Here is a 56,432-nt window from a genome sequence, read left to right as displayed (position 1 = left end):
ACCTCCATCTCGGCGTACTTGCTGCCGTCGTGCCGCTTCTGCCCGACGTAGGTACCGATGGCACCCAGCAGGAACGACGCCGGGATCGACACCAGGCCCGGGTTGGACAGCGGGAACAGCATGAAGTCCGCGTTCGGGAAGATGGACGGGGTCGGTGCGTCCGGCCCGCGGCCGGAGACCACCGGCGAGAACACGATCAGCAGCAGCGTCACGGACAGACCGCCGTAGATCGAGAACAGCGCACCGGTGGTGTTGAAGCGCTTCCAGAACAGCGAGTAGAGGATCGTCGGCAGGTTCGCCGACGCCGCCACCGCGAACGCCAGCGCCACCAGGAACGCCACGTTCTGGTTGCGGGCGAGGATGCCGCCCAGGATCGCGACGACACCGATCACCATCGCGGTCCGGCGGGCCACCTTGACCTGGGTGGCCTCGGTGTCCTCGACATTGCCGCGCTTGATGACGTTGATGTACACGTCGTGCGCGAACGACGCCGACGCGGTGATCGTCAGCCCGGCGACGACCGCGAGGATCGTCGCGAAGGCGACGGCCGCGATCACGCCCAGCAGGATCGGGCCACCGAGCTCGAACGCCAGCAGCGGGGCGGCGGAGTTGACCCGGCCCGGTGCCTCGAGGATCGTCTGCGGGCCCACCAGCGCACCGGCGGCGTAGCCGATGACCAGGGTGAACAGGTAGAACAGGCCGATCAGCCAGATCGCCCACTCGACCGACTTGCGGGCCTCCTTGGCCGTCGGCACCGTGTAGAAGCGCATCAGCACGTGCGGCAGACCCGCGGTGCCGAGCACCAGGGCGAGGCCGAGCGAGATGAAGTCGATCTTCGACAGGGTGGTCGCGCCGTACTGCAGGCCCGGCGAGAGCAGGCCGGCGCCGTCCTCGGGGTTGGCCTCGACGGCCGCGCCGAGCAGGGCGGAGAAGTTGAAGCCGAACAGGGCCAGCGCCCAGATCGTCATCACCAGGGTGCCTGCGATCAGCAGCACGGCCTTGATCATCTGGACCCAGGTGGTGCCGCGCATGCCGCCGATGAGCACGTAGGCGATCATCACGACGCCGACGACAGCGATCACCGCGCCCTGCGCGAACGCACCGGACACGCCGAGCAGCAGCGAGACCAGCGCACCGGCACCGGCCATCTGCGCCAGCAGGTAGAAGAACGACACGGCCAGCGTCGAGGTGGCGGCGGCCGCGCGGACCGGGCGCTGACGCATCCGGAACGCCAGCACGTCACCCATCGTGAACCGGCCGGTGTTGCGCAGCAGCTCGGCGACCAGCAGCAGCGCCACCAGCCAGGCGACCAGGAAGCCGACCGAGTAGAGGAACCCGTCGTAACCGTTGATGGCGATCGCGCCCGCGATGCCGAGGAACGACGCCGCGGACAGGTAGTCACCCGCGATCGCGAAGCCGTTCTGGGTTCCGGAGAACCCGCCACCGGCGGTGTAGAAGTCGGCCGCCGTCTTCTTGGCGTGCCGGCTGTTGACGTAGAAGACGATCGCCAGCGTCCCCACCACGAAGACGAGGAAGATGGAGATGTTGAGGATCGGGCTGGCCGCGGCCCCCGCGTCCTGTGCCAGTACCGCGTTCACGCCGCTCACTTCGCCCCCTCGATCTCGTCACGGATCTTCGACGACAGCGGGTCGAGCTTGCGGTCCGCGAAGCGGATGTAGACCACGGTGATCGCGAACGTCGACACGAACTGCAGCAGGCCGAGGATCAGGCCCAGGTTGATGTTTCCGGCCACCGGAATCGCCATGAAGTCGGGCGCGAAGCTGGCCAGCAGGACGTACAGCAGGTACCAGGCCAGGAACCCGGCGGTGACCGGGAAGACGAAGCCTCGGAGCCGCTTGCGCAGCTCCTGGAAGTCGGGGCTGGCCTGCACGGCCGCCCAGTCGGGAGTCGGCGGTGGTGTCCCGCCGGACTGCTCGTCGGACTCGGTCGTACTCACGTATGCCTCCTTGCATAAATCCGCGCGCGGCCACGGACTGCGCACCAGGAAAGGGCTTTGCGGGCGGGGGCGGAACCCCGGATGTCGCTCTCACCCGGACCGTGATGCAAACGGCCGACGACCGGACGATCGGGCGCGGGAGAACTCGACCAGCGGTCTTGACAGTGATGGGGAGGTTGTGTGGTCGGCCTACTCGCGATCGGCCAGATGGAGCCGCAACATCGTATCCTCCGCCCACGCGGGGACAGCGTTCGTCCACGAAATCGTGATCATGACGACGAACGCGAGCGGTACCGAGAGCAGCGCGGGCTGGGCGAGCAGCATGCCCACCGTGCCGTCCAGGCCGAGCAGGGCGCCGAGTGCCATCGCGCCCACCGACGACGCCAGCCCGGTGACCATTCCGGCGTACGCCCCGCGCGCCGTCAACCCCTTCCACCACAGCCCGAGCACGAGCAGCGGGCAGAAGGTGGACGCGGCGACGGTGAAGGCCGAGGTCACGGCGGCGCTGACGTCGATCCGGACCATCAGCAGCGCGGCCGGGACGACAGCTGCCGAAGCGGCCAGGGCGGTCAGCCGCAGCCGGCGCAGCCCGGACGGCATGAGGTCGTGGGCGAGCGCGCCGGACAGGGCGAGCAGCAGCCCCAGCGAGGTGGCCAGGAAGGCGGCGAACGCGCCGGCGGTGAGCAGTGCGGTGAGCACCGCGGCGGTGCCGCCGTCGGTGACCCGGCCGGGCAGCGTGACGATCGCGGTGTCGGTGCCCTGGGAGAGGTACAGCTCCGGGGTGAGGACCGTCCCGAGCAGGCCGTAGACGATCGGGAACAGGTAGAACGCGCCCAGCATGGCGACCGTGATGGCGGCCGTCCGGCGGGCACCGCGGCCGTCCGGGCTGGTGTGGAAACGGACGATGATGTGCGGCAGCCCCATCGTCCCGAGCGCGGTGGCGACCAGCACCGACCAGGTCGCGAGCAGCGGCGCCGCGTCCCCGGTGCCGAGCAGCGGCAGCGCCCAGTCCTCCCCGCCGGGCACCGGCAGCGACGCCCTGTCGCCGCCGAGCTCGGGCACCGCCGCGCCGGCCGGGAAGGTCCAGACCTGGTCGGCGAGCGCCTCGTGCGGCCCGGGGGCGAGCGGGGTGGGCACGCCGTCCACGGTGACCGTCGTCGGTTCGGTGACGACGAGATCGGTGTCCAGCCGGAAGTCGACCGGCGTCTGCTGGGTGAAGTGGGTGAACTCGGGCGGCGCGGCCATGTCGGCGCGCAGCTGCGGTCCGGCGAGCAGCAGCAGCCAGATCGCCGGACCGGCGAAGAGCAGCAGCTTCAGCGCGAACTGGAACGCCTGCACGTAGGTGGCGGCCCGCATCCCGCCCAGCGCGAGCGTGACGCCCACCGCCAGGCCGGACACCACGACGCCGACCCAGTAGTCGACGCCGGACACCAGCGTGAGCAGCTGGCCCGCGGCGACGATCTGCGGGACGAGGTACAGCACCCCGATCACCACGACGACGACCGCGCAGAACCGGCGCAGCGACCGCGAGCCCAGCCGGGCCTCGGCGAACCCGGGCACGGTGAGCGCCCCGGTCCGCCGCATCGGGGCCGCGACGAGGGCGAGCATCAGCAGGTAGCCGGCGGTGAACCCGACCGGGTACCAGAGCGCGCCGGTGCCCTCCTTGATGACGAGCCCGGCGACCCCGAGGAACGACGCCGCCGACAGGTACTCGCCGGACACGGCGGCCGCGTTGAGCATCGGCGAGGTGCGCCGGGAGGCGACCAGGAAGTCCGACGTGGTCCGCATCGCGGCGACCCCGCGGGCGCCGATCAGGACCGTGACGAGCAGCAGCGTGACGACGGCGGCGACGGTCACGGGGAGGGGGCCCGATGGTCGGCGGTGGGCTGGGGCGCGGCGCCGGGGGAGCCCGCGGGGGCGCTGTCCGGGTCGCTGTCCGGCAGCGTGCCGCCGGGAGCTGCGCTGCCGCGGGCCGTGCCGCCGGTGCCGGTCCGGCCCACGACCGAGCCGTCGGCAATCGTGCGGCCGGAGCCGGAGTCACCTGCGACGGCGTCACCGGCGGGCTCCGTCCCGTCCGTCTCGTCCGGCCCGGCCCGCTCGGCCCGCTCGGCGCCGCGCAGGTGCCACCACGCGAGCAGCGCCAGCAGCGGATAGGGCAGCCAGGCGACGACGATCCAGCCGAGCGGCAGCCCGGCCACCCGCCACTCCGACAGGCCGGGGGCGACCCGCAGCAGCACCGGAACGCCGAGCAGCAGCAGCGCGCCGCACACCAGCGTCAGCGCGGCCCGCCCGACCTGGGCGCGGCGGGTGCGCCGGGCCAGCTCGGCGCGGGCCGGATCGAGGAGCGTCTCCGGCACCGGCCGGGACGGCACCGGGCGGGACCGCACGCCGGGTTCCGGCGGCGCGGTCACGGCGATCCGGCGCGGGCGGTTCATCGCGGTCCCCGGCCCTCGCCGCCGTCGTCCGCGGCACCGGTGGCGTGCGGGTCGAGCGCCCCGGAGGTGGCCGCCGCCATCAGCTGGTCGCGCAGCTCGCGGGCGTGCCGGCGGCTGACCGGCACGTCCCCGGCGTCGGTGTGCGCGAGCAGCCCGCCGCCGGCGTCGCTGCGCAGCTCCAGCACCGCCGGCAGGTAGAGCAGGAAGCTGCGGTGCACGCGGACGAAGCGGTGCGCGTCCCAGTGCTCCTCCAGCCGGGACAGCGGGATCCGGACCAGGTGCGAGCCGCCGGGGGTGTGCAGCCGCACGTAGTCGCCGTGCGCCTCGGCGAACCGGACGTCCTCACGGCGCACGTACCGGGTGCGCCCGGCCAGCTCGACCGGGAGCACGGCCAGCTCGTCGACCCGAGGGAGCGGCGGCCCGGCCGCGCCGTCCGGCGGTGCGGGCGCCGAGCTGCTCGCGGTCCGCCCGGCGCGGGCCCGGTGCACCCGTTCCAGCGCGTCCGCGAGCCGGTCCGCGCCGACCGGCTTGAGCAGGTAGTCCACCGCGCCGAGGCCGTAGGCGGCGACCGCGTGCTCCTCGAACGCCGTCACGAACACGATCTCCGGCGGGTTCGCCATCGCGGCCAGCACACCGCCCAGCTCCAGGCCGTCCATCCCGGGCATCGTGATGTCCAGCAGCACCGCGTCGAACGACCCGGTCGGGATCATGCGCAGCGCCTCGACGGCGTCCCCGGCCCGGGCGACGTGCCCGACGTCCGGGGCGTCGGCCAGCAGCGCGCAGATCTCGTCGAGAGCCGGGGCCACGTCGTCGACGGCGAGTACCCGGAGCCGGTCGGTCACGCGACCACCCCCGGCTGGAACCGCGGGACGCGCAGCACGATCCGGGTGCCCGCGCCGGGCGCGGTCTCGATCACCAGCCCGTGCTCCGGCCCGTACACGGCGCGCAGCCGCCGGTCGACGTTGACCAGCGCGAGCCCGGCCCCCTCGGCGGTGCCGGCGAGCACCGCGCGGGCGTGCTCCGGGTTCATGCCCGGGCCGTCGTCCTCGACCGCGATCACGCAGACATCGCCCTCCGCCTCGCCGCTGACCTGCACCAGTCCTCCGTCCGGGGTCCGCTCGACGCCGTGCTGCACGGCGTTCTCCACCAGCGGCTGCAGCGCCAGTACCGGGATCGGCACCGGCAGCACCTCCGGTGCCACGCGTACCTGTACCCGCAGGCGTTCACCGAGCACCGCGCGGGCCAGCGTCAGGTACGCCTCGACGGAACGGAACTCGTCGGCCAGCGGCGTGTAGTCGCCGCGTGCGGCGAGCGAGTGCCGGATGAACTCGGCGAAGGTCTCCAGCAGGTCACGGGCCCGGGACGGGTCCGAGCGGACGAACGACGCGATCGTGGTCAGCGCGTTGTAGACGAAGTGCGGCGAGATCTGCGCGCGCAGCTCCCGCAGCCGGGCGGCCTCGGCGTCGGCGGCGCCCGCCTCCAGCGCCGCGCGCTCCAGGGCGTCGGCGACGAAGCCTGCCGCGCGCCGGGCGGCCGGCAGCCCGACGGCGCCACCGAGCACCAGCACCGGGTCCAGGGCGGCCGGGTCCGGGTCGACCGGCACCGGTAGCGCGAGCAGGTCGCCCTCGGAGAGCCGCCGGCCGCCGGTGCGCGCCCGCAGGCCGAGCGCGAGACCGTCGTCGCGGCCCGGGCCCCACCAGGACTCGCCGCGGCCGGGCACCAGCAGCCCGGCGGCGTCGGCACCGCAGAGCACGGCGAGCCGGCGCAGCGCATCGACAGCGGCCGGGGAACCGGCTGGCGCGCGCAGCCCGGTGGCGACGGTGACGCCGGTCTCCAGCACCTCGGTGAGGTCCGGCTGCGCGGTCTCGCGGGGCGGCGCGGTGCGGAACCGGTCGGCGAACCGGGGCCGCAGACCGGTGCGGCCGCCGGACGCGCGTCCGCCGCGTTCGGAGTCCCCCTCGGCCGGCACCCGGTCAGAATAGGGTGCGGCGCGCCCCCGCGCGGCGCCCGTCACCGCCCCCGGGCGCTAGCCTGCGCCACGTGATCGGCTCATCCCGCCTCGCCACCCTCGATCCGCAGGTCGAGGGTGCGCTGCGGATGCCGGACGCCCGGTCGAGCCCGGTCCGCTCGCTGGTCACCCGGCTGCTGATCGCGCTGTTCGCGCTCGGTGCGACGACACTGAGCGTGTACTTCGGGCGGGACGGGTACCTGGACAACAACGGCGCCGGTGACATCTCGCTGATGGACGCGCTGTACTACGCCACGGTGTCGCTGTCGACGACCGGCTACGGCGACATCGTCCCGGTCACCCCGAGCGCCCGCGCCGTGAACATCGCGGTGATCACCCCGCTGCGGGTGCTGTTCCTGATCGTCCTCGTCGGGACGACCGTCGAGCTGCTCACCGAGCGGTCCCGGCAGTCCTTCCGGATCCAGCGCTGGAGGTCCCGCGTGCGCGACCACACCGTCGTCGTCGGCTACGGAACGAAGGGCCGGGCCGCGGTCGAGACGCTGCTGGGCGACGGCGTCGAGCCGGAGAAGATCGTGGTGGTGGACACCGACCGGGCCCGGCTCGACGTCGCGTCCGGGCTGGGCCTGGTGACCGTGTCGGGCAACGCGACCCGGTCGGCGGTGCTGCGGATCGCCGGGGTGCAGCTGGCGACGACGCTGGTGGTCGCGCTGGACCGGGACGACACCGCGGTGCTGGTCACGCTGACCGCCCGCGAGCTGTCCCGGTCGATCTCGATCGTGGCGGCCGTCCGGGAGGCGGAGAACGTGCACCTGCTGCGCCAGTCCGGGGCCAGCTCGGTGATCGTGTCGGACGAGACGGCGGGCCGGCTGCTGGGCGTCGCGACCCGGTCCCCGGCCGTCGTCGAGGTGGTCGAGGACCTGCTGACCCCGGACGCCGGGTTCGCCATCACCCAGCGCCAGGTGGAGCCGGCCGAGGTCGGCGGCTCGCCGCGGCACCTGCCCGACATCGTGCTGGGCGTCGTGCGCGGCGAGCAGCTCTACCGGGTCGACGCGCCAGCCGTCGACGCCCTGGAACGCGGCGACCAGCTGCTCTACGTGCGCAAGGCGACGCTCCCGGACGACTGACCGGGGAAGCTTGACCTGAACTGAACTTCAGATAGCACGGTGGTCGGCATGAGCCCTCCACTGACCACTCCCACCGCGTTCCGCTACGACGACCTGCCCGGGCTGCTGGCCCGGATGACCGGCGACGAGAAACACGATCCCGCCGCCCTGTCCACCCTCGACGTGCTGTGGGTGCTGTACGACCGGGTGCTGCGCGTCGGGCCCGGCCGCGCCGACGACCCGGGCCGCGACCGGTTCCTGCTGTCGAAGGGGCACGGACCGATGGCGCTGTACGCCGTCCTCGCCGCGCAGGGCTTCCTGGACCCGGACGAGCTGTCCGGTTTCGCCCGGTTCGGCTCCCCGCTCGGGCACCATCCCGACCGCACCCTGGTGCCGGGGGTCGAGATCTCCTCCGGCTCGCTCGGCCACGGCCTCGGCCTGGCGGTCGGGACGGCGCTCGGGCTGCGGCTGTCCGGCCGCGCCGCGCGCACCGTCGTGCTGGTCGGCGACGCCGAGCTCGACGAGGGCTCGAACGCCGAGGCCGTCCAGTACGCCGGCCGGGCCGGTCTGGACGGGCTGACCACGGTCGTCGTCGACAACTCGTCGGCGACCCACGGCTGGCCGGGCGGGATCGCCGCCAGGTTCGCCGTCGAGGGCTGGGCGACCGTCGACGTCGACGGCCGCGACCACGACGCGCTGCACCGCGCCCTCACCGTCCCGCACGCCGGCCGGCCGCTGGCCGTCGTCGCCCACGTCGAACCGAAGGAGGCCCGCTGATGGCCGCCCCTGTGCCCACCCCTGCCCCCGCCCCTGTGCCCACCCCTGCCCCCGCCGCTGTGCCCGCCCCTGTACCTGTCCCTGTTCCGTCCTTTGCTCTGCTTACCGGCCCGCAGCGGTCCGCCGACCAGCGGGAACGCTTTTACCACCTGCTGCCCGAGCTGCTCGCCGCCGATCCGCGGGCGGTCGCCCTGCTCGCCGACATCGGCGCCGGATACGTCGACCTGCCGCCGTCGGTCGCGGACCGGATGGTGAACCTCGGGATCCGCGAGCAGCTGCTCGTCTCGGCCGCCGGCGGGCTCGCCCTGACCGGGATGCGGCCGATCGTGCACACCTTCGCGCCGTTCCTCGTCGAGCGCCCCTACGAGCAGCTCAAGCTGGACCTCGGGCACCAGGGGGTCGGCGCGCTGCTGGTCTCGGCCGGCGCGTCCTACGACATGGCGGGTGCCGGCGAGACCCACTTCGGGTCCCGGGACGTGCCGCTGCTCGACACCCTGGACGACTGGACGGTGCACGTCCCCGGGCACGCCGACGAGGCCGAGACGCTGATCCGGGCCGCGCTGCCCGGCGACGACCGGGTCTACGTCCGGCTCGCCGGCACGTCGAACGCGCGCCCGCTGGGCGCCGGTCCGGTCCCGTCGGTGCTGCGCCGGGGGAGCCGGGGCACGGTGGTCGCGGTCGGGCCGCTCGCCGACCGGACCCTGGCCGCCGTCGCCGATCTCGACGTCACGGTGCTGTACGCGGCGACCGTCCGCCCGTTCGACGCCGGCCCGCTGGTCGCGACCCTGTCCGAGCCGGACGTCGTGCTCGTCGAGCCCTACCTGGCCGGCACCTCGGTCCGGCAGGTGTCCGGCGCGCTGGCCGGGATCCGGCACCGGGTGCTCGGGCTCGGCGTCGGGCCCGCCGAGCTGCGCCGCTACGGCACCCCGGCCGAGCACGACGCCGCGCACGGGCTGGACGTCGCGGGCATCCGCCGGTCGGTCACCGCGTTCCTCTCGTAGGGTCGCGGGGTGCGCCTCGCCACCTGGAACGTGAACTCGGCGAAGTCCCGGCTGCCCCGCCTGCTGCCCTGGCTGGACGAGCGGCAGCCGGACGTCGTCTGCCTGCAGGAGACCAAGCTGTCCGACGACGACTTCGCCGCCACCTTCGACGACGAGCTCGCCGCCCGCGGCTACGCCGTCGCCCACCACGGCGAGGGCCGGTGGAACGGGGTGGCGGTGCTGTCCCGGGCCGGGCTCGACGACGTCGTGCGCGGCCTGCCCGACGAGCCGGTGTTCGCCGAGGGCGGGCGCACCGGGCCGGACGCCCGGGCCGTCACCGCGACCTGCGGCGGGCTGCGGGTGACCTCGGTGTACGTCCCGAACGGGCGCACCCCGGACGACCCGCACTACGCCTACAAGCTGCGCTGGCTGGACGCGCTGCGGGCGCTGGTCGCGGCCGGCGACCCGGCGACGACGGTGGTCGCCGGGGACATGAACATCGCCCCCACCGACGACGACGTGTGGGACCGCCCGGCGTTCGACGGCGCCACCCACGTCACCCCGGACGAGCGGGCCGCGCTGGCCGCGCTGACCGCCACCGGGCTGCACGACGTGGTGCGGGACCGCTGGCCCGCCGAGCGCGTCTTCAGCTACTGGGACTACCGGGCCGGCCGGTTCCACCAGGACCAGGGCATGCGGATCGACCTGGTGCTGGCCGGCGACGGTCCGGCGGCCCGCCGCGCGGCGGCCTGGGTGGACCGCAAGGCCCGCAAGGGCAAGCTGCCCAGCGACCACGCGCCGGTGCTGCTCGACCTCGACGAGGCCCCGGACGGCGACATCGGCCCGATGGTGCCGCCGCCGTCGTCCCCGGTACCACTGGTCCGGAAGAAGTAGCCACTCACCGAGCCCCCTTGCGAGAGGGTGTGATTCGTGTTGCAACGTTCGGAGCAACGCTGGTAGCCCACCGCATGTGGATCGCTACTCTCGGGGGAAGACCATGAACCAGAACCGCATCGGCCGCACCGTCGGGGCGTCCGTCGCCGCGTTCGCGCTCGTCGGACTCACCGCCTGTGGCGGCGAGACCCCGTCGATCCCGACCGACCTGCCGGAGGTGCCCGGCATCGGGGACCCGCGGCAGGCGTTCGGCGACGCGCACCAGAAGGCACTCGGGCTCGCCGCGCTCGGCGGCATCGGCCTGGAGCAGGGCGTCGGCGAGCAGGTGCAGAACCTCGCGCCGCAGGTGCAGCAGGAGGGCCAGCAGCTCACCGAGCGGCTGCGCGGGCTCGCGTCCGGCATCGGTGTCTCGCTGCCGGACCAGGTCTCGCCCGAGGTCCAGGCCCAGGTGGACGACCTGGCGGCCCGGACCGGCGAGCAGTTCGACCAGGGCTGGCTGCAGGCCGCGCAGGAGCAGGTCGGGCAGCTGAACGAGCAGGCGCAGGGGCTGCTGAACGTGCCCGGCCTGCCGCAGGAGCAGATCGACCAGGCCCGCGCCCAGCTGACCAACCTGGGTGAGCTGAAGACGCAGCTGGACGAGGCCGCGGCGGCCGCGGGCGCGGCGACCCCCGGCGGCGACGGCGCGGGCGCTGACGGTTCGGGCGGCACTGACGGTTCCGGTGGCACTGACGGTTCCGGTGGCACTGATGGTTCGGGTGGCACTGACGGTTCCGGTGGCGCCGACGGCGGCTCCGGCTCCGGCGGGGCCGGCCAGGCCGCCGGGCCGGACGCCGGTGGGCAGGCCGGTGACGGTTCCGGTTCCGGTTCCGCCGGTGCCCCCGCGGTCGACGCGGGCACCGGTGGCCAGGCCGCGTCGCCGTCCGACGTCGCGCTGCCGGTGGCGCTCGGCGGCGCCGGGCTCGCACTGCTGGTCGCCGGCGCGGTCCGGCTGCGCCGCTCGCGCGCGTGAGCCCGCGGCGCCGGCGCCCGCGCGAGGGTGCCCGGGGGGCGGCGGTCCTGCTGCTCCTGGGCACCGCGCTGCTGGGCACCGGCGCCGGGCTCGCCGCGGGCGGTGACGGCCCGCGGATCACCGCCGAGGCACTCGGCGAGGTGCCCGCCGGTGCGGCGGCGCCGCTGCGGCCGGTCCCGGCCGCCGCGGCCCTGCCGGTGCTCGCCCCGCCGCCCCCGCCGCCCGCATCCCCGGCGCCGCCGCCGTGGCTGGTCTCGGCGGTGCACCCGCTTCCCGCGTCGGCCACGTCCCGCCCGGTGCTGCCGGCGACCCTGGAGCTCCCGGACCGCGGGATCACCGCCCCCGTCGAACCGGTCGGCACCGGGCCGGACGGCGGGATGGTCGTCCCCGAACAGGTCCGGCACGTCGGCTGGTGGGCGCCGGGCGTCCTGCCCGGCGGCGCGGCCGGCAGCGCGGTCCTCGCCGGACACGTCGACTCACGCACCCAGGGCGTCGGAGTGCTGGCGGTGCTGCCCGAGCTCGCCGACGGCGAGCCGGTCGTCGTCCGCGGCCCGGACGGCCGGTCCGCGACGTTCCGGGTCGTCGCCCGCCGCGAGTACGGCAAGTACGACCTGCCCCGCGACGTGTTCCGCCGCGACGGCGCCCCGCAGCTCGTCCTGATCACCTGTGGCGGGACGTTCGATCCGGTGGCCGGCGGCTACGACTCGAACATCGTGGTCTACGCCGTCCCCGCGTGACCGGGTGTCCGGGTCCGGGGCCCGGCCGGGAGCGCCTACCCTGACCTGCGTGAGCACCTCCACCGCGACCGACACCGCCCTGTCCGGAGACTCCGAGGCCCCGGAGCTCGCCGCCGTCCGGGACGCCGCGCAGCGCGCCCGGGCCGCCGCCCCGGCGGTGCGGGCCGCGGGGGAGGGCCGGATCGACGACGCGCTGCGGGCGGCCGCCGCGCTGATCCGCGGCCGAGCCGTCGAGCTGCTCGACGTCAACGCCGCCGAGGTCACCGCCGCGGGGCGCAACGGGATGGCGGCCGGGCTGCTCGACCGGCTCCGGCTGGACGAGGAGCGCCTCGCCGGCATCGCCACCCAGCTGGAGGTGCTCGCCGCGACCCCCGAGCCGCCGACCGAGTGGCCGGTCCGCACCCTGGAGACCGGGGAGCGGGTGTTCGAGCGGCGAATCCCGGTCGGCGTCATCGGCGCCGTCTTCGAGGCCCGCCCGAACGTCACCGTCGACGTCGCCTCGCAGGTGCTCAAGGCGCGCAGCGCCGCCGTGCTGCGGACCGGCTCGGCCGCGCTGGCCAGTGCCACCGCGCTCGTCGAGCAGGTGCTGCGCCCCGCGCTGACCGAGGCCGGACTGCCCGCCGAGGCGGTCCAGCTCGTCCCGCTGCCCGGGCACGCCGGCGCCGAGGCGCTGGTCGGGCTGCCCGACCTGGTCCCGCTGGTCGTCGTGCGCGGCTCCGGCGAGGTCACCCGCAGGCTGACGCTGCTCGGCGCGACCGCGGGCACCCGCGTCCTCGCGCACGCCGACGGCGGCGGCGTGCTCTACCTGGACTCGTCCGCGACCCCGGACGACGTCACCCGGCTGGTCACCGACTCGACCGACCGGCTCGGCGTCTGCAACCGGCTGAACCTGCTGCTGGTCGACCGGCCCGTCTACGACACCCTGCTGCCGGTCGCGAGGGCCGCCCTGGACGCCCGCGGCATCACGCTGTCCGAGCCGCCGCACGGCCACCGGCTCGGCCACGAGTGGGCGCTGGACTCCGGCGCCGAGGCGCACGTGACCGTCGCCGCCGTCGACGGCCCGGACGACGCCGCCGACACCGCCGCCCGGGAGACCTCCGGGCTGGCGGCGACGATCTGCGCGTCCGACGCCGACGTCGCGCAGCGGTTCATCGACCGCTACACCGGCACCGGGGTGTTCTGGAACACCACCTCCCGGCTGCTCGACGGCTACAAGCTGCTCGGCCTGCCGGAGACCGGGATCAACGTCGACCACACCCCCGGCCCGCGCGGCCCGGTCACCTACCGTGACCTTGGGCTGCGCCAGTTCGTGGTGCTGCCGCCCGCCTGAGCGCGGCACTCTGTCGGTGCCGCGGGTTAGCCTCGCCGTGTGTCCGTGACTGATCAGCCCGCTGCCACGCTCCCGCTGCACCGGGCGACGCTTCCGAACGGTCTGCGCGTGCTCGTCGTGCCGGACCCGGCGACCCCGGCGGTCGGCGTCGCGGTGCACGTCGACGTCGGGTTCCGCTCCGAGCCGGAGGGGCGCACCGGCTTCGCGCACCTGTTCGAGCACCTGATGTTCCAGGGCAGCGAGAGCCTGGAGAAGCTGGAGCACTTCCGCCAGGTGCAGTCCGCGGGCGGCATCTTCAACGGCTCCACCCACCAGGACTACACCGACTACTTCGAGGTGCTGCCCGGCGCCGCGCTGGACCGGGCGCTGTTCCTGGAGGCCGACCGGCTGCGCGCGCCGAAGCTGACCGAGGAGAACCTGCACAACCAGGTCGACGTCGTCAAGGAGGAGATCCGGCTCAACGTCCACAACCGCCCCTACGGCGGCTTCCCGTGGATCCTGCTGCCGCCGGTCCTCTACGACTCCTTCCCCAACGCGCACAACGGCTACGGCGACTTCTCCGAGCTCGAACAGGCGAGCCTGGACGACGCGGCGGCCTTCTTCGACACCTTCTACGCCCCGGGGAACGCGCTGGTCACCGTGCACGGTGACCTCGGCGGGCACGGGGTGGACGGCACGCTCGCACTCGTCGAGCGGCACTTCGGCGACATCCCGGCCCGCCCGGTGCCGCAGCGGCCGTCGTTCGCCGAGCCGGTGCCGGGCACCGAGCGGCGGCAGAGCGTGACCGACGCGCACGCCCCGCTGCCCGCGCTCGCCCTCGGCTACCGGGTGCCGGATCCGACCACCGATCCCGACGGCTACCTCGCGCACGCGATGCTGGCCTCCGTCCTGACCGACGGCGAGGCCGCCCGGCTGCAGCGCCGCCTGGTGCACCGGGACGGCTCGGTGACCGACGTGTCGGCGTCCAACGGGCTGATGGGCGGCCCGTTCGACGCCCGCGACCCGGACACGTTCACGATCACCGCGGTGCACCCGGCCGAGGTCACCCCGGACCGGGTGACGGCCGCCGTCGACGAGGAGCTCGACCGGCTCGCCGAGCAGGGCCCGGACATCGCCGAGCTGGCCCGCCAGTCCGCCCGCTGGACGGCGGCGCTGCACCGGGAGGACGACCGGGTGATGTACCGGATGCTCGGGCTCGGCTCCCGGGAGCTGCTCTACGGCCGGGCCGAGCTCGCCCTGGAGCTGCCCGCCCGGCTGGCCGCGCTCGGCACCGCCGACGTCGCGGCCGCGGCCGCGCGGCTGCGCAGCGCGGGCCGTGCGGTGCTGACCGTCGAACCGGCCTCGCCCGGGGTCGCCGAGTGAACCGGGCGAGGCACCGCGCCGCCGCCCGGCCGCCCCGGCGAGCCCGCGCCGTCCACCGCACCCGTCCACCCGGCGCCGCCCGCCCCGCCGGGGGCCACGGCACCGCCCACCACCGAGAGGGAGCCGCCGCGTGACCGCCGTCCGCACCCACCGCAGTGCCGAGGAGATCGGCCGCACCGAGCGGGGCCCGCGCGAGCTGCCCGCGCTGGGCCGCACCAGGCCGGTGCCGCTGCCCGAGGTCGTGACCGGGACACTCCCGAACGGGCTGACCGTGATCGCCGCCCGCCGGCCGGGGGTGCCGCTGGTCGAGACCGTGCTGCGGATCCCGGCGGCGTCCCCCGCCGACTCGGCGGACGCCGGATGGACCGCCGGGATGGAGCTCGTCGCCGAGACGATGCTGAACGGCACCGCCTCCCGGGACCGGGTCGGTATCGACGACGAGCTGGCCGGCGTGGGCGGCGAGCTGGGCGTCGGCGTCGATCCGGAGTGGCTGCAGATCGGCGGCTCCGCGCTGGCGTCCGGGCTGCCGGTCGTGCTCGACGTGCTGGCCGACGTGCTCACCGGCGCCACCCACCCCGACGACGAGGTGCTCCGCGAGCGTTCCCGGCTCGCCGAGCGGATCGCGGTGGCCCGGGCGCAGCCGCGCACGGTCGCCCGCGAGGCGCTGATGCGCAAGCGCTTCGGCGACCATCCGATCGTCTCCGAGATGCCCACCGCGGCCGCGGTCGCCGAGATCACGCCGGACCGGGTGCGGGAGCTGCACGCCGGCACCGTCGTGCCCGGCGGGGCCCGGCTGGTGCTGGTCGGCGACATCGACCCGGAGGCCGCGATCGCCGAGGTCACCGCCCGCCTCGGCGGCTGGTCCGGCGCGCACCCGGCCCGCCGGCTGTCGCCGCCGCCCGCGCCCGCCGCCGGCGATCTCGAGCTGGTGCACCGGCCCGGGTCGGTGCAGTCCCAGATCCGGCTCACCGCGCCCGGCCTGGACCGCACCGACCAGCGCTACACCGCGTTCCAGCTCGCCAACCTGGTGTTCGGCGGCTACTTCTCCTCGCGCTGGATGGAGAACGTGCGCGAGGACAAGGGCTACACCTACGGCGCGCACTCCGGCCAGGAGTTCGTGCCCGGCGGGGCGGTGCTGGGGCTCGACGTCGACGTCGCGTCCGACGTCACCGCGGCCGCGCTCCTCGAGACCCGCTACGAGCTGGGCCGGATGATCGCCGTCCCGCCCACCGAGCAGGAGGTCGAGTCGGCCCGCCGGTACGCGATCGGGTCGCTGCTGATCTCGCTGGACAGCCAGTCCGCGCTGGCCGGGACGCTGTCCGCACTCGACGCCGTCGGGCTCGGTGTCGAGTGGCTCCGGGACCGCCCGCAACGACTGGAGGCGGTCACCGTCGACGAGGTCGCCGAGGCGGCCGCGCAGCTGTTCGCGCCGGCCCGGTTCACCGGTGTGGTCGTCGGCGACGCCGAGGCGATCGGCTCCCGGCTCGCGGCGCTCGGCGGGGTGAGCCTCCGGTGAGCGGCGCCGCCTCCCGCCGGGGTGACTTCACCCTGCTCGAGCAGCCCGTGCTCTCCCGCAACGCGCTGGTCCGCGACGAGAACCTGCGGCTCGACCCGGACTACGTGCGCGACTCCTGGCCGAAGGCCCGGGTGGTCGTCATCGACGAGTCCGGGCGCACCCCGGTCGACTGGCAGGTCGACCCGGCCCGCGAGTTCCGCGAGGGCGACGCCGCCGCCTGGGACGCCGCCGCCGGCCGCAACGGCCGGGTCCGCACCCGCACCGGCTCCGACATCGCCCCGGAGCCCCCCGAGGAGGCCGTCCTGCTCGGGGAGGCCGACGGCGTCCCGTACTGGGCGGTGCGGATCGGCTCCGCGAAGACCGCCGACAGCGACGTGTTCGCGGGCGGGCCGGGGGAGTGGACCGACCTGCGGGCGGCCGGGGCGTTCCTCGACCCGCTCGGCTCCGGGCTCCTCACCGGCGCGGTCGCCACCCTGAACTGGCACGACCGGTCCCGGTTCTGCGCCGTCGACGGCACCCGCACCCGTCCGCAGAGCGCCGGCTGGGCCCGCCGCTGCGAGAACGGGCACGAGGAGTACCCGCGCACCGACCCGGCGATCATCTGCCTGGTGCACGACGGCGCCGACCGGGTCCTGCTCGCCCGGCAGCCGGTCTGGCCGGTCGGCCGCTACTCGGTGCTCGCCGGCTTCGTCGAGTCCGGCGAGTCGCTGGAGGCGTGCGTGCAGCGGGAGATCGCCGAGGAGGTCGGGATCGAGGTCACCGACGTCCGCTACCTGGGCAGCCAGGCGTGGCCGTTCCCACGGTCGCTGATGGTCGGCTTCCACGCCATCGGCGATCCGGAGGCCCCGCTGCAGCCGGCCGAGGGCGAGATCGCCGAGGCACTCTGGATCACCCGCGCGCACCTGCGGGCCGCGCTCGCCCGCGGGGACTGGGGCAGCCGCGACGACGACGCGGCCGGTACCGACACCGACCCGGTCGTCATGCTGCCGGGCACGGTCTCGATCGCCCGCACCATGCTGGAGTCCTGGGCGGCGGCCGGGGACTGACCCGCCGACGCACGACGGCGGCCCGGGCAGTGCCCGGGCCGCCGTGCGCTCGCCGGCGTGTCTTCTCCGCCGTGCCCTCCCCGGTGGCCGGGATCAGACGCCGAGGCGCTGCCTGACCTCGGCGAAGCTCGGGTTGGTCGCCACCGACTCGTCGGGGAACACGACGGTCGGGACGGTGCGGTTCCCGCCGTTGGCCTGCTCGACGAACGCGACGGCATCCGGCTCGCGCTCGATGTCGATCTCCCGGTAGCCGATGCCGGCCTCGTCGAGCTGGAGCTTCAGCCGGCGGCAGAAGCCGCACCAGCTGGTCGTGTACATGGTCAGGTCCGCCATGACCGGTGCAACGGCCCGCGACCCGCGGATCTTCCCGGCGCCATCTCTTTCCGATCCGGCAACACACTTGACTTGCCGACATGGCACATGATTTGGTTGCCGCTATGGAAAACGAATCGGTCGCCCGTGACGCGTTGCGGGACCTGGAGTCCGACCGTGCCGCGCTCGCCGGCCGGATCGTCGCGCCGGCCTGGTTGCACGCCGCGTTCGCGCTGGCGGCGGCGTGGTACGTGCTGGTGCCCGCGTTCGGTGAGCCCGTCCGCGCGCCGGCGGTGTGGGTCCTGGCGCTCGTGCTCCTGGTGCTGCTGTGGCTGCACCGGCGGATCACCGGCATCCGTCCGCGCTCCGTGGGCGGCCGGGGATGGGCCGTGTTCGCCGTCGCCTGCGTGGCGGTGCTGGTGCTCCTCGTCGTCTCGCTGGGGCTGGTGGCATCGCTGTCACCGTGGTGGGCGCTGGCCCCGGCGGTCGTCTGCTTCGGCGTCGTGTACTGGGCCAACGTCGCGTTCGAGCGTCTGACCATGGAGAACCTGCGCCGTGGAGCCTGATCGGAACGAATCGGCCGAGCTCGGTTTCGACGACACCATCCACGCCCCCGTGCGGCTCCGGATCAGCGGGCTGCTGCGGCACGTCGAGCAGATCGACTTCGCGGTGCTCCGGGACACCCTCGGGATCACCGACGCCACGCTGTCCAAGCATCTGCGGATCCTGGTCGAGGCGGGCTACGCGACCACCACGAAGTCCCGCTCGGCGACCCGGTCCGACGCCCGCCGGCTCACCTGGATCGCGCAGACCCGCAGCGGGCGGGCCGCCTTCGACGCGCACGTCGAGGAGCTGCGCCGGATCGCGGCCGGCACGATCAGCGAGTCCGCCCCACCGCCCTGACCGAGTCCGCGGGCTCACTCGGCACCGGTCTTGCCCTGCAACATCGCCGGCTCCGGCCCGGATTCCCAGCGCTCGCGTCCCCGACCCCGCGGCCCGGTGTCCGACGCAGCGGCCTCCGGCTCCGCGACCGCCCGGATCCCGACCTCGTCCGGATGGTGCGCGACCCGCTGTGGGCCGATGCGCGCGGACGTCGCGCGGCCGGTCTGCGCGAACCCCACCGGCCGAGGCCACGAGCCGACGCGACCGCCGCAGATCCGCGCTCGACCGCCCCGACCTTGCGCGGCCGCCCCGAGCCGTGCGCGACCACCTCGACCCTGCCGACCGCCCCGATCCCGAGTGAGACTTCCTCGACCACGCGCGCGACCTCCTCGGTCCAGCGCGATCCGGGGATCCCGCGCGTCCCCCGGGACCTCGCGCCCTCGGCGCCCGCGGCCCCACCCCCACATCCCGCCGCACCCCGCGCGAGCGACCGCGCCGACACCCACGGGCGGGTCCGGCGGAAGTGTCGGAGCCGGGTGTCAGGATGGGCACGTGCCGTCCCGAACCTTCCCCCGCCCCGCCCGCACAGGACAGGTCCCGGAGAGTGCGGACGGGCTGGACCCCGATCAGCGGGCCGCCGTCACCGCGCCGCGCGGCCCGGTCTGCGTCCTGGCCGGCGCCGGCACCGGCAAGACCCGCACGATCACCCGGCGGATCGCGCACCTGGTCGGGCAGGGCCACGTCGCCGCGGGCCAGGTCCTCGCCGTCACCTTCACCGCGCGCGCCGCGGGGGAGCTGCGCACCCGGCTGCGCGGGCTGGACGCCCCGGGCGTGCAGGCCCGCACCTTCCACGCCGCGGCGCTGCGGCAGCTGCGCTACTTCTGGCCGCAGGTGGTCGGCGGGCAGCCGTGGCCGCTGCTCGACGGCAAGTTCCGGCTGGTCGGCCAGGCCGCCGCCCGCACCGGGGTGGGCACCGACTCGGATGCGTTGCGCGACCTGTCCTCGGAGATCGAGTGGGCCAAGTCGTCGTTGATCGCCCCGGTCGACTACCCGGCCGAGGCGGCCCGGCGCAAGCGCGACGTCCCCGGTTCCGCCGCGCAGGTCGCGCAGGTCTACGCGGGGTACGAGGAGCTCAAGAACGCCGCGCAGGCGCTCGACTTCGACGATCTGCTGCTGCACACCGCCGTCGCCCTGGAGGAGCACGCCGGGGTCGCCGAGGAGTTCCGCTCCCGCTACCGCTGCTTCGTCGTCGACGAGTACCAGGACGTCACGCCGCTGCAGCAGCGGCTGCTCGACGCCTGGCTCGGCGACCGGGACGACCTGACCGTCGTCGGCGACGCCAACCAGACGATCTACACCTTCGCCGGGGCCTCGCCGCGCTACCTGCTGGAGTTCCCGCGCCGGTTCCCCGGCGCCGCCGTCGTCCGGCTGCAGCGCGACTACCGGTCCACCCCGCAGATCGTCTCCTGCGCGAACCAGCTGATCGGCGCCGCCCGGCACCGGCCGGCCGGGTCCCGGCTGCAGCTGGTCGGGCAGCTCCCGCCCGGGCCGGACCCGGACTTCTCCGAGCACGACGACGAGCCGGCCGAGGCCGCCGCGGTCGCCGGCCGGATCCTCACCTTGCTCCGCGACGGCACGCCCGCCTCCGAGATCGCGGTGCTGTTCCGGATCAATGCCCAGTCCGAGGCGTTCGAGCAGGCGCTGTCCGACGCCGGCGTGCCGTACCAGGTGCGCGGCGGCGAGCGGTTCTTCGCCCGCCCGGAGATCCGCCGGGCGATGGTCGCGCTGCGCTCCGCCGCGCCGGAGCAGCGGCCCGGCACCGATCTCGTCGACGTGACCCGCGCCGTGCTCGGCGCCCGCGCCGGGCTCAGCGACGAGCCGCCGAAGGGCGCCACCCTGCGCGCCCAGTGGGAGTCCCTGCTGGCGCTGGTCGGCGTCGCCGAGGAGCTCGCCGCCGCCGAACCGGACGCCGACCTGGCCCGGCTGTGCGCCGAGCTGGACACCCGCGCGGACTCCGCTCAGGCACCCGTCGTGCAGGGCGTCACGCTGGCGTCGCTGCACGCCGCGAAGGGCCTGGAGTGGGATGCGGTGTTCCTGGTCGGGCTGGCCGACGGGACCCTCCCGATCGGCCACGCCGGCGACGACGAGCACGCGATCGAGGAGGAGCGCAGGCTGTTCTACGTCGGGATCACCCGCGCCCGGCGGGTGCTGTCGATGTCCTGGTCGCTGTCCCGGGCGTCCGGGCGCGGGCCGAAGCGGCGGCGGTCCCGGTTCCTGTACGGGCTGATCCCGGACTCGCACCCGGCGTCGCGGGTGGCGGGCGAGCGCCGCCCGGGCGGCGCGCGTCCCCGCTGCCGGGTGTGCGGCACACCCCTGTTCGGTGGCACCGCGACCAAGCTGATGCGCTGCGACGACTGCCCGTCCGACGTCGATCTCGAGCTGCTGGACCGGCTCAAGCAGTGGCGGGCCGGGGAGGCCAAGCAGCAGGACGTGCCGGCGTTCGTCGTGCTCACCGACGCGACGCTGACCGCGATCGCCGAGCAGCGTCCGGCCGATCCCGCGGCCCTCGTCGGCATCCCGGGGATCGGGGCGGCCAAGCTCGACCGGTACGGCGACGCAGTGCTGGCCCTGCTCGCCGAGCGGTAGCCGGACCCCTCTTCGGTCAGCCCCTCGTGAACTTCCGGAGAGAGTTCGGGAAAACCGGTTGCACCCCTGTGCACGGCACTTCTAGTGTCGACTGCACCGAGTGGAGCACATCACTCCACCGAGACATGCGCCGTGCGGGAGACCGCACCGCGCGGACACGCCGCAGGCACTGCGACACGGAGACATGGAGGAGGTGGCCGGGATGAACGACTTCGATCTGATCATCCGGACCGGCCCCGCCCTGCCGTGCCCGCCCGCGAGCACCGTCCCGCACCGCGTCGCGCACGCGACGCTCGGCGAGCGTTCCTGGCAGCGGACCGAGGTCGTCGGTGGCCCGTTCCGTACCCGGGAAGACGTCTACGTCCAGCCGGTCGGCAAGGTCACCGTGATCGCCATGGACTTCGGTCCGACCGTCGATGACAAGTCCACATCAGCGTCCGTTCCCGGGCGCCGAGGGGGAACCTGACCCTCAGCGCTCGCGCCGAGTCCCGATCGGGGCCGCGGAACCCACGCACACGGGTTCCACGGCCCCGATTTTTTTGTCCGCATGTCCGTCCCGAGGAAAGCAGATCTGTGCAGAACGCAGGTCCGACAACCGTCCGAGAAGTTCGATCGAGGAGGTCGATCGTGTACGTGAGATCCGCTCCGTGTGACGGCGGAGTGATCCAGGCCGAGAGCGGTGGCGGCTGCTCGTCACCCGCGGGCGGGCATCCGCCCGCCGAGGTGATCGGAGCAGCCGGGCAGTGGTCGGCACTGCCCTGCCGCAACGGCGACGCGGACCTGTGGTTCGCCGAGTCGCCGACCGAGCTGGAGCAGGCGAAGGCGCTCTGCACCGGCTGCCCGGTGCGGGACGCCTGCCTGTCCGGCGCGCTGGCCCGCGGCGAGCCGTGGGGGGTGTGGGGCGGCGAGATCTTCGACCGCGGCCGGGTGATCCCGCGCAAGCGGCCGCGTGGCCGTCCCCGCAAGGCCGACCTGGAGCGCGACCGCGCCTACGCGCTGGCCGCGGGCTGCTGAGACCGACCCCGACCGGCCCCGAGCGCCGGCCGTGGGCCTCGGCAGATCCCTGACAGAACCCGACAGATTCCGACCGACGAGGAGACGACCGAGATGAGCCACCTGATGACCGCACCGACGGTGCCTGCCGAGCGACCGACCACCCACGCCGAGCACACCGATCACCTCGTGAACCCGGAGAACGCAATGACGCTCATCCATGAAGCACTGGCGAGATCCCATCAGCAGGAGGCGCAACGGGAGGCCGCGGAGTACCGGCTGGCCCGGCGGCTGTGCGCGGCCCGGCGCTGGACCCGGCTCGCGAACTGGGTCTCCGCCCGCGCCGAGCGGGCCCGGGCCCGTGCCCGCGTGACCTGATCCCTGGAGAGACACGGCCGATACGCACGGCCGCGACACATGGCCGCGACACATGGCCGCGACACATGACACCGCCCCGCCCGGACCGGTTCCGGGCGGGGCGGCGTCGTGTTCTCCGGGCGGCGGGACCGGGGCGGCGCTGCGCCGGCCCGGCACGAGGCGCCCGGACGGCGCGCGTGCCGGCCGTGGTGCCGCCGGTCAGCCCGACGAGCCGCCCTCGGCGAAGGCACCGGCGAACTCCGGTGACGGCGGGATCTCGGTGATCACGTCGACGAGCGCCCCGTCCGGCCCGGCGACGATGAAGTGCCGCTGCCCGAAGTCCTCGTCGCGCAGCTCCAGCGCCACCGGCAGACCGCCCTGCACGACCAGCCGCGTCCACTCGGCGTCGACGTCGTCCACCTCCAGGTTCACCAACACGCCCGCCGCCGATCTCCCGCGGTACGCCTCGGGGATCGTCGGATGGTCGCGGTCGAGCACCGCGATCTCGTGGCCCTCGCGTCGCAGGCTCACGTACCAGTCGGCGTCGAAGGTGATCCCGAAGCCCATCGGGCCGGTCCAGAACGCCCGCGCGGCGGGGACGTCGTCGGTGGCGAGTACGGGGTAGCAGCTGGTCAGCACGGTTCCTCCCGAGATTGACGTACCGTTGGTATGTTAAAAGCTACTGACGTACCATCGGTATGTCAACGACGGGAGACGGCATGGGTGTGCGGGCCGAGCAGCGGGAGCGGACCCGGCGGGCACTGCTCGACGAGGCGGAGCGGCTCTTCGCGCGGGACGGCTACGGCGCGGTCGGGCTGCCGGCGGTCGTCGGCGGCGCCGGTGTCACCAAGGGCGCGCTCTACCACCAGTTCGACGGGAAGGCGGCGCTCTTCGCGGCCGTCCTGGAACGGGTGCAGGAACGGGTCGCCGAACGGGTGCTCGACGCGGCCCGCGGGCACCCGGACGACCCGTGGCAGCAGCTGCTGGCCGGCTGCCGGGCCTTCATCGAGGCCAGCACCGGCCCGGCCGCGGCCCGGATCATGCTGGTCGACGGGCCTGCCGTGCTCGGCTGGCCGGCCTGGCGGGAGCTCGACGAGCGCACCTCCGGCCGCCATCTCGCCGCGGCGCTGCGGGCGCTGGTGCAGCACGGCGACCTGGCGCCGCAGCCGATCGAGCCGCTGGCCAGGCTGCTGTCCGGGGCGATGAATGAGCTCGCGATGTGGCTCGCCGGGCCCGGGACGACCGACGCCGACCGGGACGCGGCGCAGGCCGCGCTCGAGCGGACCGTGGCCGGGCTGCGGTCCCGGTGACGGCGCGGCCGCGGTCAGCGGCCGCGCCCGCGCCGGTCAGGAGGCCGCCGGCCCCTCGAACATCTCCGGCTGCCAGTGCTCGACGATCTCCCGCAGCCGCACCCGGGCGTCGAGCTGGCAGAGGATGCCGAGCGTCCCCATCGTCACCCGGTGCACCAGCAGGAAGCGCGGCGGCAGGTTCAGCGACCGCCCGATCGCGGCCTCCGGGCTGCGGAGGTCACCGACCCGCTCGGCCTGCGACTGGATCCAGCGCCGGCTGAAGTGGAACTCGTCGTTCTCCAGCGGCTCTGTGAACGGCGCCAGGTAGCCGAGGATCTGCTCCTGGTCGATCCGGGCGCCGTCGCGGACGAACCCGGCGGAGCGCATCAGCGTCATCAGCTCGGCGCCGCGTCCCTCCAGCGCGTACTTGGTCATCGCCACCAGCTCGGGCGGCATGCCGTCCGGCATCCGGGCGACCGCGCCGAAGTCCAGCACCAGCAACCGGCCGTCGTCGAGAATGCCGAAGTTGCCCGGGTGCGGGTCGGCGTGCAGCAGGTGCGTGCGGTCCGGGGCCGAGTAGTGGAACCGGGCGAGCCGCTCGCCGGCGTGGTCGCGCTCCTCCCGGGTGCCGTCCCGGATGACCGAGGACAGCCTGCGGGCCTCGACCCACTCGGTGATGACGGCCTTGGGGGCGGACCCGACCACCCGCGGGACCTTGACGTCCGGGTCGTCGGCGAAGAAGGCGGCGAACTCGCGCTGGTAGCCGGCCTCGTCGCGGTAGTCGAGCTCCTCCTCCATCCGCTCGCGGAGCTCGTTGACCAGGGGCTTGATCTCCATCCCGGGGACCAGCGGCTGCAGGATCCGGCTCATTCGACCGAGCTGGCGCAGGTCCGACCGCAGGGCCTCCTCGGCGCCCGGGTACTGCACCTTGACGGCGACCTCGCGGCCGTCGCGCTTCCACACGGCGCGGTGCACCTGGCCGATGCTGGCCGACGCGGCCGGGGTCTCGTCGAACTCGGTGAACCGGGAGCGCCAGGAGTGGCCGAACTGCTGGGTGAGCATGTGGTCGACGTCGGCCATCGGCATCGGCGGTGCCGCCGTCTGCAGCTTGGTGAGGGCCTCCCGGTACGGCTCGGCGTACTCGTCCGGCACGGCCGCCTCGAACACGGACAGTGCCTGCCCGAACTTCATGGCGCCGCCCTTGAGCTCGCCGAGCACCGCGAACAGCTGCTCGGCGCTCTTCGCGGCGAGCTGCGCCGAGATCTCGTCCCGGTCGCCACCGGTGAGCCGGCGGCCGAAGCCGGCCGCGGCCCGCCCCGCGACGCCGAGCGGGATGCCCGCGAGCTTGGCGGTACGCGATGCCGTCCGGCGGGGAATGTCGCTCACCCCACGATTGTCCACCCGGGGCGGGGCGGAGCGCACCTCGCGGTGGGTGTTGTCATGGGTGCCGTCCTGCGGATCGCCGCTGCATCGCCGCTGCATCGCAGGGGCAGCCGGGGCGTCCGCGGAGCGGACGGGCGGTGATCGACGCCAGGTCCGCGGCGAGTTCCAGCTCGGTCCGCCAGGACGCGGGCGGGGGGCTCCCGGCCGCCGGGCCGTCCAGCGCGGCGAGAACCTGGGCGACGGCCAGCGCGGCGGTCGCGGCGACGACGTGCGGATCGCCCGTGCGGGGCGCCGGGAGCGCGGCGGACGGGTCGCGGTCGCGGTCCCGGCACTCCGGGCAGGGGCCACCGCCGGGCAGGAGCAGTGGCCCGACCACCCCGCGTCCGTTGCGCAGCGTGACGACGAGGTGGACGGCCGCGCTGTCCGGGGCCGCGTCCCGCGCCCCGGCGAGGACCACCAGATCGGGCGGGACCCGCCCGGCCGGCCCGGCCCGGACACCCGCGGCGGCGAGCAGGTCGTGCAGCGCCCGGGCCCGGCGGACGTCCCCGGCGGGGAGCCCGGCGGCGACGTCCGCGCCGTCGACCGTCCCGGTCACCCGCGGCAGCACGTGGCCGACGCCGCTGCGGGCCAGCCCCGCGACGACGGCGCTGCCGAGCGCCGAGTCCCCGCGGACCTCCACCAGAGCCGATCCGCGCCGTCGCAGGATCCGGTCCCCGTCGTCCGGGTCGGCGAGCAGACCGGCCCGCAGCAGGGCGCCGAGCAGCACCAGCAGCGCCGCGCGCCGGCCCGGCGGCAGCGCCGCCTCCAGCTCGGCGACCGTGCGGGGACCGGCGCCGAGCCGGTCCAGCGTCGCCGCGACGGCGGGGGACAGGTCGTCGAGCACCCGGGTCCCGGCGGGCCCGTCGCCGATCCGGCGGGTGCGTGGTCCGGTCGCCACGACGGCGTGATGCGGTGCGAGCGCCAGCCGGCGCGGGAGTTCGCTCATCGGCCCACGGTGGCGGGTCCGGCCGGGTGCGCGTGGCGGAATCCGGCCGGCGTTCGCAGAAGCACACGGGGCAGCACACAGGGCGCCGGGGCCGGTTCCGCCGCGCGGTCCGGCCGGGGGAGGACGGGACGACGCGGCCGGCCCGTCGTCCGGAGCCGGCAACCGGCCGGATCGGCCCGTACCGGCGGCTCACATCGGATGTCAGGTCGGCTTACTCTTGTCCCATGGCGAGCTCCCCGGTCGAGGTCCGACGCAGCGCCCGCCGGAAGCGGATGGTCAGTGCGCGCCGCGAGGGCGATCGCGTCGTCGTGTTCATCCCCGGCTGGATGTCCGCCGAGCAGGAACGCGACTGGGTCGCCGAGATGGTCAAACGGATCGAGGCCAGCGAGGCACGGCGGCGCTCACCGGGCCGCCGCGGCGACGAGGCCCTGCTGCGCCGGGCGAACGAGCTGTCGGCGCGCTGGCTGGAGGGCCGCGCGATGCCGGTGTCGGTCCGCTGGGTCCCGACGATGCGGACCCGCTGGGCGTCCTGCACGCCCGACGACCGCACCATCCGGATCAGCGAGCGGCTCCGGGACGCCCCCGGCTGGGTCGTCGACTACGTCCTGGTGCACGAGCTCGGGCACCTGCTGTCCGCCGCACACGACCAGGTCTTCTGGTCGTGGGTGTACCGCTACCCGCGCACCGAGCGGGCGATCGGCTACCTGGAGGGGCTCAACGCCGCCGCGTCGCTCGGGATCACCGGGGTGGACGGCGACCCGGCGACGGCCGACGCGTCCCCGGAGCCCGCCGACGACGCGCCTGCGGTCGCGCTCCAGGACCCCCCGGCGGCCGCCGCGGGCGGCTGAGCCGGAGCGGTTCAGGAGTCGCGCGGCCCCTCGTCGCCGTCGGACGAGCCGGACGCGTCGGAGTCGCCAGGATCATCGGTCGAGCCGGACGCGTCGGAGCCGCCGGACGGGTCCTGCTCCGTCCGCGCGTCCTCGGCCATCTGCCGCTCCAGCTCGGCGATCGGGTCGTCCGGCACCCCACCACCGGAGCCACCGCGGACGAACGCGGCCGGGTCGTCCAGGTCGTCCGCCGACGGGATCAGGTCCGGGTGCGCCCAGACCGCGTCCCGGCCGTCGATCCCGCGCTCGTCGCGCAGCAGCTGCCACAGCTCGGACGCGGCCCGCAGCTTGCGCGGCCGCAGCTCCAGCCCGACGATCGTCGCGAACGCCTGCTCGGCCGGACCGCCCGAGGCGCGCCGGCGGCGCATCGTCTCGCGCAGCGCGCCGGCGCCGGGCAGCCGCTCGTCGAGCGCCTCCGCCACGACGGTGTCCACCCACCCCTCGACGAGCGCGAGCAGCGTCTCCAGCCGGGCCAGCGCGGCCTTCTGCTGCGGGGTGTCCTCCGGCTCGAACATGCCGGACTGCATGGCCTCCTGGATCGACTCCGGGTTCGACGGGTCGATGCCCTGGGCGAGCTCCTCGATCCGGGAGGTGTCGACGGTGATGCCGCGGGCGTAGTCCTCGACCGCGCCGAGCAGCCGCTCGCGGAGCCAGTGCACGTGGGTGAACAGCCGCTGGTGGGCGGCCTCGCGGGCGGCCAGGTAGAGGGTCACCTCGCCGGCCGGGCGGTCCAGGCCCTCGGTGAACCGGGCGATCGCCTCCGGCAGCAGCGCCGCGGTGCGCTCCGGGCCGACCGGGATGCCCAGCTCGGTGGAGGTGAGCACCTCCTTGCCGAGCTGCGCGAGACCCTGGCCGAGCTGGCTGCCGAACGCCATCCCGCCCATCTGGCCGAGCATCGCCAGCATCGGGCCCGCCGCGCTGCGGACCTCCTCGGGCAGGCCCTCGACCCAGGCCGCGGACAGCCGGCGCGCGACCGGGTCGCACAGCCGCTTCCAGGTGGGCATGCCCGCGCGCACCCAGTCGCTGGGCGTCCACGCCTTGACCTCGCCGCCCGCGGACGGGAACTCGGTGGCCGGGTCCAGCCACAGCTCGGCGAGCCGGACGGCCTCGGTCACGGCGGTGCGCTGGTCGTCGGTGAGCGACGACGTCGTCTGCGCGAGCTGCTGGGTGGCGAGCTGGGCGGCGAGGTCGTAGTTGACCGGCCCGCCGTCGCCGGACCCGGTGCCCGCGTGGCTGAGCATCTGGCCGAGCTGGGACAGCATCTGCCCGAGCTGGCTCATGTCGAAGTTGCCGCCCGCGCCGCCCGGCATCCCGGGCATGCCCGGCAGCCCGCCCGTGCCGAACGCCGCGAACGGGTTCTGCTGCTGGCCGGCCGGGGTGTCCCCGGACGCCGGGTGCGACCCGAAGCCGAACGGATCCGGCGGTCCCTCCTGCTCGCCGCCGGACCCGTCACCGGAGCCGGCGGAGGAGTCGGGGCCGCGCCCCTCCTCGTCCTTGTCACGGTCACGGTCGGCGGGGCCGAAGCCGAACGGGATGTCGCTCATGCGTCCCACCGTACGCGGGACGGGGTGTCCGACGCCTCCGCCCGCGGCACCGTGATCCGGTGTCGGCACAGGTCGCCGGGCCTGTTCGCGGGCGGCGAACCGGTTCCGGCCGTTCCGTGCAGGAGCTGTTCCGTGCAGGGGCCTACTCCGTGCAGGACGGCGGCGTGCCACCGGCGTCCATCGTCTCCAGCGCGGCGACGGCCTCGTCGAGCGTGCCGACCCGGACCAGCTGCAGGCCCTCGGGGGCGTCCGCGGCGGCCTCGGCGCAGTTCGCGGCCGGGATCAGGAAGGTCTCCGCACCGACCTCCTGCGCCTTGATCATCTTGAACCGGATGCCGCTGATCGGGCCGACGTCGCCCTCGGCGTTGATGGTGCCCGTCCCGGCGACGAACCGGCCGCCGGTGAGCGGGCCCGGCGTCAGCTTGTCCACCAGTGCCAGGCTGAACATCAGCCCGGCGGACGGCCCGCCGACGTCGCCGAGGGTGATCGACAGCCGCTGCCCGTCGGCGGGCGTCGTCGCCGGGGTGATGCCGAGGAACGCGCGCTCCGGGGCCTCGGGGTGCGGCGCCGGGGTGACGGTCACCTCGCGCGGGGCGGCGCCGTCGCGGGACACCGTGAGCTCCAGCGGCTCGCCGGGGTGTGCGGTGCCGAGCGCGTCGAGCAGCGCCTGGACCGAGGCGACCGGGGCGCCGCCGACGCCGCGGATCTCGTCGCCCACCTCCAGCACCCCGGCGGAGGGGGAGTCGTCGGTGAGCGCGCCGACCGTCACCCGGGTGGGCAGCCCGAGGTGGTTGAGCGCGGCGGCCTCGGCGTTCGCGATCGAGCCGTCGAACTCCTGCTGGTTCTCGGCGGTGACCTCGTCGGTGCTGCGCCCGGGCGGGTAGAGCGAGGACCGCGGCGCGAGCCGGTGCGTCCCGGACGCCCAGAGCCCGAGCGCCCGGATCGTGGTGATCCCGTCGGTGACGCCGACGGTGGTCATGTTGAGGTGCCCCTCGGTGGGGTAGGTCGGCAGCCCCTGTGCGGACACCACCGGGGTGCCGTCGACGTCGCCGAGGGTGTCGAACGTCGGGCCGGGACCCAGCGCGACGACCGGTGCGGGCAGCACCGATCCGACGACGGTGAGACCCAGCAGCACCAGCAGTGCCGTCACCCACGTCGATGATCGAAGGCCCACGCGCGCACCTTACGGTCGTGATCGGTCCGGGACGCGGCTGGGTGCCGGGCGGCCTGTCCGAACTGTCGTTTCCGTGGTGGGATGGCGGAACCGCCGGGGCTCAACCGGGAACTCACGCCGTCGCCGTAGAGTTGACAGTCGGAGAACCTGCCGTCGCTCCCCGCCGGCCGATCTCTGCGATGTCGTACCCGAGCTGTGGAGCGTGCCCGTGTCGTCCATGCGGCCCCCTGTGGGAGCGCCGTCGCTGACCCGCCGAACCCGGATCCTGCTGGCCGCCGCGGGCGTCCTCGTAGTGCTTCTGCTCGGTGGCTCGCGGCTGCTGAACTTCTATGTCGACTACCTGTGGTTCGGTGAGGTCGGCTTCCGGAGCGTGCAGCTCACTCGGCTGTTCACCCAGATCGTGCTGTTCGGCGTCGTCGGCCTGGTGGTCGGCGGTCTGGTCGCGCTGACCCTGTGGCTGGCCTACCGGTACCGCCCGGTGTTCGTCCCGGTCTCCGGCCCGGAGGACCCGGTCGCCCGCTACCGCACGACGATCATCCAGCGGCTCCGGCTGTTCGCCGTCGGGGTGCCGGTCGCGATCGGCCTGATCGCCGGCCTGGCCGCGCCGGTGCAGTGGCAGACCGTGCAGATGTTCCTGCACGGCACGCCGTTCGGGCAGGTGGATCCGGAGTTCGGCAACGACATCGCGTTCTACGCGTTCACCCTGCCGTTCATGCGGATGGCGCTGAACTGGCTGTTCGTCGCGATCGCGCTGTGCTTCGTGCTGGCGCTGGTCACCCACTACATCTTCGGCGGCATCCGGTTGACCGGCCGGTCCGGCTTCGTCTCCACCGCCGCCCGGGCCCAGCTGGCCGTGCTGGCCGGCGTGTTCGTGCTGCTCAAGGCGGTCGCCTACTGGTTCGACCGGTACGACCTGCTGTGGTCGAACCGGAACTCGCAGACGTTCTACGGGGCGACCTACACCGACCTGAACGCGGTGCTCCCGGCGAAGCTCATCCTGCTGATCATCGCTGTTGTGTGCGCGCTGGCGTTCTTCGTCGCCGCGTTCCGGCAGAACCTGCAGATCCCGGCCGTCGCCGTGGTCATCCTGGTGATCTCGTCGATCCTGGTCGGCACGGCGTTCCCGCTGGTGCTGCAGCAGTTCGTGGTCGCACCGAACGCGAACGAGCGCGAGGCGCCATCGATCGAACGGAACATCGCGGCGACCCGGGACGCGTTCGGCATCGGCCCGGACAACGTCAACATCGTGCCCTACGCCGGGGAGTCCGAGGCGACACCGGCGCAGGTCCGGGCGGACACCGACACCATCCCGAACATCCGGCTGCTCGACCCGGGCAAGCTGAACCGGACGTTCACCCAGCTCCAGCAGCGACGGAACTTCTACGGCTTCGCGCCGAACCTGGACATCGACCGGTACACGATCGACGGCGAGACCCAGGACTACGTCGTCGCGGCCCGCGAGATGGACGCGAACGCGCTCGTCGGCAACCAGCAGGACTGGATCAACCGGCATCTCGTCTACACGCACGGCAACGGCTTCGTGGCCGCGCCGGCGAACCAGGTCAACGAGGCGCTGGAGGACGCGGGCGGCCAGGGTGGCCTGCCGCTGTTCGCCGTCAGCGACACCCAGACCCAGGGCCGGATCCCGGTCGACCAGCCGCGGATCTACTACGGCGAGCTGCTGGACAACCAGTACTCGATCGTCGGCGCCGAGGAGGGCACCCCGCCGCGGGAGTACGACTCCGACGAGGCGCAGTACACCTACACCGGCGCCGGTGGCGTTCCGGTCGGCGGGCTGTTCAACCGGGCCGTGTTCGCGCTGGCCTACGGCGAGCGGAACATCCTGTTCAACAGCTCGATCAACTCCGAGTCGAAGATCATGTACGTGCGGAACCCGCGGGACCGCGTGCAGGCCGTCGCCCCCTGGCTGACCCTGGACAACGACCCGTACCCGGCCGTGGTCGACGGGCGGATCCAGTGGATCGTCGACGGCTACACCACGCTGCGGGACTACCCGTACGCCGAGCGGGTCGAGCTGGGCGACGCCACCGCCGACTCGCGGCTCGGTCCGGCCGGCCAGCAGCTGCCGAACGAGACGGTCAGCTACCTGCGCAACTCGGTGAAGGCCACGGTCGACGCCTACGACGGCACTGTGCGTCTCTACGCCTTCGACGAGTCCGACCCGGTGCTGCAGACCTGGGAGAACGCGTTCCCGGGCACCGTCACGCCGCGCTCGGAGATCAGCCCGGATCTGGAGGTGCACCTGCGCTACCCGGAGGACCAGTTCAAGGTCCAGCGGGAGCTGCTGACCCGCTACCACGTGGACAACCCCGGCGAGTTCTTCTCGACGGTGTCGTTCTGGGACGTCCCGTCCGACCCGACCGCGGCCGGCGGCACCGAGGGCGGTGCGCAGGACGCGCAGCCGCCGTACTACCTCTACGCCGGGCTGCCGAACCAGGAGGGCGCGTCGTTCCAGCTCACCAGCGCGCTGGTGAGCCTGCGCCGGCAGTTCCTCGCCTCCTACGTCTCGGCCGCCTCCGATCCGGAGAACTACGGCCAGATCACCGTGCTCCAGCTGCCCAACGAGACCCAGACGCTGGGTCCGCAGCAGGTGCAGGCCCAGTTCCTGGGCTCGCCGGAGGTCTCGCAGGAGCTGAACCTGCTCCGGCAGAACCAGACCACGATCGACTACGGCAACCTGCTCACCCTCCCGGTGGCCGGTGGGCTGCTCTACGTCGAGCCGGTCTACATCGAGCGGGCCGGGCAGGACTCGTCCTATCCGCAGCTCGCCCGCGTGCTGGTGAGCTACGGCGGCCGGGTCGGCTACAACGCCAGCCTGTCCGCGGCGCTGGACGAGGTGTTCGGTGCCGGTGCGGGTGACGCGGCGGGCGGTGCGGCGCCGACCACCGGTGAGCAGCCCGCCCAACAGGAGCCGCCGGACCCGAATGGCGCGGAGACCCCGGCGCCGCCCGCCGCACCGACCGGTGCCCAGGCGACCGCGGCGCAGGAGATCCGGGACGCGCTGAACGACCTGCGGGCCGCCCAGCAGGCCGGTGACTTCGCCCGCCAGGGCGACGCGCTGGCCGAGCTGGACCGCGCGGTCGAGCAGTTCCAGAACTCCGGCGGCTGAGCACCACGCACCCGGCGGGCCCGGGACCCCGGTGGACGGGGTCCCGGGCCCGCGGTGTACAGTGGGAACACAACACAGACGGAGCCACGGGGTCGAGGCCACACGGTCGACACGGCCGGTTCCGTTCGGCGCGGGGTGGAGCAGCTCGGTAGCTCGCTGGGCTCATAACCCAGAGGTCGCAGGTTCGAATCCTGCCCCCGCTACCACCACACGACGGCCCCCGGGAGCTCCCGGGGGCCGTCGTCGTGTGCGGGTCGGATGCGCTCGGGCGCAACGGATCCGGTGCACGCGTGGGCCGGCGCCGGGAACCGACCCCCCTGTGCGGGCGCCGGGAGCGGCGAGGTACTGTGGGGACACAACACAGACGGAGCCACAGAGGTCGAGACGGTCGGCTCCGGACGGCGCGGGGTGGAGCAGCTCGGTAGCTCGCTGGGCTCATAACCCAGAGGTCGTAGGTTCGAATCCTACCCCCGCTACCACGATACGAAGGCCCCCGGAGAGATCCGGGAGCCTTCGTCGTCTCACGGCTCGCGCGGCGCGACCTCCAGCACCCGGTAGCCCTTCTCGGAGACCAGCCGGATCGTCGGGAACCCCTGATCGTGCTCCAGCCAGCGCTGCAGCGAGTCCGATCCCAGGTTCTTCGCCACGACCAGCCAGGCCCGCCCGTCCGGCATCAGCCGGGACAGCCAGCGCAGCAGCAGCGCGTGCAGGGCCGGCTTCCCGGACCGGATCGGCGGGTTCGAGTAGATCCCGGCGAACGACAGATCGGCGGGCACCTCGTCCGGCAGGCAGGCCGTCACGTTGCCCAGCCCGGCGCGCTGCGCGTTCGCCCGGGTGAGGCCCAGCGCCCGCTCGTTGAGGTCCACCGCCCACACGGGCAGCCGCCTGCGGCGCGCGGCGAGGGTGAGCGCGATCGGGCCGTAGCCGCAGCCGACGTCCAGCATCGGCCCGCGGACCGGTGGCATCGGCGCCGCGTCCAGCAGCACCCGGGTGCCCCGGTCGATCCGGCCGCCGGAGAACACGCCGGTGTCGGTCGCGAGGGTCAGGTCCACGCCGTCGGCGTGCAGCCGGACCTCGCCCGGCCGGCTCGCGACCGCCGGCGTGGCCGTGAAGTAGTGGTCTGCCACGCCGGTCGATGCTACGGACCCGGGAACCGGCCAGAATGGGGGCCATGACGCCCCCGAGCACCCCGGCCGACGTCCCGATCCGCGACGAGCCGATCCGGATCGGCCAGTTCCTCAAGCTGGCGAACCTCGCCGAGGACGGCGGGCACGCCCGCGAGCTGCTCGAGTCCGGCCTGGTGACGGTGAACGGCGAGCCGGAGTACCGGCGCGGCGCTCAGCTGCGCCGCGGCGACGTGGTCGCCGTCGACGGCCGGAGCGTGCGCCCGGCGTGAGCCCTCACCAGCCGAGCCGGTGGGTGAAGTGCTCGTCGAACAGCGGGGCCATGCTCTCGGCATAGGTCGCTGTCAGGTGGTTGTCGTCCATGTAGACGAGCACGTTCCCGATCTCGCTGGGGCAGAAGTCCGGCTCGCAGATCGCCGGGGCGGTGTCGACGAACGAGACGTTCGGCGGGACGTCCGGGAGCAGTGCGTACGGCGGCAGCGGGGCGTAGACGTCCTCGCGGGGCATCCCGCACTCCTCCGCGTGCCTGCCCTCCCGGCCGATGCACTCCGGCACGAAGAACGGCGGCCGCGGGTTGTCCCGGACGGCCACCACGGACACGCCGGCGTCGTCCATCCTCTTCCAGGCGTCCACGAAGCCCTGCGGGGTTACCTCGGTCAGGCCGGGCCGGACCTCGCGGGTGGCGAGCGTGACGACGGCGTCCGGCTGCTGCTCGGCCAGCTCCTCGGCCACCTCGGCGTTCCACTCGGCGCAGCCGTTCTCGGCCCACTCGGACTCGGCGGTCGTCGAGAACGGGCAGGCGCCGCGGAACATGCCGAGGATCTCCCAGTTCCGCTCGGCGGCGACCGGCATCAGCGACGCGACGTACTGCTGGGCGTGCGAGTCGCCGACCACCGCGATCCGCCGCTCGGCCGGTTCCGGGCCGGGCGCCGGGATGGTGCACAGGTGCACCTCGGGCCGTTCGATCGGGTCGCACAGCCAGGTCCCGCGCCGGTAGCTCCAGTCGTCACCGGCCTGCACCAGGGACGGCGCGAGGGCGACCGCCGAGCCCGGCTCCCCGCCGAGCCCCGCGTACTGCACCCCGGCGGTCAGCGCGGCCGCCCCGGGGTGCGTCGGCGACCCGATGTCGACCTCGACCGACGAGCGGGCGGCGGCCACCCCGTACCAGGCGCCGGCACCGAGCAGGACGACCAGCGCGAGCGCGCCGCCGGTGCGCAGCGCCCGCCGCACGTCCAGCGCCGCGATCGGCTGCTCGACGAACCGGTGGGTGAGCCAGGCCAGCACGAACGACGCCGCGATCACCGCGGTGCCCGCGGCCGCCCCGAGCCGGTCGGCGCCGGTGTACACCAGCGTCAGCACCAGGATCGGCCAGTGCCACAGGTACAGCGGGAACGAGATGTCGCCGATCCGGCGCAGCACCGGGCCGGAGAGCAGCCGGTCCACACCCAGCGGGTGCCCGGAGCGCCCGGCGACGAGCACCATCGCCGCGGCGAGCGTCGGCCACAGCGCGGCCCAGCCGGGGAACGCCCGGTCCACCTGCAGCAGCACGCCGCAGGACACCAGCGCGATGACGCCGAACCAGCCGAGCGCGGCCCGCGCGGGCGGGGTGAGTTCCGGCCGGTCCTCGATCCGGGAGATCCACAGCGCGAGCAGGCCGCCGAGCGCGAACTCCCAGAGCCGGGTCAGCGAGTGGAAGTAGGCGAGCGGCTGGTTGACCAGCGTCAGGTACACCGAGTACGCCAGCGACGCCCCGCCGACGACGACCAGCGTGCCGGTCAGCCGGGCGTGCAGGTCGGCGCCGTCCCGCCGGGCGGCGACCGCGACACCGGCCACCAGCAGGGGCGCGACGAGGTAGAACTGGCCCTGGATGGACAGCGACCAGAAGTGCTGCACCATGCTCGCCGCGTTGTTCATGGCGGCGTAGTCGACGGCGTTGTTCGCCAGCTCCCAGTTCTGCACGAACAGCAGCGACGCGACGGTCTCCCGGACCGTGGGCAGCCACCGGCTCTCCGGGAGCAGGAACGCGCCGGCCGCGATTCCGGTGCCCAGCACCACGGTGATGGCGGGGAGCAGCCGGGACATCTGCCGCCGCCAGGTCGCGAGCAGGTCGATCCCGCCGCGGCCGGCCGCGCGGTACAGCCCGCCGACGATGAGGAATCCGGTGATCAGGAAGAAGACGTCCACGCCGCCGGAGACGCGATCGAACCAGATGTGGTAGACGACGACCAGGAGGACCGCGAGTGCGCGCAGTCCCTGGAGCTCGGGCCGGAACCGGGACCCCGAACCGCCGCCGCTCGTGGCGGCGCCGGTGCGGGCGTGCGCTCCACCGGGGGAGGTCACGAGCGGGGAGCTCCTCTCGGCCACGGACGTTAAAGCAGATATTACTTTCCACAACGGGAAAGGCGGTCGGCAGGTTCCCCCTGCCGACCGCCGTCACAGTCGTGGCCCGGAACGACACGCCACCCCGATGGGGTGAGTCGCCGGTCAGTAGCCGATGTACCCGCCGTTCGCGCCGGTCCGGCCGCCCGCCGCGAGGGTGTCGATGCCGTACCGGTCGATCATGTACCGGACACCGGCGGTGATGTTCGCGATCGGGTGGGTGATGTCCTCGTGCGCGAAGTCCGGGTGCACGTACGCCGCGAACGTTGACGGGATGACCTGCATCAGGCCTTCCGAGGGGGTGCCACGCAGGGCGTTGGAGTCCCAGTTGTTGATCGCGCTGGGATCGCCGTTGGACTCCTTCATGATGATCCGCTTGAGCCCGGTCGCGTAGGACTGCGACAGGCCCATGTGGTCGAGCGCCTCGGCGATCCAGGCGTCCACGCCGCCTTGCGCGATCAGCTCCTGGAGCCGGGCCTGCTCGGCCTCGCGCTGGGCCTGTGCCTCGGCCGCCAGGCGGTGCTCCTCGGCGATCCGGTCGGCGATCTCGCGGGCCTTGCCCATCGAGGCGATGTCGCCGTCGTCGGCCGGGGCGGCCGCCTGCAGCGCACCGGTGGCGGCACCGGAGTGCTCGAACGAGACCGGGCTGAAGTACCCGGACGGGCTGCCGTCGGAGGTCGCCGTCGCGGACGGGATCGTCGCCGAGTACGCGGCGAGGGTCGTCGCGGTGGTCGACTCCTCGGCCTCGGCCTCGGTGGCCGTCCCGTCCAGCGTGGTCGGGACGATCGTGGCGAACGCGCCGGAGGCGAGCACGCCGAAGGCGGCGCCGGTGGCCGCTGTCGCGGTCCCGGCACGGCGGGCCGCGTGTGCGGCCCCGGGGGAGCGGACGGTGCGGGCACCGGGTGTTGCTGTCACTGCGGGATGGGTCGCCACGGGTCGGGGGAACACGCGGCGGCCACCGGGGGAGCGGTGTCCTGGCAAGGGTTGCCCTTTCACGATCAACGGACGGCACCGAGCACCGAGCGGCCGGGTCGGGGGTCCCGGGCGAGCCGGTCGGGGATTCCGGCTCCTGGCCCGCTCGTGATCGGACCGTGATGACTTACGGATCACCGTAGAGGGGTCCGCCCGGCAGGTCCAGCCCCGGGGGTGTCGGTCGCCGCGCCGCAGGCACCGCTCACCGAGAAATCGATCTTGAGGGCGGCTGCGGGGCAACCCGGCGGACGGCCGGTCCGCACCGACGGGCGGATGTCGCCGCAGGTGGCCGGAGCGCGACGAACGGCATGATGGTGAACTGAGCTTCAGGATCGGACCGGGAGTCGGACGGTGTCGGAGGGGGTGGAGGAGATGGAGTCGGGCGATCTCCTGACGATCGGCGAGATCGTCGAGCGGAGCGGCTTCCCGCACTCGGCGCTGCGCTACTACGAGCGGGAGGGGCTGATCTCGGCGAGCCGCACCTCGGGCGGGCAGCGCCGGTACCGCCGCAGCGTGCTGCGCAGGCTGGCGTTCGTCCGGGCGGCCCGCTCGCTCGGCATCGGGCTGGACGAGGTGCGGGCCGCGCTGGACTCGCTGCCCGCCGAGCGGACGCCGACCCGCGCCGACTGGTCGCGGCTGTCGAAGGCCTGGCGGGGCAGGCTGGACGAGCAGATCGAGGCGCTGACCGCGCTGCGCGACGGCCTGGACGGCTGCATCGGCTGCGGCTGCCTGTCCATGACGACCTGCCGGCTGGTCAATCCCGACGACGCGGCGGCCGTCCAGGGCGACGGCGCGCGCCGGCTGCCGCCCGCGCTGCGCAGGCCGCCGGTGCACGGACGGTGAGCCCGGTCGCCGGGGCCTCCCGCAGGCGCGTCCGGCTGCCTAGGCTCGGTGACCGTGACGGATCTGGTGCCGGACCGCTGGCTGACCTTCGACGGCCTCGCCAACGCCCGTGACGTCGGCGGCCTCCCGCTGGCGGGCGGTGGGCGGGTGCGGCCGGGTGTGCTGCTGCGGACCGAGTCCCTGGAGGGGCTCAGCCCGGCCGACGTCGCCCGGCTGACCGGCGAGCTCGGCGTCGTGCAGGTGCTGGACCTGCGCAAGGACGAGGAGCTGCTGATCAGCGGGGCGGGCGCGCTGGCCGGTGCCGGGATCACCGTGCACCGGCTCAGCTTCATCCCCGACTCCGGGCGCGGTCTGCCCGAGCTGGGCGAGGACGCCGACCCGATGGTCGGTCACTACCTGGCCTACCTCGGCGACCGGGGCGCGAACGTGGTGACCGGGGTCCGCCGGATCGCTGAGCGGGAGACCGGCGCGACCGTGGTGCACTGCGCGGCCGGGAAGGACCGGACCGGAGTGCTCGTCGCGCTGGTGTGCTCGGCGGTCGGCGTCCCGCGGGACGAGGTGGTCGCCGACTACGCGCTCTCGGCGACCCGGATCGACGCACTGTTCCGGCGCTGGACGACCGCCGCCGGGCAGCCGATGCCGGCCCCCGAGGAGATCGACCGGCACCGGCCGCGGGCCGAGGTGATGCAGACCTTCCTGCAGCTGCTCGACGAGCGGTACGACGGCCCCGTCGGCTGGCTCCACGAGCACGGCCTGACCGAGGGCGAGCTGGCCACACTCCGTTCCCGGCTTCGTGACGAAAATACCGGCTGAGCTGCCGGTTCACGGCACCAGCACGACCTTCCCCCGGGTCCGCCGGGCCTCCAGGTCGGCGTGCGCGCGGGCCGCGTCGGCCAGCCGGTAGCGGCTCACCACCGGTGACCACCGGCCGTCGGCGAGCCGGGCGAGCGCCCGCTCCTCGAGCCGGCGCAGCCCCAGGGCGAGGACCGGCGGCCCGAGCGCCACGGTCACGGTGAGCGCCCGCTCCCACAGCTCGTCGGCCCGGAACGGCGTCGGGGTGCCCGCCGACCAGCCGTGCAGCAGCACCCGGCCGCCGGGGGCCAGCAGCTCGAACGCACCGCGGCCGGCGTCGCCGCCGACGCCGTCGAACACCAGATCGACGCCGCGGCCCCCGGTGTGCCTGCGGGCGGCGTCGGTCCAGCCGGGCCGGTCGTAGGCCAGCGGGACCACCCCGTCCGGCAGCGGTCCGGCGGCCCGGCCGGAGCCGGCCGCGGCGAGCACCGTCACGCCGTCGGCGGCCAGGGCCTGCACCAGCAGCGTCCCGATCCCGCCGGCCGCGGAGGTCACCAGCGCGGTCTCCCCGGCCCGCGGCCGGGCCAGCTCCAGCAGACCCTCGGTCATCCGCCCGGTGCCGAGCACGGCCACCGCCGCCGCGGCGTCGACACCGGCCGGCAGCCGGTGCAGGTCGCCGGCCGCGGCGACCGCGACCGCGGCGTACCCGCCGGACCCGCCCGGGCCGAGATGGCTGCTGACCCGGGTGCCGAGCAGGCCCGGATCGACGCCCGGCCCGATCGCGTCGACGACGCCGGCGACCTCCCGGCCGGGGACGGTGGGCAGGGCGGGTGCCGGGAACGGTCCCCGGTCGCCGCCGGCGCGCAGCGTGGTGTCCACCAGGTGCACCCCGGCCACCTCGACCCGGATGCGCACCCGGTCCGGGCCGGGCTCGGGATCGGGGACCTCGCGCGGGACGAGGACCTCGGGTCCTCCGTGGTCGTGCTGGACGATGGCGAGCATGCGGACCTCCGGCCGTCGCGGGCTGACCGGAGGAGCGTGCGACCTGAAGCCGACGTCAGGTCAAGGGATCAGGGCAGTTCCTCGATCGGGACCAGCGGGTCCAGCTTGCGCAGGGTCCCCGGGTCGCCGGTGACCGCGGGCCAGCCGCGCCGGCGGGCGGCCGAGACGACCTGGCCGGTGGCGATGTCGTCCAGCCCCTGGGAGGCGAGCAGCAGGCCGGCCTCCTGCGCGCTCTCCGGGGAGAGGTCGTGGATCACCGTGTTCGGCAGGCCGAGCAGGACCTGCAGCGCCGCGTGGTGCTCGGCGTCGACCATCGACCAGGCGCGGCCGAGGGCGGTGCTGGGCACCGCGAGCACGATGCCCTCCTCGACGGCGGCCCAGACGAGGGCCCGCATGTAGACGGGGCGACCGGTCGCGAAGGCCGCCAGAGCCGAGGCATCGAGAACTCGTCCGCCGATCATCGCGCGGCTCAGCCGACGGCCACGGGCGGGATCGGGCGCAGCGAACGCCGCGCCGCATCCAGCTCATCGGCCGGCGGCGGGCCGCCGTAGAGGCTCGCCAGCGTGGCCAGGGACCGGTCCCGGTCCTGCCGGGCCTGGACCGCCTCCGCCACGTAGGCGGACAGGCTCGCTGCTGATCCGCGGGACACCGCGTCCCGCGCTTCCGCTACCAGCTCGGCCGGCAGCGTGACCGTCACCCGCTCGCTGCGCATACCGGAATGGTACTCGCTGCATACCGGACCGGCCATGGCGGCACGCCGGGGTGGCAGGTTACCGGCGGGTATGCAAGATTGCGGCGAGGGACAGCGGCGACTCAACGCAGAACGGGTGCGACACATGGACCTGACCTTCACCCCCGCCGAGGAGGAGTTCCGCAGCGAGCTGCGCTCCTGGCTCTCGGCGCACATCCCGCAGGAGTGGACCCGGCCCGGCTTCTGGGAGTCCCTCGGCGACGACGAGAGCTTCCGGCTGCGCCGCGACTGGGAGCGGGACAAGGCCGACGCGGGCTTCGCCGGGATCCAGTGGCCGACCGAGTACGGCGGCCGCGGCGGCACCCCCGGCATGAAGGCGATCTACGACGAGGAGACCGTCCGCGCGCACGCCCCGCGCACCGTCAACCCGCTCGGGCTGGCGTTCCTCGCGCCGACCGTGATGGCGATCGGCACCGACGCGCAGAAGAAGGAGATCATCGGCCCGCTGCTGCGCAACGAGGTGATCTGGTGCCAGGGCTTCTCCGAGCCGGGCGCCGGGTCCGACCTGGCGGCACTGTCGACACGGGGCGTCCGGGACGGCGACGGCAGCAGTGACGACTTCGTCGTCAACGGGCAGAAGGTCTGGACCACCAACGCCGTGCACGGCGACAAGATCTTCACCCTGGTCCGCACCGAGCCCGGATCGGCCAAGCACCGCGGCATCAGCATGCTGCTGATCGACATGGACCAGCCCGGCGTCACCGCACGGCCGCTGAAGCAGATGAGCGGGGCCAGCGAGTTCGGCGAGGTCTTCTTCGACGACGCCCGGGTCCCGGCCACCGACTGCCTCGGCGAGATCGGCGACGGCTGGCGGACCGCGATGCTGCTGCTCTCCTTCGAGCGCGGCGCGTCCGGCATCTCCCAGTACACCGAGTTCCGCAGGCAGTACGACGAGATCGTCGCGGTCGCCCGCACCCTCGGCCGGGACGCCGATCCGGTGGTCCGCAACGAGCTCGCCAGGGTGCTCACCGAGCTGGAGTGCCTGCGGCTGCACTCGATGCACGTGCTCACCCAGGTCGAGCAGGGCCGCGATCTCGGCTTCGAGGCGTCGATGACCAAGCTGCAGTGGTCGGAGGCGTTCCAGGACCTCTGGGAGGTCTACGACCAGATCCTCGGCGCCGACGCCACCCTCGACACCCTGGGCGGGTGGGACGGCGGCCCGGTGACCGACCTGCGGGCGATGCACGCCCAGGCCATGTGGTCCCGTTCGGTCACCATCTGGGGCGGCTCGTCCCAGGTCCAGCGCAACGTCACCGCCGAGCGCGTGCTCGGCCTGCCGCGGTAGAGGGGTCACCGTGTACTTCGCACTCACCGACACCCAGCGCGAGTTCGACCGGGCCGTGCGCGACTACCTGGCGCAGCGGTTCGACCTGGCCGCCGTCCGCGAGGTGGTGGACGCCGGCACCGCCACCGGCACAGCCGGCGCTGCCGACACCGCCGACACTGCCGGCAACCCGGCGTCGCTGTGGGCCGCCGCCGGCGAGCAGGGCTGGCTGGCCGTCACCGTCCCCGAGGAGCACGACGGTCTCGGGCTCGGCCTGGTCGAGGCCCAGGTGATCGCCCGGGCGCTCGGCGCCGGGGTGGCGCCCGGGCCGTGGCGGGGCACCGTGCTCGCCGCCGAGGCGATCCGGCTGGCCGGCTCCGACGAGCAGCGCGCGGCCTGGTTGCCGCGGCTGGCGGCCGGGGAGGCGGTCGGGGCGTTCGCGTCCCGCGGCTCCGCCGCCGGCGGCCTGCCCGCCGTCGAGTACGGCGCGATCGCCGACGTCGTGGTCGCCCCCGCCGAGGACGGCGTGCCCGGCCTGGTGCTCCTCACCGGCGCGTCGGCGACACCGGTCGGCTCCTACGACGGCACCACCCGGCTGGCCACCCTGACCGGCGGCCGCACCGAGCCGTTGCCGGGGGCAGGCATCGATGTCGCCCGCGACCTGGCGGACCGGGCGACCGTGCTGGTGGCCGCCGACCTGGTCGGCGTCGCGCGCGAGGCGCTGGACCGGACCGTCGCCTACGACCGGGAGCGCGAGCAGTTCGGCGTGCCGGTCGGCTCCTTCCAGGCGATCAAGCACGCGCTGGCCGACCTGCACGTCGGCGTGACGATGGCCGAGCACGCCGCGCTGTACGCCTCGTACGCGGTGCAGGAGGGGCTCGACGGTGCCGATCTCGCCGTCGCCGTCGCGAAGGCCAAGGCCAACGACGTCGCGCTGCAGGCGACCGCGGCGATGATCCAGTACCACGGCGGGATCGGCTACACCTGGGAGCACGAGGCGCACTTCTTCTACAAGCGCGCCCGCCGGCTGGCCGGGCAGTGGGGCGATCTCGCGGTCACCCGCGAGCGGATCGCGACGCTCACGATCTGACGCCGCCGGCACCCGGCCCGTCGACAGTGGACCGGGTTCGGCGGTTCGCGCCCGGTGTCCGAAATCGACCCCGGCGAACGGCGGCACCGGCTGGGCCGGAGGGACCGCCGCCCCCGGATCGGGTGCAACGTGGACTCGCGGAGCGGCCCGGTCCGTGGGACCGTCGATGTCATGGCCCCTGTCACACCGGTCAACGCGACCGCCGCCGCACTGCTCGGACTGCTGCACGGCGGCCCGATGACCGGCGGGCAGCTGGTCACCGCCGCCGGCGAGCGGTTCGGGCTGTTCTTCTCGGTGACCCGCAGCCAGGTCTACCGGGAGCTGCCCGCGCTCACCGAGGAGGGACTGCTCCGGCTGGGCAAGCAGGGCCCGCGGGCGAGCCAGCAGTACGTCGTCACCGCGGCGGGCAAGCGGGCGTTCAAGGCGTGGCTGGCCGCCGGCGGCGACGCCGACGCGGTCCGCAGCCCGCTGGTGCTGCGGCTGCTGCACGCCGGGTCGCTCACCGTGAAGCAGCGCACCGAGCTGCTGCGCGCCGCCCGCGAGGCCTACACCGAGCGGCTCGCCGAGGCGCGCGCCGCCGCGAAGGCCACCACCGACCCGTACGGCAGGCCGGTCGCGGACTTCGCGGTCGCCCACACCCGCGCGATGATCAAGCTGATCGACGCGGTGCCCGAGGACTGAGCGGCCCCGCACGCCGCGTACCCTCGGTCGGCGTGAACCCCGACGTCCAGGCCGACCTGAAGGACCTCGACACCACGCTGTCCAGCATCGAGGCCGTCGCCGACGTGCCCGCGCTCCGGCAGGAGATCGAGGAGCTGTCCGAGCAGGCGGGCCGGCCGGACCTCTGGGACGACGTCGACGCCGCCCAGAAGATCACCAGTCGGCTCGCGCACGCCCAGGGCGAGCTGCGCAGGCTCGACGACCTGCGCCGCAGGCTCGACGACCTCCCGGTGCTCTACGAGCTCGCCGAGGACGAGGGCGACGCCGCCGCGATCGCCGACGCCGACGCCGACCGGGCCCGGCTGCGGTCCGAGATCGCCTCGCTGGAGGTCCGGACCCTGCTGTCCGGCGAGTACGACCAGCGCGAGGCGCTGGTGACCATCCGCGCCGAGGCCGGTGGGGTGGACGCCGCCGACTTCGCCGAGATGCTGCTCCGCATGTACCTGCGCTGGGCCGAGCGGCACGGCTACGGCACCGACGTCTACGACACCTCCTACGCCGAGGAGGCCGGCATCAAGTCGGCCACCTTCGCGGTGCACACGCCGTACGCGTTCGGCACGCTCTCGGTCGAGGCGGGCACCCACCGGCTGGTCCGGATCTCGCCGTTCGACAACCAGGGCCGCCGGCAGACCTCGTTCGCCGGGGTCGAGGTGGCCCCGGTCGTCGAGGTCACCGACCACGTCGAGATCGACGAGAAGGACCTGCGGGTCGACGTGTTCCGCGCGTCCGGGCCGGGCGGCCAGGGCGTCAACACCACCGACTCCGCGGTCCGGCTCACCCACATCCCGACCGGGATCGTGGTGGCCTGCCAGAACGAGCGCTCGCAGCTGCAGAACAAGGCGTCGGCGATGACGGTGCTGCAGGCCAAGCTGCTGGAGCGGCGCCGGCAGGAGGAGCGCGAGCTGCGCGACTCGTTCAAGGACGCCGGCTCGTCCTGGGGCAACCAGATGCGCAACTACGTGCTGCACCCCTACCAGCTGGTGAAGGACCTGCGCACCGAGCACGAGGAGGGCAACCCCTCCCAGGTGCTCGACGGCGAGATCGACCAGTTCATCGAGGCCGGCATCCGCTGGCGCCGTCAGCAGGCCGACGCGTCGTGAGCCGCGGTTCCCGGGCGTCGCTCGCCGTCCGCTGCGCGGTGCCCGCCGTGCTGGTCCTGCTGCTCGCCGGCTGTACCGGCGGTGCCCCCGGAGCGGAGCAGGACCAGCCGCCCACCCCGCAGGAGATCGTGACGGCGGCCGGGACGGCGCTCGCCGAGGCCGGGACGGCGCGGGTGGCGGTCACCCTGGACGGGCCGACCGGTCCGCTGAGCGGCGGCGGCCCGGTCCGCTTCGACCCGTTCGCCGCGGACCTGACGGTCGCGCTCGGCACCCGCGGTGCGCACGTCCGGGTGCTCGACGACGACGCCTGGCTCCGGCTCGGCGGTGCCGAGCAGTGGCAGCCGGTCTCCACCGGGCTGCTGCCGGTCGGCGCGCTGACCGGGGCGCTGCACGCCACGTCCGGCCTGCGCGAGGTCACCGAGCAGGGCCCGGCCGAGGTGGACGGCGTCCCGGCGCTGCACTACACCGGCACCGTGGACCTGGCCGCGGCCCGGGACGCCGCGCCCGGCCCGGCCGAGGCGACCCGGCTCGACGAGCTCGCCGGGCTGGTCTCGCCGCGTCCCGGGTTCGACGCCTGGCTGGGCGCCCCCGGCACCCCCGACGAGGGCAGGCTGCTGCGGCTGCAGCTGGTGCCGGCCGAGGCCGCCACGGGAGCGATCACCCTGACGTTCGCCGAGCCCGGCCTGCCGGTCGACGTCACCGCACCCTGATCCCCGCGTGTCGTCACCGCTCGTGCACAGCGGGCGGCGGTACCGTCCCGCTCCGTGATCGAGCTGCAGGACGTCAGCAAACGCTATCCGGCGTCCGGGCGTCCGGCGCTGGACCGGATCTCGCTGACCGTCGGCGCCGGTGAGTTCGCGTTCCTGATCGGGCCGTCCGGATCCGGCAAGTCGACCCTGCTGCGGTTGCTGCTGCGGGAGGACGTGCCGACCTCGGGGACCATCCGGGTCGACGGCCGCGACGTCGCGCGACTCCCGCGGCGCAAGGTGCCCGGGCTGCGCCAGCGGATCGGCTGCGTCTTCCAGGACTTCCGGCTGCTGCCCAAGCGCACCGTGGCGGGCAACGTCGCGTTCGCGCTGGAGGTGCTGGGGCGCAGGCCCGCCGAGATCCGGGCCGCGGTCCCCGAGCTGCTGGAGATGGTCGGGCTGCAGGGCAAGGCCGAGCGGATGCCGCACGAGCTGTCCGGCGGCGAGCAGCAGCGGGTGGCGATCGCCAGGGCGTCGGTGAACCGGCCGCCGCTACTGCTCGCCGACGAGCCCACCGGCAACCTCGACCCGGACACCAGCCGGGAGATCATGCAGGTGCTGGAGCGGATCAACCGCGGCGGGACGACGGTGCTGATGGCCACCCACGACGACTCCATCGTGGACGCGATGCGCCGCCGGGTGATCGAGCTGTCCGACGGGACGGTGCTGCGCGACGAGTCCCGCGCCGTGTACGGGGCGGGCCGGTAGTGCGCCCCGCACTGCTCACCCGCGAGGTCTCCGCCGGCCTGCGCCGGAACGTCACGATGACCGTCGCGATGGTGCTGACCACCGCGGTCACCCTGATGTCGGTCGGGGCAGGGCTGCTCGTGCTGCGCACCATCGACGACATCTCCGCGCTCTACACCGACCGACTGGAGATCCAGGTCGCGCTGACCGCCGACGTCTCCGGCTCCGATCCGGACTGCTCCGGCCCGGCCTGCGCGTCGATCCGGTCGGCCGTCGAGACCGCGCCGGGCGTCGCCGCGGTGACGTTCGAGTCCCAGGAGGAGGCCTACACCCGGTTCCGGGAGCTGTTCGCCGGGCAGTCGGTGGCCGACGTCGCCCGGCCGCAGTCGCTGCCCGCCACCCTGCGGGTGACGCTCACCGACCAGGAGGCCGGCCCGGCCGCCGTCCGCGCCGCGGTCGCCGAACGGCCCGGGGTGCGCGGCGTGATCGACCAGCGCGACGTCGTCGGGACGCTGTTCGACTTCCTGAACGGCGTGCGGAACGTGGCGTTCGCGCTGGCCGTCGTGCAGGCGTTCGCCGCGGTGCTGCTGATCTCCAACACGGTGCAGGTGTCGGCGTTCACCCGGCGCACCGAGGTGGGGGTGATGCGCCTGGTCGGGGCCACCCGGTGGACGACGCAGCTGCCGTTCCTGGTGGAGGCCGCGATCGCCGGCGCGATCGGCGGCGCGCTCGCCGGGCTCGGGCTGGTGGCGGCCAAGTACGCGGTCGTCGACGACCTGGTCGCGGCGATCGGGCAGGCCGGGGTGATCCCGCCGGTCCGGCTGTCCGACGTGCTGCTGGTGTCGGCGCTGCTGGTGCCGGTCGGCGCCGTCGTCGCGGGCGTCACCGGGTACGTGACGCTGCGCGCTTATGTGAAGGTCTGACGTCGGTGGTCACGGGTACCCTGGCCGCATGAAGGAACAGGGCCGGAAGGTGATCGCACAGAACCGTCGGGCCCGGCACGACTACGCGATCCTGGAGGAGTTCGAGGCCGGGGTCGCGCTCAAGGGGACCGAGGTGAAGAGCCTCCGTCTGGGCCGGGCGTCGATGGTGGACGCGTTCGCCACCATCGACGACGGCGAGGTGTTCCTGCGCGGGCTGCACATCCCGGAGTACGTCCGCGGGAGCTGGACCAACCACGAGCCGCGGCGCACCCGCAAGCTGCTGCTGCACCGCGGCGAGATCGACCGGCTGATGGGCAAGACCCGCGAGGGCGGGCTCACCCTCGTCCCGCTGTCGCTCTACTTCAACGACGGCAAGGTCAAGTGCGAGCTCGCGCTCGCCCGCGGCAAGAAGGACTACGACAAGCGCCGCGATCTCGCCAAGAAGGACGCGCAGCGGGAGATCGCCCGCGCCGTCGGCCGTGCGGCGAAGGGGCGGGCGCGCAGCCTGCGCTGAGCGGCGGCGCCGGTCCGGCACCGCGCCGGTGGTCCGGCCGGTCCGGCACCGCGCCGGTGGTCCGGCCGGTCCGGCACCGCGCCGGTGGTCCGGCCGGTCCGGCACCGCCGGGCCGCCGGTGGCCCGGCCGATCCTCGCGCACCGGCCTAGGGTGGACCCCGTGGATCTTCCCGCGCCACCCCGCGACGACGCCGACGTCCCGCGCTGGACCGCCGAGCTGGGCCTGCCCGGCCTGGTCGACGTGCACGTGCACTTCCTGCCGGAACGCATGCTGGACAAGGTGTGGGCCTACTTCGACCAGGCCCGCACGCACTACGGCACGGACTGGCCGGTGCAGTACCGGCTGCCCGAGCAGCAGCGCTACGAGGTGCTGGAACGGCTCGGCGTGCTCGCGTTCGCGCCGCTGACCTACCCGCACAAGGCGGGCATGGGCGAGTGGCTGACCGGCTGGGCGGGCGAGTTCGCCGACGCCCACCCGCGGGCGGTCCGGACCGCGACGCTGTTCCCGGAGCCGTCGGTCACCGACTACCTGGGCCGGGCCGTCGAGGCGGGCGCCCGGATGGTCAAGGTGCACGTCCAGGTCGGCGCGTTCGACCCGCGCGATCCGCTGCTGCGCGACGCCTGGGGGCTGCTCGCCGAGGCGGGCGTCCCGGCCGTCGTGCACTGCGGGGACGGCCCGATCCCGGGGAAGCACACCGGGCTCGGGATCTTCGCCGAGGTGCTCGAGGCGCACCCGTCGCTGCGGATCGTGCTGGCGCACGCCGGCATGCCGGACTTCCGCGGGGCGCTGGAGCTGCTGGAGCGGTTCCCGAACCTGGTGCTGGACACGACGATGGTCGGCACCGCGTTCTCCGAGCGGATCGCGCCGCTGCCCGCGGACTGGCCGGCCCGGCTCGCCCGGTACCCCGGCCGCGTCGTGCTCGGGTCCGACTTCCCCAACATCCCCTACCCGTACGCCGAGCAGCTGGCCGCGATCCACGACTGGGCGGCCGCCGAGCCGCGCCTCGGCGCGGCCTTCCTGCGCTCGGTGCTCTACGACGCGCCGGCCGAGCTGCTCGGCGTCCGTGATCGGCTGCCGTCCCCGACCTCCCAGGAGCACCCGTGGTGAACCCGCAGAACGACCCGACCGGCGGCGCCGCGCCGTCGGAGCCGGTGGACATCGCGATCTACGGGGCCACCGGTTTCGTGGGCGGGCTGACCGCCCGCCATCTCGCCGAGCATGCGCCGCCCGGGCTCCGGATCGCGCTGGCCGGCCGGTCCGAGGCGAAGCTCGCCGCGACCAGGGCGGGTCTGCCGGCCGCAGCCCGGGAGTGGCCGTTGATCGTCGCCGACTCCGCGGACCGGGCGGCGACCGACCGGCTCGCCGGCGCCGCCCGCGTCGTCCTGACCACGGTCGGCCCGTACGCGAAGTACGGCAGCCGGCTCGTCGAGTCCTGCGCCCGGGCCGGCACGCACTACGCCGACCTGACCGGCGAGGTGCTGTTCGTCCGGGACACCATCGACCGCTGTCACGGCGTCGCCGAGTCCACGGGGGCCCGGATCGTGCACTCCTGCGGCTACGACTCGATCCCGTCCGATCTCGGGGTGTGGCTCGCGCACACCGCGGCGACGGCCGACGACGCCGGCGGGCTCACCGAGGTCCGGACGGTCGCCACCATGCGCGGCGGGGTCAGCGGCGGCACCATCGACTCGCTGCGCGGGCACATCGACGCCGTGCGCGCCGATCCGGCGCAGCGGCGGCTGGCGGCCGACCCGCACACGCTCAGCCCGGACCGCTCCGCCGAGCCGACCCCGTCCCAGCCCTCCGATGCCGGACGGCCCGCGCGGCTCGACGACGGCACCTGGACCGCGCCGTTCGTGATGGCGTCGCACAACACCCGCATCGTGCGCCGCTCCAACGCGCTGCTCGGTCACGCCTACGGGGCCGGCCTGCGCTACGGCGAGCTGCAGGGCTGCGGGAAGGGCCCGGCCGGTGCGCTCGCCGCGGCCGGGATCACCGGCGGGCTCGGTGCGCTGGTCGGCGCCTTCATGGTCCCGGCGGTCCGGCCGCTGCTCGACCGGGCACTGCCGTCGCCCGGTGCGGGACCCTCGGAACGGACCCGGGAGCGTGGCTGGTTCCGGATGGACGTCCGGGCCCGGACCGAGTCCGGCCGCCGCTACCGGGTGACGGTCGCCGGACCGGGCGATCCCGGCTACGCAGCGACCGCGGTGATGCTGGGGGAGAGCGGGATCGCGCTCGCCACCGGCGGCGCGGCACTGCCCGGCCGGGCGGGGTCGCTGACCCCGGCGACCGCGATGGGGGACGTGCTCGTCGACCGGTTGCGGGCGGCCGGGCACACCTACCGGGTGGCGCCGGGGTGAGCCGGGACGGGGCCGTGCCGGCCGGTCGCCCCGTCCATCGCCGCACCCCGGCCCGGGCCGCCGCGCCCGGAGCGGAACCGGAATGATCCGCGGGGCGCGGGGCGTTATGCTGTGCGTCCGCGCGGGTACGTCCGGGCGGACACCAGGTGGACACCTACCTGACCAGGGGGTGAACGGTTTCGACTCCGATCGTTGATCGAGGTGAAGCGTGCCGAGGAAGGCGACGATGATCTCGTTAACCATGCGTCGCAAAAAAATAAGTGCCGACAACAGTCGCACTGCCCCGCAGAGCGCTTACGCGCTCGCTGCCTGATCACCAGGTAGGGGCTGTCGGGCCGGAGGCGTCCCCGCTCCGGATCCCGGCATCATTCAGGGGACTCACCCTGCGGCTCGGCCGCGGAGCCGCAGGGGACATCTCACAGCGGCTGGGATCGTCACACCGGCTTGTTCGCGTGACCGGTGGATCCGAGTAGAGACGAAGCGAACTGCGCACGGAGAAGCCCTCGTGAACCGACGGAGGACCCGGGTTCGATTCCCGGCACCTCCACCACCACTGCGGCGGCCCCGTCCCGGACCATCCGGGACGGGGCCGCCGTCGTTCCTGCGGGACGGGTGGTGCGGTGGGACCCTGGTGGCATGCATGTCTCCGTGGACAAGGATCTCTGCATCGGTGCCGGGCAGTGCGTCGTCACGGCACCGGACGTGTTCGACCAGGACGACGACGGCATCGTCGAGCTGCTGACCGAGCACCCCGCCGAGACCGACCGGGACGCGGTCAAGGAGGCCGAGCACGTCTGCCCGGCGCGGGTGATCGCCGTCGAGGACTGAGTCCGTCGGAGCCCGGGCCTCGGCCGGGCACCGGGTGTCTGGTGGCCGCGCGGGTACGCCGCGCTGCCCCGGTCGCCGGGTCGCTGTCGTGTGCCGTGCTGCCGCGGTTGCCGGGGCTGTCTGCCCGGGGCTGTCATCTGCGGTGCTGCGCGGTGCTGCGCGGTGCTGCCCGGTGCTGCTGCCGGTGGTGCGCTGCTGTGCTGCGTCAGGCGATCCCGACGCCGATCAGCATGCCGACCAGGTAGGTCGCGCCGGCTGCGATGGCGCCGAACGCGAGCTGGCGCAGGGCCGCGCCCCACCACGTCCGTGACGTGAACCGCGACGTCAGTGCCCCCGCGACGAGCAGGCCGAGACCGCCGACGGCCAGGCCGAGGGCCAGCGACGAGAAGCCGAGCAGGAACGTCACCAGCGGGATGATCCCGCCGACCACGAACGCCGCGAACGACGACGCCGCGGCCACCCACGGCGACGGCCTGCTGTCCAGGCTGATGCCCAGCTCCTGGGTGAGGTGCACCCGCAGCGCCAGCTCGGGATCGGCGTGCACCTCCCGGGCGACGGCGGCGGCCGTCTCCTCGGACAGGCCCATCTCGCGGTAGGCCCGGGCAAGCTCGTACTGCTCGGCGCGCGGGTGCCGGCTGAGCTCCCGTCGCTCGACCGACGCCTCGGCGTCGACGGCGTCGTTCTGGGTGCCGACCGACGCGAACTCGCCGAGCGCCATCGAGAAGGCCCCGGCCACGACCCCGGCCATCCCGGTCAGCACGATCAGGTCGCGGTCGGCGCCGCCGCCACCCACCCCGGCGATGAGCGCGATCGTGGTCACGAGGCCGTCCATCGCGCCGAACGTCGCCGCCCGCAGCCAGCCGCCGGACACCCGGTGACCGTGGTCCTGTTGGTGCTCGGCGAGTTCAGCGGCCAGTTCCGGATCCTCCATGAGCCGTGATGATAGGCCGGTGACCTGCGCGGACAAGGTCGTGAACGGGTGGCGTCGATGGCGCGGAGGGGACCGGCTGCCAGCCCCGGCGCCGGTGCCGGTGCTCATGCCCGGCGTCGTCACCGGCGTCCGGCCACAGCCGCGCCGGTGGGACCGGCACGACCGGCACGACCGGCACGACCGGCACGACCGGCACGACCGGCACGACCGGCACGCCCGGCACCCCCGGGCATGTCCGGCCCCCCCAGCATCCGCGGCATCTGTGGCGCCCCGGGCGTCCTCGGCATCCGTGGCGTTCCCGGTGTCCCAGGCGTCCCTGAAGTCTGCAGCGTCCCAGCGTTCCCGGCGTCCCCAGCGTCCCGCGATTCTCAGTGTCTCCGTTGTCGCCCGTCTCCGTTGTCGCCCGTCTCCGTTGTCGCCCGTCTCCGTTGTCGCCGGTGTCCGCTGTGGCATCGCCCGGGCCGGTCCGGCGCGCGGTTCCGCTCGGCCGGCTCGACACTGGATCAATGGCGAGCATCTCCCGCACCCCGGAGCGTCGGTCCGGCCCGGACGACGACCGGGCCCCGTTGTGGCTGTTCGCCGATCAGCTCGGACCCCACGTGTGGGACACCGACGAGCACGCCGGCCGGGAGATCGTCCTCGTCGAGTCGGCACGGGCGCTGGGCCGCAGGCGACACCACCGGCAGAAGCTGCACCTCGTCCTGTCGGGGATGCGGCATCTCGCCGACGAGCTCGGCGACCGGGTGACCCTCCTGCGCACCGAGACCTACCGCGAGGCGCTGGAGCGGATCGGCAGACCCGTCGTCGTGCACCAGCCGACGTCGTTCCCGGCGTCGGACATGGTGCGCCGGTTCCGGACGGAGGGCCTCGTCGCCGGGATCCGGCCGACACCGACGTTCGCCCTGTCGAAGGAGGAGTTCGACGACTGGGCCGGTGACCGGGACACCTTCCGGATGGAGGAGTTCTACCGGGCGCAGCGGGAACGGTTCGACGTGCTGGTCGACGGCGACGGTCCGGTCGGGGGAACCTGGAACCTCGACCGGGAGAACCGCGAGCCCCCGCCGAAGGGTGCGACGTCGCTCGGGGTCACGCCGCCGTGGCAGCCGTCCGAGGACGGGATCGACGAGCAGGTCAGGGCCGAGCTCGACGCGGCACCGTGGCCCATGACCGGTTCGGACGGTCCCCGGCGGTTCGCCGTGACCCATCGCGAGGCGACGACCGCGCTGCAGCACTTCGTCCGGCACCGGCTCGACCCGTTCGGCCCCTACGAGGACGCCGTGCTGGCCGGGGACTGGGCGATGGCGCACTCGCTGCTGTCGGTCCCGATGAACCTCGGCGTGCTGCACCCGCTCGACGCCGTCCGCGCCACGGAACGTGCCTATCACGACGGCACCGCCCGGCTCGCCAGCGTCGAGGGGTTCGTCCGGCAGGTCCTGGGGTGGCGGGAGTACGTGTGGCAGCTGTACTGGCGGTTCGGCCGCGGCTACACCCGGCGCAACCAGCTGCGGGCGCGCTCGCCGCTGCCGGACTGGTGGGCCGATCTCGACGCCGACGCGGTCACCGCGAGATGCCTGTCGTCGGCACTCGCCGACGTCCGGGACCGCGGCTGGACCCACCACATCCCGCGCCTGATGATCCTCGGCAACCACGCCCTGCAGCGTGGATACCGGCCCGCGGAGCTCAACGAGTGGTTCGCGACCCGGTTCGTCGACGGTTTCGCCTGGGTGATGCCGGCCAACGTGATCGGGATGAGCCAGCACGCCGACGGGGGCCGGATGGCCACGAAGCCGTACTCCTCGGGCGGCGCCTACATCGACCGGATGACGGACTTCTGCGGTGGCTGCGCGTTCGACCCGAAGGTGCGGGTCGGGGAGAACGCCTGCCCCTACACGGCCGGCTACTGGCAGTTCGTGCACCGGCACCGTGACCTCATGGCGGCGAACAACCGGACCGCGCGGGCCGTCGCCACGATGGACCGGCTGAAGGACCTCGACGACCTACTGGAACAGGAGTTCGCCCGCGAGCAGTACTGAGCCCCGGAGACGGGGTCGGTCGCACCGGGAGCGCCGGTCCGGACGTCCGGTCGCGCATGGCCCGCGCATCAGAACGGTGCCTCGGCGGTGCCCTGGGCGAGCCGCGCGGCCAGTCCGGGAGCACGCAGCAACGCGAGCACTCCCGGGCCGCGCCGGCCGCGCCCGCCTGCGCCGTCCGGACCGGGCCCGCCGGCCCCGCCCGGGCCGCGTGCGGAGGGGCCTGCCGGCTCCGGCTCGGACCGGTGGACGTGGCCGGACGGAGTGGTCCACTCGGTGGTCCCGTCCGGCATCAGCACGGTGCGCCATCCGGGCAGGTGCTTGAGGACGTGGTGCGAACGGCACAGTGGATGCAGGTTGTCGGCGCTCGTCGGGCCGGCGCCGGTCCGCGGATCGTGCGGGACCACATGGTCGAGATCGCACCGATGTGCCGGCACCCGGCATCCCGGATGTGCGCATCTGCCGTGCCGGGCACGGACCAGCTCGGCCAGGGCGGCGCCCGGCCGGTACGCGGTGGTGTCCCGGTGCACGACGTGCCCGGCCGGATCGGTCAGCAGCCGGTACCAGACGCAGGCCGGATCGAAGGCCAGCGCGCGGGCGTCCGAGACGGGGAGCGGCCCGTACCCGGCGAGCTCGGCCGGTCCCTCGGACCGGCCGAGGAGCGCCTCGAGCGGGACGGTGACGTTGATCCGGACGGACACCGAGTTGCGGACGGGGTCGTAGCCGCCGGAGGGTGCGGCGGCCGGCCCGGCGCTGCCCGGTCCGGTGCTGCCCGGTCCGGCGCTGCCCGGTTCTGTTCCGGCCGGGTCGGCGCCGCTCGTGGTGGCAGCGCCGCCCGGTCGGCTCGCCGTGGTGCCGGCCCCCGGGCCGGGCCATCCCGTCTCGCGCAGGACGAGATCGGTCAGCACGTCGGTCCGGCGCTGGTCCATCGTGCGGGGATCGGAGCTCCCGCACCGGCGGGCGTGCTCGTCGAGCACGGCGTAGACACCCACCGCGGCCGCGGCCGGGAGGAACACCCGCAGTGTCGCCATCCCCTGCGGCTCGGCCTGCAGCTCGACCGACCGCGAGCGGATCGCCCGGTCCCGGCGCCGCGCCGGGAGCTCACGATCGGCGAGCGCCGTCAGGAAACGGTCGATCGCGACCCGCAGCTGCCCGACCGTCTGTCGTGGGGCGGCCGGGAGCACCGCGGCCTGGAGCCGCGCGGCCTGCTCGTCGGTCAGGTCGGCGGTGCCGTCGAGGATCTTCCTGGCCTTCACCGGGGTCAGCAGCCCGGCCCTGGCCAGCTCGGTGGTGGGGCCGTGCACCGGCTCGTGCAGACGGCGGGCGTGCTCGAGGCGCCGCAGCATCGCGGCACCGGTGAGATGCAGCATCAGCTGGATCTCGGCCGTCGCCGACCGGGAGGCGTGACCGACCGTGTCGAAGGGCCCCGGGGGTCCGTCGGCCGGATCCCGATCGGTGAGGAGCCGGGCCATCGCGGCCTCCGCGTCGGTGACGAAGGAGGCCATCTCGGCATCCTGAACCGTCTGCAGCCAGCCGATGACGCGCTCGAGGGCACCGATGCGCTCCAGGCGCTCGGCGCCGCTCGCGGACCGGTCGGGTGGTCGCGCCAGGACCGTGACGAGCGCGGGACCGGGGATGCGCTCGGAGAGGCGGACGGGCCCGGTCACGGTGGTGGTGAGGGTGGCCGGGGACGCACCGGTGTCGGCATCACCGCAGGCAGTCGCCATGTCGTCGAACATATGGTCGATTCTGGCGGGTGGGACCGACAGTTTCGCGACGATGTGACGACCTGTGGACAACTCGGGGGTTCTTCACTCGGATGGAGTACGAGTTTCTCCCGGTGTCGTCCGCCCGGACGTGTGAACCGGCCGGCGGGAGCCTCTCGCTAGGCTCCCGCCGTGAGATCCGCCCGCCTGCTGGACGTCGTGGGCACCGCCGTGCGGCTCGGTCTGGCGGTCGTGTGGCTGGTGTCCGGTGGCGCCAAGCTGGCCGATCCGTTGCAGGCGGCGGTCGCCGTCGACGCGTACGAGATCCTGCCTGCGGGTGCCGTGCCGGTCGTCGCGACCGTGCTGCCGCTGCTGGAGCTGGCGCTCGGCGCGCTGCTGCTGCTCGGCGTCGGCACCCGGCTGGTCGGGGTGGTCAGCGCGCTGCTGCTGCTCGGGTTCGTCGCCGGTCTGGTGCAGGCGTGGGTCCGCGGCCTGTCCATCGACTGCGGGTGTTTCGGTGGCGGCGGACCGGTGGAACCGGGGGAGGAGCGGTACCTCTCGTCGCTGTTGCGCGATCTCGGCTTCCTGGCGCTCGCGCTGTGGGTGTCGGTGCGTCCGCGCACGTTGCTGGCGGTGGACCGGATCTGGGACGGAGGTGGACCTATGAGCGACGCGGACGGTGACCGGGTGCCCGACGAGACGGTGGTCGGTCGGCGCGAACCCGACTCGGGGCCGGATGTCGACGGCACCGCGGTCGACGACTGGCCGGGTGCGGACACGGCGGATCCGGAGCATGCGGGGGACGACCGGGGCAGGTGACCGGCCGGTGCGGCCCAGGTGAGCAGAGCAGCGGCCGGGTCGGTGCAGGCCGGTAGCGCCGGCCGGCGGGCGGGCCCGGCGGGTGAGCCTGATGGGTGAGCCTGGTGGGTGAGCCCAGTGGGTGAGCAGAGCAGTGACCGGGTGGGTGCGGGC

General features: G+C 74.4%; 56 protein-coding genes, 2 tRNA genes and 1 other RNA gene (1 of these 59 running past the window's edge). 38 read left to right on the top strand and 21 right to left on the bottom strand.

The window, feature by feature from the left end:
- From ACVJO7_RS01375 to ACVJO7_RS01350, 6 genes are all read right to left on the bottom strand, one after another.
- On the bottom strand, positions 1-1,598 hold the 5' portion of the coding sequence (locus ACVJO7_RS01375) for a monocarboxylic acid transporter (RefSeq protein WP_344022806.1). Its footprint begins 46 nt before the window's first position; 1,598 of the gene's 1,644 nt are visible here — the first part of the coding sequence; its start codon is at positions 1,596-1,598; its stop codon lies off the left edge, out of view.
- 5 nt (positions 1,599-1,603) lie between these two features.
- Complete coding sequence (locus tag ACVJO7_RS01370) at positions 1,604-1,957, bottom strand: DUF485 domain-containing protein (protein WP_344022430.1); 354 nt, start codon at positions 1,955-1,957, stop codon at positions 1,604-1,606.
- A 189-nt stretch (positions 1,958-2,146) separates the two neighbouring features.
- A complete protein-coding gene (locus tag ACVJO7_RS01365; RefSeq protein ID WP_344022432.1) occupies positions 2,147-3,814 on the bottom strand; it encodes a sodium/solute symporter in 1,668 nt (555 codons plus the stop codon).
- Positions 3,811-4,392, bottom strand: a complete 582-nt coding sequence (locus ACVJO7_RS01360; protein ID WP_491671363.1) for a hypothetical protein — start codon at positions 4,390-4,392, stop codon at positions 3,811-3,813. Before ACVJO7_RS01360 ends, ACVJO7_RS01365 begins: the two co-directional genes overlap by 4 nt.
- Complete coding sequence (locus tag ACVJO7_RS01355; RefSeq protein WP_491671362.1) at positions 4,389-5,234, bottom strand: LytR/AlgR family response regulator transcription factor; 846 nt, start codon at positions 5,232-5,234, stop codon at positions 4,389-4,391. The genes ACVJO7_RS01360 and ACVJO7_RS01355 overlap by 4 nt, the downstream gene beginning before the upstream one ends.
- The gene (locus tag ACVJO7_RS01350; protein ID WP_491671566.1) at positions 5,231-6,304 is read right to left on the bottom strand and encodes a sensor histidine kinase; all 1,074 of its coding nucleotides are present in this window, start codon (positions 6,302-6,304) and stop codon (positions 5,231-5,233) included. The genes ACVJO7_RS01355 and ACVJO7_RS01350 overlap by 4 nt, the downstream gene beginning before the upstream one ends.
- A 185-nt stretch (positions 6,305-6,489) precedes the next feature.
- Here ACVJO7_RS01350 and ACVJO7_RS01345 point away from each other — a divergent pair, with 185 nt between their 5' ends.
- From ACVJO7_RS01345 to nudC, 10 genes are all read left to right on the top strand, one after another.
- Positions 6,490-7,485 carry a potassium channel family protein gene (locus ACVJO7_RS01345; protein WP_491671565.1) on the top strand — a complete coding sequence of 332 codons (996 nt, stop codon included), beginning with the start codon at positions 6,490-6,492 and terminating at the stop codon, positions 7,483-7,485.
- A gap of 48 nt (positions 7,486-7,533) precedes the next feature.
- Positions 7,534-8,241 carry a thiamine pyrophosphate-binding protein gene (locus tag ACVJO7_RS01340; RefSeq protein ID WP_491671361.1) on the top strand — a complete coding sequence of 236 codons (708 nt, stop codon included), beginning with the start codon at positions 7,534-7,536 and terminating at the stop codon, positions 8,239-8,241.
- Between the two features lie 98 nt (positions 8,242-8,339).
- Positions 8,340-9,242 carry a transketolase family protein gene (locus ACVJO7_RS01335; RefSeq protein WP_491671564.1) on the top strand — a complete coding sequence of 301 codons (903 nt, stop codon included), beginning with the start codon at positions 8,340-8,342 and terminating at the stop codon, positions 9,240-9,242.
- 9 nt (positions 9,243-9,251) lie between these two features.
- Positions 9,252-10,115 (top strand): exodeoxyribonuclease III, encoded by an 864-nt coding sequence (locus tag ACVJO7_RS01330; RefSeq protein WP_491671360.1) that lies wholly within the window; start codon positions 9,252-9,254, stop codon positions 10,113-10,115.
- 103 nt (positions 10,116-10,218) lie between these two features.
- Positions 10,219-11,124 carry a DUF4142 domain-containing protein gene (locus ACVJO7_RS01325; protein ID WP_491671359.1) on the top strand — a complete coding sequence of 302 codons (906 nt, stop codon included), beginning with the start codon at positions 10,219-10,221 and terminating at the stop codon, positions 11,122-11,124.
- On the top strand, positions 11,121-11,861 hold the full coding sequence (locus ACVJO7_RS01320; RefSeq protein ID WP_491671358.1) for a class F sortase: 741 nt from the start codon (positions 11,121-11,123) through the stop codon (positions 11,859-11,861). The genes ACVJO7_RS01325 and ACVJO7_RS01320 overlap by 4 nt, the downstream gene beginning before the upstream one ends.
- A 49-nt stretch (positions 11,862-11,910) precedes the next feature.
- Entirely contained in the window at positions 11,911-13,191 is a 1,281-nt protein-coding gene (locus ACVJO7_RS01315) for an aldehyde dehydrogenase family protein (RefSeq protein WP_491671357.1), read from the top strand.
- Positions 13,192-13,230: 39 nt separating this feature from the next.
- Positions 13,231-14,553, top strand: a complete 1,323-nt coding sequence (locus tag ACVJO7_RS01310) for a M16 family metallopeptidase (protein ID WP_491671356.1) — start codon at positions 13,231-13,233, stop codon at positions 14,551-14,553.
- A gap of 130 nt (positions 14,554-14,683) precedes the next feature.
- Positions 14,684-16,069, top strand: a complete 1,386-nt coding sequence (locus ACVJO7_RS01305) for a M16 family metallopeptidase (RefSeq protein ID WP_491671355.1) — start codon at positions 14,684-14,686, stop codon at positions 16,067-16,069.
- A complete protein-coding gene (gene nudC / locus ACVJO7_RS01300; protein WP_491671354.1) occupies positions 16,066-17,115 on the top strand; it encodes an NAD(+) diphosphatase in 1,050 nt (349 codons plus the stop codon). The genes ACVJO7_RS01305 and nudC overlap by 4 nt, the downstream gene beginning before the upstream one ends.
- A 93-nt stretch (positions 17,116-17,208) precedes the next feature.
- Here the strand turns inward: nudC and ACVJO7_RS01295 are convergent, their stop codons facing one another.
- Entirely contained in the window at positions 17,209-17,433 is a 225-nt protein-coding gene (locus tag ACVJO7_RS01295) for a glutaredoxin domain-containing protein (protein ID WP_491671353.1), read from the bottom strand.
- Between the two features lie 119 nt (positions 17,434-17,552).
- Here ACVJO7_RS01295 and ACVJO7_RS01290 point away from each other — a divergent pair, with 119 nt between their 5' ends.
- Positions 17,553-17,993, top strand: coding sequence for a hypothetical protein (locus ACVJO7_RS01290; protein ID WP_491671352.1), 441 nt, complete (start codon positions 17,553-17,555; stop codon positions 17,991-17,993).
- Entirely contained in the window at positions 17,983-18,330 is a 348-nt protein-coding gene (locus tag ACVJO7_RS01285) for a transcriptional regulator (protein WP_491671351.1), read from the top strand. The genes ACVJO7_RS01290 and ACVJO7_RS01285 overlap by 11 nt, the downstream gene beginning before the upstream one ends.
- 14 nt (positions 18,331-18,344) lie before the next feature.
- Here ACVJO7_RS01285 and ACVJO7_RS01280 read toward each other — a convergent pair whose 3' ends face one another.
- On the bottom strand, positions 18,345-18,548 hold the full coding sequence (locus tag ACVJO7_RS01280) for a hypothetical protein (RefSeq protein WP_491671350.1): 204 nt from the start codon (positions 18,546-18,548) through the stop codon (positions 18,345-18,347).
- A gap of 313 nt (positions 18,549-18,861) precedes the next feature.
- On the opposite strand from ACVJO7_RS01280, the gene ACVJO7_RS01275 reads away from it, so the two are divergent.
- The 4 genes from ACVJO7_RS01275 (at position 18,862) to ACVJO7_RS01260 (ending at position 22,326) form a co-directional block, all read left to right on the top strand.
- Positions 18,862-20,955 (top strand): ATP-dependent DNA helicase UvrD2, encoded by a 2,094-nt coding sequence (locus ACVJO7_RS01275; RefSeq protein ID WP_491671349.1) that lies wholly within the window; start codon positions 18,862-18,864, stop codon positions 20,953-20,955.
- Between the two features lie 202 nt (positions 20,956-21,157).
- The gene (locus tag ACVJO7_RS01270; protein WP_491671348.1) at positions 21,158-21,421 is read left to right on the top strand and encodes a hypothetical protein; all 264 of its coding nucleotides are present in this window, start codon (positions 21,158-21,160) and stop codon (positions 21,419-21,421) included.
- 257 nt (positions 21,422-21,678) lie between these two features.
- A complete protein-coding gene (locus ACVJO7_RS01265) occupies positions 21,679-21,969 on the top strand; it encodes a WhiB family transcriptional regulator (RefSeq protein ID WP_491671563.1) in 291 nt (96 codons plus the stop codon).
- 45 nt (positions 21,970-22,014) lie between these two features.
- Positions 22,015-22,326: a putative WhiB-interacting protein gene (locus ACVJO7_RS01260; protein WP_491671562.1), complete on the top strand. Its 312-nt coding sequence runs from the start codon at positions 22,015-22,017 to the stop codon at positions 22,324-22,326.
- 198 nt (positions 22,327-22,524) lie between these two features.
- Here ACVJO7_RS01260 and ACVJO7_RS01255 read toward each other — a convergent pair whose 3' ends face one another.
- Complete coding sequence (locus ACVJO7_RS01255; RefSeq protein WP_491671347.1) at positions 22,525-22,944, bottom strand: VOC family protein; 420 nt, start codon at positions 22,942-22,944, stop codon at positions 22,525-22,527.
- Positions 22,945-23,003: 59 nt separating this feature from the next.
- On the opposite strand from ACVJO7_RS01255, the gene ACVJO7_RS01250 reads away from it, so the two are divergent.
- Entirely contained in the window at positions 23,004-23,615 is a 612-nt protein-coding gene (locus tag ACVJO7_RS01250; RefSeq protein WP_491671346.1) for a TetR/AcrR family transcriptional regulator, read from the top strand.
- A 36-nt stretch (positions 23,616-23,651) separates the two neighbouring features.
- On the opposite strand, the gene ACVJO7_RS01245 is transcribed toward ACVJO7_RS01250, so the two are convergent.
- A complete protein-coding gene (locus tag ACVJO7_RS01245; RefSeq protein ID WP_491671345.1) occupies positions 23,652-24,980 on the bottom strand; it encodes an ABC1 kinase family protein in 1,329 nt (442 codons plus the stop codon).
- Between the two features lie 52 nt (positions 24,981-25,032).
- Entirely contained in the window at positions 25,033-25,962 is a 930-nt protein-coding gene (locus ACVJO7_RS01240; RefSeq protein WP_491671344.1) for a hypothetical protein, read from the bottom strand.
- 224 nt (positions 25,963-26,186) lie between these two features.
- Between ACVJO7_RS01240 and ACVJO7_RS01235 the strand changes: the two genes are divergently transcribed.
- Positions 26,187-26,810 carry a M48 metallopeptidase family protein gene (locus tag ACVJO7_RS01235; protein WP_491671343.1) on the top strand — a complete coding sequence of 208 codons (624 nt, stop codon included), beginning with the start codon at positions 26,187-26,189 and terminating at the stop codon, positions 26,808-26,810.
- An 11-nt stretch (positions 26,811-26,821) separates the two neighbouring features.
- On the opposite strand, the gene ACVJO7_RS01230 is transcribed toward ACVJO7_RS01235, so the two are convergent.
- Complete coding sequence (locus ACVJO7_RS01230) at positions 26,822-28,393, bottom strand: zinc-dependent metalloprotease (protein WP_491671342.1); 1,572 nt, start codon at positions 28,391-28,393, stop codon at positions 26,822-26,824.
- 142 nt (positions 28,394-28,535) lie between these two features.
- Positions 28,536-29,543: a YlbL family protein gene (locus ACVJO7_RS01225; RefSeq protein WP_491671341.1), complete on the bottom strand. Its 1,008-nt coding sequence runs from the start codon at positions 29,541-29,543 to the stop codon at positions 28,536-28,538.
- 241 nt (positions 29,544-29,784) lie between these two features.
- On the opposite strand from ACVJO7_RS01225, the gene ACVJO7_RS01220 reads away from it, so the two are divergent.
- From ACVJO7_RS01220 to ACVJO7_RS01210, 3 genes are all read left to right on the top strand, one after another.
- A complete protein-coding gene (locus ACVJO7_RS01220; protein ID WP_491671340.1) occupies positions 29,785-32,697 on the top strand; it encodes a UPF0182 family protein in 2,913 nt (970 codons plus the stop codon).
- Positions 32,698-32,826: 129 nt separating this feature from the next.
- Positions 32,827-32,903 (top strand) — tRNA-Met (locus ACVJO7_RS01215).
- 196 nt (positions 32,904-33,099) lie between these two features.
- A tRNA-Met gene (locus ACVJO7_RS01210) sits at positions 33,100-33,176 on the top strand.
- 42 nt (positions 33,177-33,218) lie between these two features.
- Here ACVJO7_RS01210 and ACVJO7_RS01205 read toward each other — a convergent pair.
- The gene (locus ACVJO7_RS01205; RefSeq protein ID WP_491671339.1) at positions 33,219-33,824 is read right to left on the bottom strand and encodes a class I SAM-dependent methyltransferase; all 606 of its coding nucleotides are present in this window, start codon (positions 33,822-33,824) and stop codon (positions 33,219-33,221) included.
- 44 nt (positions 33,825-33,868) lie between these two features.
- On the opposite strand from ACVJO7_RS01205, the gene ACVJO7_RS01200 reads away from it, so the two are divergent.
- A complete protein-coding gene (locus ACVJO7_RS01200) occupies positions 33,869-34,093 on the top strand; it encodes an RNA-binding S4 domain-containing protein (RefSeq protein ID WP_491671338.1) in 225 nt (74 codons plus the stop codon).
- A 4-nt stretch (positions 34,094-34,097) separates the two neighbouring features.
- Here ACVJO7_RS01200 and ACVJO7_RS01195 read toward each other — a convergent pair whose 3' ends face one another.
- A complete protein-coding gene (locus ACVJO7_RS01195) occupies positions 34,098-36,161 on the bottom strand; it encodes an acyltransferase family protein (protein WP_491671337.1) in 2,064 nt (687 codons plus the stop codon).
- A gap of 144 nt (positions 36,162-36,305) precedes the next feature.
- The gene (locus tag ACVJO7_RS01190) at positions 36,306-37,115 is read right to left on the bottom strand and encodes a transglycosylase SLT domain-containing protein (protein WP_491671336.1); all 810 of its coding nucleotides are present in this window, start codon (positions 37,113-37,115) and stop codon (positions 36,306-36,308) included.
- 429 nt (positions 37,116-37,544) lie between these two features.
- Between ACVJO7_RS01190 and soxR the strand changes: the two genes are divergently transcribed.
- Positions 37,545-38,015, top strand: coding sequence for a redox-sensitive transcriptional activator SoxR (gene soxR / locus ACVJO7_RS01185; RefSeq protein WP_344022810.1), 471 nt, complete (start codon positions 37,545-37,547; stop codon positions 38,013-38,015).
- Positions 38,016-38,069: 54 nt separating this feature from the next.
- A complete protein-coding gene (locus ACVJO7_RS01180) occupies positions 38,070-38,828 on the top strand; it encodes a tyrosine-protein phosphatase (protein ID WP_491671335.1) in 759 nt (252 codons plus the stop codon).
- A gap of 9 nt (positions 38,829-38,837) precedes the next feature.
- Here ACVJO7_RS01180 and ACVJO7_RS01175 read toward each other — a convergent pair whose 3' ends face one another.
- The 3 genes from ACVJO7_RS01175 to ACVJO7_RS01165 form a co-directional block, all read right to left on the bottom strand.
- Positions 38,838-39,809, bottom strand: coding sequence for a zinc-binding dehydrogenase (locus tag ACVJO7_RS01175; RefSeq protein WP_491671334.1), 972 nt, complete (start codon positions 39,807-39,809; stop codon positions 38,838-38,840).
- Between the two features lie 68 nt (positions 39,810-39,877).
- A complete protein-coding gene (locus ACVJO7_RS01170) occupies positions 39,878-40,270 on the bottom strand; it encodes a hypothetical protein (protein ID WP_358485837.1) in 393 nt (130 codons plus the stop codon).
- Positions 40,271-40,278: 8 nt separating this feature from the next.
- Positions 40,279-40,521 carry a ribbon-helix-helix domain-containing protein gene (locus ACVJO7_RS01165; protein ID WP_344022507.1) on the bottom strand — a complete coding sequence of 81 codons (243 nt, stop codon included), beginning with the start codon at positions 40,519-40,521 and terminating at the stop codon, positions 40,279-40,281.
- 124 nt (positions 40,522-40,645) lie between these two features.
- Between ACVJO7_RS01165 and ACVJO7_RS01160 the strand changes: the two genes are divergently transcribed.
- From ACVJO7_RS01160 to ACVJO7_RS01105, 12 genes are all read left to right on the top strand, one after another.
- On the top strand, positions 40,646-41,845 hold the full coding sequence (locus ACVJO7_RS01160) for an acyl-CoA dehydrogenase family protein (RefSeq protein WP_491671333.1): 1,200 nt from the start codon (positions 40,646-40,648) through the stop codon (positions 41,843-41,845).
- A 10-nt stretch (positions 41,846-41,855) separates the two neighbouring features.
- The gene (locus ACVJO7_RS01155; protein ID WP_491671332.1) at positions 41,856-42,914 is read left to right on the top strand and encodes an acyl-CoA dehydrogenase family protein; all 1,059 of its coding nucleotides are present in this window, start codon (positions 41,856-41,858) and stop codon (positions 42,912-42,914) included.
- A gap of 171 nt (positions 42,915-43,085) precedes the next feature.
- Complete coding sequence (locus ACVJO7_RS01150) at positions 43,086-43,595, top strand: PadR family transcriptional regulator (protein ID WP_344022513.1); 510 nt, start codon at positions 43,086-43,088, stop codon at positions 43,593-43,595.
- Positions 43,596-43,627: 32 nt separating this feature from the next.
- Positions 43,628-44,734: a peptide chain release factor 2 gene (gene prfB, locus ACVJO7_RS01145; protein ID WP_344022515.1), complete on the top strand. Its 1,107-nt coding sequence runs from the start codon at positions 43,628-43,630 to the stop codon at positions 44,732-44,734.
- Positions 44,731-45,444: a LolA-like protein gene (locus ACVJO7_RS01140; protein WP_491671331.1), complete on the top strand. Its 714-nt coding sequence runs from the start codon at positions 44,731-44,733 to the stop codon at positions 45,442-45,444. Before prfB ends, ACVJO7_RS01140 begins: the two co-directional genes overlap by 4 nt.
- A 54-nt stretch (positions 45,445-45,498) precedes the next feature.
- Positions 45,499-46,188, top strand: coding sequence for a cell division ATP-binding protein FtsE (gene ftsE / locus ACVJO7_RS01135; RefSeq protein WP_491671330.1), 690 nt, complete (start codon positions 45,499-45,501; stop codon positions 46,186-46,188).
- Positions 46,188-47,090: a permease-like cell division protein FtsX gene (gene ftsX, locus ACVJO7_RS01130; protein ID WP_358485826.1), complete on the top strand. Its 903-nt coding sequence runs from the start codon at positions 46,188-46,190 to the stop codon at positions 47,088-47,090. The genes ftsE and ftsX overlap by 1 nt, the downstream gene beginning before the upstream one ends.
- 28 nt (positions 47,091-47,118) lie before the next feature.
- The gene (gene smpB / locus ACVJO7_RS01125; RefSeq protein ID WP_344022523.1) at positions 47,119-47,604 is read left to right on the top strand and encodes an SsrA-binding protein SmpB; all 486 of its coding nucleotides are present in this window, start codon (positions 47,119-47,121) and stop codon (positions 47,602-47,604) included.
- A gap of 151 nt (positions 47,605-47,755) precedes the next feature.
- Entirely contained in the window at positions 47,756-48,712 is a 957-nt protein-coding gene (locus ACVJO7_RS01120; protein ID WP_491671329.1) for an amidohydrolase family protein, read from the top strand.
- Positions 48,709-49,965, top strand: a complete 1,257-nt coding sequence (locus tag ACVJO7_RS01115) for a saccharopine dehydrogenase family protein (protein WP_491671328.1) — start codon at positions 48,709-48,711, stop codon at positions 49,963-49,965. Before ACVJO7_RS01120 ends, ACVJO7_RS01115 begins: the two co-directional genes overlap by 4 nt.
- Positions 49,966-50,130: 165 nt before the next feature.
- Positions 50,131-50,515, top strand: a transfer-messenger RNA (tmRNA) gene (gene ssrA, locus ACVJO7_RS01110).
- Positions 50,516-50,601: 86 nt separating this feature from the next.
- Positions 50,602-50,793 (top strand): ferredoxin, encoded by a 192-nt coding sequence (locus ACVJO7_RS01105; RefSeq protein ID WP_344022529.1) that lies wholly within the window; start codon positions 50,602-50,604, stop codon positions 50,791-50,793.
- A 205-nt stretch (positions 50,794-50,998) separates the two neighbouring features.
- On the opposite strand, the gene ACVJO7_RS01100 is transcribed toward ACVJO7_RS01105, so the two are convergent.
- Complete coding sequence (locus ACVJO7_RS01100; protein WP_491671327.1) at positions 50,999-51,724, bottom strand: VIT1/CCC1 transporter family protein; 726 nt, start codon at positions 51,722-51,724, stop codon at positions 50,999-51,001.
- A 506-nt stretch (positions 51,725-52,230) separates the two neighbouring features.
- Here ACVJO7_RS01100 and ACVJO7_RS01095 point away from each other — a divergent pair.
- Positions 52,231-53,757: a cryptochrome/photolyase family protein gene (locus ACVJO7_RS01095; protein WP_491671326.1), complete on the top strand. Its 1,527-nt coding sequence runs from the start codon at positions 52,231-52,233 to the stop codon at positions 53,755-53,757.
- Between the two features lie 68 nt (positions 53,758-53,825).
- Here the strand turns inward: ACVJO7_RS01095 and ACVJO7_RS01090 are convergent, their stop codons facing one another.
- Entirely contained in the window at positions 53,826-55,481 is a 1,656-nt protein-coding gene (locus ACVJO7_RS01090; RefSeq protein WP_491671325.1) for an HNH endonuclease signature motif containing protein, read from the bottom strand.
- Between the two features lie 171 nt (positions 55,482-55,652).
- Here ACVJO7_RS01090 and ACVJO7_RS01085 point away from each other — a divergent pair, with 171 nt between their 5' ends.
- Complete coding sequence (locus ACVJO7_RS01085) at positions 55,653-56,279, top strand: MauE/DoxX family redox-associated membrane protein (RefSeq protein WP_491671324.1); 627 nt, start codon at positions 55,653-55,655, stop codon at positions 56,277-56,279.
- Positions 56,280-56,432 lie beyond the last annotated feature (153 nt).

The sequence above is a fragment of the Pseudonocardia sp. DxW genome (assembly GCF_058448985.1).
Note: the sequence above shows the minus strand (reverse complement) of the source record. Positions and strands in the feature narration are given on the sequence as shown.

Excerpts from the sequence above, each read along its gene's own strand:
- ACVJO7_RS01230 (WP_491671342.1), bottom strand. The coding sequence starts at position 28,393 with ATGAGCGACATCCCGTTCGGCTTCGGCCCCGCCGACCGTGACCGTGAC.
- ACVJO7_RS01290 (WP_491671352.1), top strand. The coding sequence starts at position 17,553 with ATGGAAAACGAATCGGTCGCCCGTGACGCGTTGCGGGACCTGGAGTCC.
- ACVJO7_RS01170 (WP_358485837.1), bottom strand. The coding sequence starts at position 40,270 with ATGATCGGCGGACGAGTTCTCGATGCCTCGGCTCTGGCGGCCTTCGCG.
- ACVJO7_RS01105 (WP_344022529.1), top strand. The coding sequence starts at position 50,602 with ATGCATGTCTCCGTGGACAAGGATCTCTGCATCGGTGCCGGGCAGTGC.
- ACVJO7_RS01220 (WP_491671340.1), top strand. The coding sequence starts at position 29,785 with ATGCGGCCCCCTGTGGGAGCGCCGTCGCTGACCCGCCGAACCCGGATC.
- ACVJO7_RS01240 (WP_491671344.1), bottom strand. The coding sequence starts at position 25,962 with ATGAGCGAACTCCCGCGCCGGCTGGCGCTCGCACCGCATCACGCCGTC.
- ACVJO7_RS01175 (WP_491671334.1), bottom strand. The coding sequence starts at position 39,809 with ATGCTCGCCATCGTCCAGCACGACCACGGAGGACCCGAGGTCCTCGTC.
- ACVJO7_RS01160 (WP_491671333.1), top strand. The coding sequence starts at position 40,646 with ATGGACCTGACCTTCACCCCCGCCGAGGAGGAGTTCCGCAGCGAGCTG.
- ACVJO7_RS01090 (WP_491671325.1), bottom strand. The coding sequence starts at position 55,481 with ATGGCGACTGCCTGCGGTGATGCCGACACCGGTGCGTCCCCGGCCACC.
- ACVJO7_RS01095 (WP_491671326.1), top strand. The coding sequence starts at position 52,231 with ATGGCGAGCATCTCCCGCACCCCGGAGCGTCGGTCCGGCCCGGACGAC.
- ACVJO7_RS01295 (WP_491671353.1), bottom strand. The coding sequence starts at position 17,433 with ATGTACACGACCAGCTGGTGCGGCTTCTGCCGCCGGCTGAAGCTCCAG.
- ACVJO7_RS01250 (WP_491671346.1), top strand. The coding sequence starts at position 23,004 with ATGTCAACGACGGGAGACGGCATGGGTGTGCGGGCCGAGCAGCGGGAG.
- ACVJO7_RS01165 (WP_344022507.1), bottom strand. The coding sequence starts at position 40,521 with ATGCGCAGCGAGCGGGTGACGGTCACGCTGCCGGCCGAGCTGGTAGCG.
- ACVJO7_RS01360 (WP_491671363.1), bottom strand. The coding sequence starts at position 4,392 with ATGAACCGCCCGCGCCGGATCGCCGTGACCGCGCCGCCGGAACCCGGC.
- soxR (WP_344022810.1), top strand. The coding sequence starts at position 37,545 with ATGGAGTCGGGCGATCTCCTGACGATCGGCGAGATCGTCGAGCGGAGC.
- ACVJO7_RS01150 (WP_344022513.1), top strand. The coding sequence starts at position 43,086 with ATGGCCCCTGTCACACCGGTCAACGCGACCGCCGCCGCACTGCTCGGA.
- ACVJO7_RS01200 (WP_491671338.1), top strand. The coding sequence starts at position 33,869 with ATGACGCCCCCGAGCACCCCGGCCGACGTCCCGATCCGCGACGAGCCG.
- ACVJO7_RS01325 (WP_491671359.1), top strand. The coding sequence starts at position 10,219 with ATGAACCAGAACCGCATCGGCCGCACCGTCGGGGCGTCCGTCGCCGCG.
- ACVJO7_RS01340 (WP_491671361.1), top strand. The coding sequence starts at position 7,534 with ATGAGCCCTCCACTGACCACTCCCACCGCGTTCCGCTACGACGACCTG.
- ACVJO7_RS01235 (WP_491671343.1), top strand. The coding sequence starts at position 26,187 with ATGGCGAGCTCCCCGGTCGAGGTCCGACGCAGCGCCCGCCGGAAGCGG.
- ACVJO7_RS01345 (WP_491671565.1), top strand. The coding sequence starts at position 6,490 with ATGCCGGACGCCCGGTCGAGCCCGGTCCGCTCGCTGGTCACCCGGCTG.
- ACVJO7_RS01100 (WP_491671327.1), bottom strand. The coding sequence starts at position 51,724 with ATGGAGGATCCGGAACTGGCCGCTGAACTCGCCGAGCACCAACAGGAC.
- ACVJO7_RS01270 (WP_491671348.1), top strand. The coding sequence starts at position 21,158 with ATGAACGACTTCGATCTGATCATCCGGACCGGCCCCGCCCTGCCGTGC.
- smpB (WP_344022523.1), top strand. The coding sequence starts at position 47,119 with ATGAAGGAACAGGGCCGGAAGGTGATCGCACAGAACCGTCGGGCCCGG.